At 65.0% G+C, this 51,259-nt stretch carries 50 protein-coding genes, 1 tRNA gene and 1 pseudogene; 24 read left to right on the forward strand and 28 right to left on the reverse strand.

From position 1 onward, the window contains the following. The first annotated feature begins 64 nt into the window (after positions 1-64). From VGV07_RS12230 to VGV07_RS12250, 5 genes are all read left to right on the forward strand, one after another. Positions 65-850 carry an IclR family transcriptional regulator gene (locus VGV07_RS12230; RefSeq protein ID WP_326868975.1) on the forward strand — a complete coding sequence of 262 codons (786 nt, stop codon included), beginning with the start codon at positions 65-67 and terminating at the stop codon, positions 848-850. A gap of 217 nt (positions 851-1,067) precedes the next feature. Next, positions 1,068-1,379 (forward strand): L-rhamnose mutarotase, encoded by a 312-nt coding sequence (locus tag VGV07_RS12235; protein ID WP_326868976.1) that lies wholly within the window; start codon positions 1,068-1,070, stop codon positions 1,377-1,379. Between the two features lie 12 nt (positions 1,380-1,391). Further along, positions 1,392-2,300 carry a dihydrodipicolinate synthase family protein gene (locus VGV07_RS12240; RefSeq protein WP_326868977.1) on the forward strand — a complete coding sequence of 303 codons (909 nt, stop codon included), beginning with the start codon at positions 1,392-1,394 and terminating at the stop codon, positions 2,298-2,300. A 1-nt stretch (position 2,301) separates the two neighbouring features. Beyond that, positions 2,302-3,333: an aldo/keto reductase gene (locus tag VGV07_RS12245; RefSeq protein ID WP_326868978.1), complete on the forward strand. Its 1,032-nt coding sequence runs from the start codon at positions 2,302-2,304 to the stop codon at positions 3,331-3,333. Positions 3,334-3,590: 257 nt separating this feature from the next. Next, positions 3,591-4,919, forward strand: a complete 1,329-nt coding sequence (locus VGV07_RS12250; RefSeq protein WP_326868980.1) for an amidohydrolase family protein — start codon at positions 3,591-3,593, stop codon at positions 4,917-4,919. 356 nt (positions 4,920-5,275) lie between these two features. Here VGV07_RS12250 and cydX read toward each other — a convergent pair whose 3' ends face one another. From cydX to VGV07_RS12265, 3 genes are read right to left on the reverse strand one after another with little or no spacing between them, the layout of a single operon-like run. After that, a complete protein-coding gene (gene cydX, locus VGV07_RS12255) occupies positions 5,276-5,410 on the reverse strand; it encodes a cytochrome bd-I oxidase subunit CydX (RefSeq protein WP_326868982.1) in 135 nt (44 codons plus the stop codon). A 16-nt stretch (positions 5,411-5,426) separates the two neighbouring features. Beyond that, positions 5,427-6,575, reverse strand: a complete 1,149-nt coding sequence (gene cydB / locus VGV07_RS12260; protein ID WP_326868983.1) for a cytochrome d ubiquinol oxidase subunit II — start codon at positions 6,573-6,575, stop codon at positions 5,427-5,429. A gap of 11 nt (positions 6,576-6,586) precedes the next feature. Beyond that, the gene (locus VGV07_RS12265; RefSeq protein WP_326868984.1) at positions 6,587-8,158 is read right to left on the reverse strand and encodes a cytochrome ubiquinol oxidase subunit I; all 1,572 of its coding nucleotides are present in this window, start codon (positions 8,156-8,158) and stop codon (positions 6,587-6,589) included. A 173-nt stretch (positions 8,159-8,331) separates the two neighbouring features. Between VGV07_RS12265 and cydD the strand changes: the two genes are divergently transcribed. Both cydD and cydC read left to right on the forward strand, forming a co-directional pair. Beyond that, complete coding sequence (gene cydD, locus VGV07_RS12270) at positions 8,332-10,071, forward strand: thiol reductant ABC exporter subunit CydD (RefSeq protein WP_326868985.1); 1,740 nt, start codon at positions 8,332-8,334, stop codon at positions 10,069-10,071. Then, positions 10,068-11,714, forward strand: coding sequence for a thiol reductant ABC exporter subunit CydC (cydC, locus tag VGV07_RS12275; protein WP_326868986.1), 1,647 nt, complete (start codon positions 10,068-10,070; stop codon positions 11,712-11,714). Before cydD ends, cydC begins: the two co-directional genes overlap by 4 nt. A gap of 237 nt (positions 11,715-11,951) precedes the next feature. On the opposite strand, the gene VGV07_RS12280 is transcribed toward cydC, so the two are convergent. The 3 genes from VGV07_RS12280 to VGV07_RS12290 form a co-directional block, all read right to left on the reverse strand. Further along, positions 11,952-12,674 carry a Crp/Fnr family transcriptional regulator gene (locus VGV07_RS12280; protein ID WP_326868987.1) on the reverse strand — a complete coding sequence of 241 codons (723 nt, stop codon included), beginning with the start codon at positions 12,672-12,674 and terminating at the stop codon, positions 11,952-11,954. A 62-nt stretch (positions 12,675-12,736) separates the two neighbouring features. Beyond that, positions 12,737-12,859: a hypothetical protein gene (locus VGV07_RS12285; protein WP_326868988.1), complete on the reverse strand. Its 123-nt coding sequence runs from the start codon at positions 12,857-12,859 to the stop codon at positions 12,737-12,739. A 187-nt stretch (positions 12,860-13,046) separates the two neighbouring features. Next, a complete protein-coding gene (locus VGV07_RS12290; RefSeq protein ID WP_326868989.1) occupies positions 13,047-13,559 on the reverse strand; it encodes a hypothetical protein in 513 nt (170 codons plus the stop codon). 182 nt (positions 13,560-13,741) lie between these two features. Between VGV07_RS12290 and VGV07_RS12295 the strand changes: the two genes are divergently transcribed. Then, a complete protein-coding gene (locus tag VGV07_RS12295; protein WP_326868990.1) occupies positions 13,742-14,485 on the forward strand; it encodes an ABC transporter ATP-binding protein in 744 nt (247 codons plus the stop codon). Then, positions 14,485-17,031 (forward strand): ABC transporter permease, encoded by a 2,547-nt coding sequence (locus tag VGV07_RS12300; protein ID WP_326868991.1) that lies wholly within the window; start codon positions 14,485-14,487, stop codon positions 17,029-17,031. The genes VGV07_RS12295 and VGV07_RS12300 overlap by 1 nt, the downstream gene beginning before the upstream one ends. 210 nt (positions 17,032-17,241) lie before the next feature. Here the strand turns inward: VGV07_RS12300 and VGV07_RS12305 are convergent, their stop codons facing one another. Beyond that, complete coding sequence (locus VGV07_RS12305) at positions 17,242-18,471, reverse strand: MFS transporter (RefSeq protein WP_326868992.1); 1,230 nt, start codon at positions 18,469-18,471, stop codon at positions 17,242-17,244. Between the two features lie 186 nt (positions 18,472-18,657). Here VGV07_RS12305 and VGV07_RS12310 point away from each other — a divergent pair, with 186 nt between their 5' ends. Further along, positions 18,658-19,146 (forward strand): helix-turn-helix domain-containing protein, encoded by a 489-nt coding sequence (locus VGV07_RS12310; protein WP_326869030.1) that lies wholly within the window; start codon positions 18,658-18,660, stop codon positions 19,144-19,146. Here VGV07_RS12310 and VGV07_RS12315 read toward each other — a convergent pair. Continuing rightward, positions 19,134-19,826 (reverse strand): outer membrane protein, encoded by a 693-nt coding sequence (locus VGV07_RS12315; RefSeq protein ID WP_326868993.1) that lies wholly within the window; start codon positions 19,824-19,826, stop codon positions 19,134-19,136. The two genes, VGV07_RS12310 and VGV07_RS12315, sit on opposite strands and share 13 nt — an antisense overlap. Positions 19,827-19,964: 138 nt before the next feature. Continuing rightward, positions 19,965-21,266 carry a sorbosone dehydrogenase family protein gene (locus VGV07_RS12320; protein WP_326868994.1) on the reverse strand — a complete coding sequence of 434 codons (1,302 nt, stop codon included), beginning with the start codon at positions 21,264-21,266 and terminating at the stop codon, positions 19,965-19,967. A 218-nt stretch (positions 21,267-21,484) separates the two neighbouring features. Between VGV07_RS12320 and VGV07_RS12325 the strand changes: the two are divergent. Further along, positions 21,485-21,901: pseudogene (locus VGV07_RS12325) on the forward strand (adenylyltransferase/cytidyltransferase family protein); the annotation flags it as partial. Here the strand turns inward: VGV07_RS12325 and VGV07_RS12330 are convergent. Together VGV07_RS12330 and VGV07_RS12335 are read right to left on the reverse strand one after the other, a co-directional pair. Continuing rightward, positions 21,891-22,556 carry a LicD family protein gene (locus tag VGV07_RS12330; protein ID WP_326868995.1) on the reverse strand — a complete coding sequence of 222 codons (666 nt, stop codon included), beginning with the start codon at positions 22,554-22,556 and terminating at the stop codon, positions 21,891-21,893. The pseudogene VGV07_RS12325 and the gene VGV07_RS12330 sit on opposite strands and share 11 nt — an antisense overlap. Before the next feature lie 6 nt (positions 22,557-22,562). Next, entirely contained in the window at positions 22,563-23,432 is an 870-nt protein-coding gene (locus tag VGV07_RS12335) for an NAD(P)-dependent oxidoreductase (protein WP_326868996.1), read from the reverse strand. Between the two features lie 89 nt (positions 23,433-23,521). Between VGV07_RS12335 and gnd the strand changes: the two genes are divergently transcribed. Beyond that, the gene (gnd, locus tag VGV07_RS12340) at positions 23,522-24,499 is read left to right on the forward strand and encodes a phosphogluconate dehydrogenase (NAD(+)-dependent, decarboxylating) (protein ID WP_326868997.1); all 978 of its coding nucleotides are present in this window, start codon (positions 23,522-23,524) and stop codon (positions 24,497-24,499) included. A gap of 225 nt (positions 24,500-24,724) precedes the next feature. Here gnd and VGV07_RS12345 read toward each other — a convergent pair whose 3' ends face one another. Beyond that, a complete protein-coding gene (locus VGV07_RS12345; protein WP_326868998.1) occupies positions 24,725-25,711 on the reverse strand; it encodes a heparan-alpha-glucosaminide N-acetyltransferase in 987 nt (328 codons plus the stop codon). A 268-nt stretch (positions 25,712-25,979) separates the two neighbouring features. Here VGV07_RS12345 and VGV07_RS12350 point away from each other — a divergent pair, with 268 nt between their 5' ends. The 6 genes from VGV07_RS12350 (at position 25,980) to VGV07_RS12375 (ending at position 29,432) form a co-directional block, all read left to right on the forward strand. Continuing rightward, on the forward strand, positions 25,980-26,405 hold the full coding sequence (locus VGV07_RS12350) for a cyclic nucleotide-binding domain-containing protein (protein WP_326868999.1): 426 nt from the start codon (positions 25,980-25,982) through the stop codon (positions 26,403-26,405). 14 nt (positions 26,406-26,419) lie between these two features. Further along, complete coding sequence (locus tag VGV07_RS12355) at positions 26,420-26,857, forward strand: cyclic nucleotide-binding domain-containing protein (protein ID WP_326869000.1); 438 nt, start codon at positions 26,420-26,422, stop codon at positions 26,855-26,857. A 46-nt stretch (positions 26,858-26,903) separates the two neighbouring features. After that, a complete protein-coding gene (locus VGV07_RS12360; protein ID WP_326869001.1) occupies positions 26,904-27,215 on the forward strand; it encodes a SelT/SelW/SelH family protein in 312 nt (103 codons plus the stop codon). Between the two features lie 219 nt (positions 27,216-27,434). Next, positions 27,435-27,983 carry a CreA family protein gene (locus VGV07_RS12365; protein WP_414649945.1) on the forward strand — a complete coding sequence of 183 codons (549 nt, stop codon included), beginning with the start codon at positions 27,435-27,437 and terminating at the stop codon, positions 27,981-27,983. 144 nt (positions 27,984-28,127) lie between these two features. Further along, positions 28,128-28,466 carry a hypothetical protein gene (locus VGV07_RS12370; RefSeq protein WP_326869003.1) on the forward strand — a complete coding sequence of 113 codons (339 nt, stop codon included), beginning with the start codon at positions 28,128-28,130 and terminating at the stop codon, positions 28,464-28,466. Positions 28,467-28,796: 330 nt separating this feature from the next. Further along, a complete protein-coding gene (locus VGV07_RS12375; RefSeq protein WP_326869004.1) occupies positions 28,797-29,432 on the forward strand; it encodes a peroxiredoxin in 636 nt (211 codons plus the stop codon). Between the two features lie 377 nt (positions 29,433-29,809). Here the strand turns inward: VGV07_RS12375 and VGV07_RS12380 are convergent, their stop codons facing one another. The 3 genes from VGV07_RS12380 to VGV07_RS12390 all read right to left on the reverse strand — a co-directional run bounded on the left by VGV07_RS12380 (position 29,810) and on the right by VGV07_RS12390 (position 30,824). Continuing rightward, positions 29,810-30,076, reverse strand: a complete 267-nt coding sequence (locus tag VGV07_RS12380) for a hypothetical protein (protein ID WP_326869005.1) — start codon at positions 30,074-30,076, stop codon at positions 29,810-29,812. A gap of 65 nt (positions 30,077-30,141) precedes the next feature. Beyond that, positions 30,142-30,486, reverse strand: coding sequence for an MmcQ/YjbR family DNA-binding protein (locus VGV07_RS12385; protein ID WP_326869006.1), 345 nt, complete (start codon positions 30,484-30,486; stop codon positions 30,142-30,144). Positions 30,487-30,500: 14 nt separating this feature from the next. Next, positions 30,501-30,824, reverse strand: coding sequence for a hypothetical protein (locus VGV07_RS12390; RefSeq protein ID WP_326869007.1), 324 nt, complete (start codon positions 30,822-30,824; stop codon positions 30,501-30,503). Between the two features lie 241 nt (positions 30,825-31,065). Here VGV07_RS12390 and VGV07_RS12395 point away from each other — a divergent pair. Next, a tRNA-Ser gene (locus VGV07_RS12395) sits at positions 31,066-31,155 on the forward strand. Between the two features lie 276 nt (positions 31,156-31,431). On the opposite strand, the gene VGV07_RS12400 is transcribed toward VGV07_RS12395, so the two are convergent. Beyond that, entirely contained in the window at positions 31,432-32,397 is a 966-nt protein-coding gene (locus VGV07_RS12400) for a CBASS cGAMP-activated phospholipase (RefSeq protein ID WP_326869008.1), read from the reverse strand. Positions 32,398-32,512: 115 nt separating this feature from the next. On the opposite strand from VGV07_RS12400, the gene VGV07_RS12405 reads away from it, so the two are divergent. From VGV07_RS12405 to VGV07_RS12425, 5 genes are read left to right on the forward strand one after another with little or no spacing between them, the layout of a single operon-like run. After that, positions 32,513-33,640 (forward strand): CBASS cGAMP synthase, encoded by a 1,128-nt coding sequence (locus tag VGV07_RS12405; RefSeq protein WP_326869009.1) that lies wholly within the window; start codon positions 32,513-32,515, stop codon positions 33,638-33,640. Further along, complete coding sequence (locus VGV07_RS12410; RefSeq protein WP_326869010.1) at positions 33,633-35,312, forward strand: ThiF family adenylyltransferase; 1,680 nt, start codon at positions 33,633-33,635, stop codon at positions 35,310-35,312. Before VGV07_RS12405 ends, VGV07_RS12410 begins: the two co-directional genes overlap by 8 nt. Continuing rightward, on the forward strand, positions 35,294-35,755 hold the full coding sequence (locus VGV07_RS12415) for a Mov34/MPN/PAD-1 family protein (protein ID WP_326869011.1): 462 nt from the start codon (positions 35,294-35,296) through the stop codon (positions 35,753-35,755). Before VGV07_RS12410 ends, VGV07_RS12415 begins: the two co-directional genes overlap by 19 nt. 45 nt (positions 35,756-35,800) lie before the next feature. Further along, positions 35,801-36,220, forward strand: coding sequence for a hypothetical protein (locus tag VGV07_RS12420; protein WP_326869012.1), 420 nt, complete (start codon positions 35,801-35,803; stop codon positions 36,218-36,220). A 1-nt stretch (position 36,221) separates the two neighbouring features. After that, positions 36,222-36,818, forward strand: coding sequence for a hypothetical protein (locus VGV07_RS12425; RefSeq protein ID WP_326869013.1), 597 nt, complete (start codon positions 36,222-36,224; stop codon positions 36,816-36,818). A gap of 212 nt (positions 36,819-37,030) precedes the next feature. Here VGV07_RS12425 and VGV07_RS12430 read toward each other — a convergent pair whose 3' ends face one another. From VGV07_RS12430 to VGV07_RS12485, 12 genes are all read right to left on the reverse strand, one after another. After that, positions 37,031-38,707, reverse strand: coding sequence for a recombinase family protein (locus VGV07_RS12430; RefSeq protein WP_326869014.1), 1,677 nt, complete (start codon positions 38,705-38,707; stop codon positions 37,031-37,033). Continuing rightward, a complete protein-coding gene (locus tag VGV07_RS12435) occupies positions 38,700-39,236 on the reverse strand; it encodes a DUF2924 domain-containing protein (protein WP_326869015.1) in 537 nt (178 codons plus the stop codon). Before VGV07_RS12435 ends, VGV07_RS12430 begins: the two co-directional genes overlap by 8 nt. Before the next feature lie 5 nt (positions 39,237-39,241). Then, positions 39,242-39,760 (reverse strand): DUF3489 domain-containing protein, encoded by a 519-nt coding sequence (locus tag VGV07_RS12440; protein WP_326869016.1) that lies wholly within the window; start codon positions 39,758-39,760, stop codon positions 39,242-39,244. A gap of 320 nt (positions 39,761-40,080) precedes the next feature. Continuing rightward, positions 40,081-41,019 carry an NAD(P)-dependent oxidoreductase gene (locus VGV07_RS12445; RefSeq protein ID WP_326869017.1) on the reverse strand — a complete coding sequence of 313 codons (939 nt, stop codon included), beginning with the start codon at positions 41,017-41,019 and terminating at the stop codon, positions 40,081-40,083. Positions 41,020-41,045: 26 nt separating this feature from the next. Next, the gene (locus VGV07_RS12450; RefSeq protein WP_326869018.1) at positions 41,046-42,170 is read right to left on the reverse strand and encodes an enolase C-terminal domain-like protein; all 1,125 of its coding nucleotides are present in this window, start codon (positions 42,168-42,170) and stop codon (positions 41,046-41,048) included. Positions 42,171-42,197: 27 nt separating this feature from the next. Then, on the reverse strand, positions 42,198-42,989 hold the full coding sequence (locus tag VGV07_RS12455; RefSeq protein ID WP_326869019.1) for a glucose 1-dehydrogenase: 792 nt from the start codon (positions 42,987-42,989) through the stop codon (positions 42,198-42,200). Between the two features lie 3 nt (positions 42,990-42,992). Further along, entirely contained in the window at positions 42,993-44,081 is a 1,089-nt protein-coding gene (locus VGV07_RS12460; protein ID WP_326869020.1) for an Ldh family oxidoreductase, read from the reverse strand. Positions 44,082-44,129: 48 nt separating this feature from the next. After that, a complete protein-coding gene (locus VGV07_RS12465) occupies positions 44,130-44,879 on the reverse strand; it encodes a FadR/GntR family transcriptional regulator (protein ID WP_326869021.1) in 750 nt (249 codons plus the stop codon). A 58-nt stretch (positions 44,880-44,937) separates the two neighbouring features. Next, positions 44,938-45,810, reverse strand: coding sequence for a carbohydrate ABC transporter permease (locus VGV07_RS12470; RefSeq protein WP_326869022.1), 873 nt, complete (start codon positions 45,808-45,810; stop codon positions 44,938-44,940). 2 nt (positions 45,811-45,812) lie between these two features. Further along, positions 45,813-46,700, reverse strand: a complete 888-nt coding sequence (locus tag VGV07_RS12475; protein ID WP_326869023.1) for a sugar ABC transporter permease — start codon at positions 46,698-46,700, stop codon at positions 45,813-45,815. Further along, on the reverse strand, positions 46,700-48,904 hold the full coding sequence (locus VGV07_RS12480; RefSeq protein WP_326869024.1) for a hypothetical protein: 2,205 nt from the start codon (positions 48,902-48,904) through the stop codon (positions 46,700-46,702). Before VGV07_RS12480 ends, VGV07_RS12475 begins: the two co-directional genes overlap by 1 nt. A 29-nt stretch (positions 48,905-48,933) precedes the next feature. After that, positions 48,934-50,307: an ABC transporter substrate-binding protein gene (locus VGV07_RS12485; RefSeq protein WP_326869025.1), complete on the reverse strand. Its 1,374-nt coding sequence runs from the start codon at positions 50,305-50,307 to the stop codon at positions 48,934-48,936. Positions 50,308-51,259: the final 952 nt, after the last annotated feature.

Genomic DNA, 51,259 nt, shown 5'->3' on the forward strand with positions numbered 1-51,259 from the left:
CCCCCACCCCTGTCCCCTCCCCGCAAGGGGGAGGGAGACCCGACTGCGAAGCTGAGGAGCCTAGATGTCGAGCATCACCCGGTCCGTCCAGGCCATGGATCTGCTGGCCCGCAAGGGCCCGCTGGGGGTCCGCGCCGTCGCGCAGCAGTTGCAGCTGCCGCTCGGCTCGGTGCACCGGATGCTGCTCGATCTCGCCGAGGAAGGGGTGGTCGATCGCACCCCGTCGGGCGAGTGGGAGCTGAGCTTTCGCCTGCTCGAGATCACCGGGTTGCAGCTCGAGCGCATCGACCTGCCCCGGCTCTGCCGGCCATTTGCCGAGCAGATCGCCGAGGCCACCCGCGAGACGGTGAACGTCAATGCGCTGAGCGGCATGTTCGGGGTGTGCATCGACAAGGTGCGCGGCAACGAGGGCATGCAGCTCGATATGCGCATCGGCTCGCGCGGCCCGCTGAACTGCGGCGGCGCCGGCAAGGCGATGCTCTCCTACATGCCCGAGGCGCGCCAGGAGGAGGTCTATACCCACCCGCTGCCGGCGCTCACTGCCCATACCATCACCGATGCCGATAAGCTGCGTGAAGAGATCACCCGCATCCGCGAGCGCTTCTATTCGATCGATGATCAGGAAGTGGTGATGGGCGTCTATTGCGTCGCGGTGCCGCTGCTCGATCGCTCCGGCCACTCGGTCGGCGCCATGAGCGTCACCGGTCCGTCGGTGAAAAAGCCCGGTGGCGACAACGTCATGCCGGTCGTCGCCCTCTTGTGGGACGCCTGCGAACACGTGAGCCGCCGGCTCGGCTATGCCGGCGAGTGGCCGCCGGCCGCGGCTGCTGCAGCACGGTTGGTGGGATGATGACTATTGCTGTTGGCCCACAAGAGGCCCTCTCACCCGGCGCTGCGCGCCGACCTCTCCCCCTTGGGGCGCTACTGCGTCCCCCAGGGAGCGGTGAACGCGAGGCACGATCTCGCCACCACGCGACCTCTCCCTGGGGGGAGAGGTCGGATCGCGCAGCGATCCGGGTGAGGGGGCCTTTGCCACTCTCGCTGGCCCCCTTTGAGGTATCCAACTGATGGTCCGTATCGCCTGGATGATGAAGCTGAAGCCCGGCAACGAGGCGATCTACAAGCAAAAGCACGACGAGATCTGGCCCGAGATGCTCGACGCCATGCGGCGGGACGGCGTGCGCAGCTTCTCGATCTACCGCAACGGGCTCGATCTGTTTGCCTACATGGAGCGCGATACGGCGCCCGCTCCCGATACGCCGGTCAGTGAGCTGACCTGGCGCTGGTGGGAGATGATGGCGCCCTACATGGAAACCAATCCCGACTTCTCGCCGGTGCAACGCCCGGTCGAGGAAATGTTCAACTTCGAAAATCGCTGAGAGTTATTGCCCATGCCTTCGACCGCCATACGGGGCGTCGTGCCCATTCTCGTGACGCCGTTCCATCCCGATGGCCGGATTGACGAGGAAAGCCTCGCGCGCCTGATCGAGTTCAACGTCGCGGCCGGTGTGCATGGCCTCGGCGTGGCGCTCGGCAGCGAAGTGTTCAAGTTCAATGAGTCCGAGCGGGCGCAGGTCACTGCTGCCACCGTCAAGGCGGTGAACCGTCGGGTGCCTGTCATCATCAACTCCGGCGCTGCCGGCACCGATCTCGCGGTGTTCTATTCGAAATCTGCCGAAGCCGCCGGCGCCGATGCGCTGATGGTGATCCCGCCTTCGTTCATGCCGGTGAGTTCCGAAGAGATCTTCGACTACTACCGCGCCATCGATGCGGCGGTCGGCATCCCGATCATCCTGCAGGATGTACCGCAAGGCCCGGTCTCACCGGGGCTGGCGCTGCGCATCGCCGACGCCTGCAGCAACGTCAGCTACATCAAGGTCGAAACCCAGCCCGTCACTGGCAAGGTACAGGCCATGGCCGACGCGGTGGGGGACCGGCTGACCATTTTCGGTGGCGCCGGCGGCAGCTACTTCATCGAGGAGCTCCGGCGCGGCGCCCACGGCACCATGCCGTTCTGCAGCCAGCCCGCCGATTTCGTCGCGGTCTGGGATGCGTTCCAGCGTGGCGATGAGGCCGCCGCCCGCCAACGCTTCGACGCGACCATCATGGCGGTGAACCGGCTGGGTAACCAGGGCGGCGACATCTTCTACGCCATCCACAAGCAGCTGCTGGTGCGGCTCGGCATCATCCGCAACGCCTTTGTTCGCAGCCCGACCACGGCGATCGATCCGATCACCCAGCGCGAGATCGACGAACTGCTGGCGACCATCGTTCCCAACCCGGTCGCCTTCGGAGCCTGAGATGGAGCCGTTCGCGCTCAACCGGCTCGGCCGCACCAGCCTCGAGCTGCCCCGGCTCGGGCTGGGCGGCGCCTCGCTCGGCAACATCTTTGACGTCATCCCGGAAACGCAGGCCGACGCCACGCTCGATGCGGCCTGGGAGGCCGGGGTGCGCTTTTACGATACCTCGCCCTGGTACGGCCGCGGGCTCAGCGAGCACCGCATCGGCCGCAGCCTCTATCTCCGCCCGCCGGGCGAGGCGATCGTTTCGACCAAGGTCGGCCGCGTGCTGTTCGCGCCTGACGATGTCGCCGCGTTCGAGGCGAGCGAACGCAGCTGGACCAATGGCCTGAAGTTTCAGCACCGCCACGACTACTCCTATGCCGGGGTAATGCGGAGCTATGAAGACAGCCTGCAGCGACTGAGGCGCAACCGCGTCGACGTCCTGGTGATCCACGACCTCGATCTCGCCAATCTCGGCAGTGAGGAACTGGTGCAGCACCATCTCGACGAACTCGATGCGGGCGGCGGCATGCGGGCGCTGGAGGAGCTGAAGGCGGCGGGGCTGATCAAGGCGATCGGCGCCGGGGTCAACCGCATGGGCACCATTCCGCGCTTGCTCGAACGCTTCGCGCTCGATTTCTTCCTCGTCGCGTTGCCCTACACGCTGGCCGAGCAGCCGGTGCTCGATGCGGAATTCCCGCTGTGTGAGGAGCGCGGGGTCGGGGTGATCATCGGCGGCGTCTTCGCCTCGGGCATCCTCGCCACCGGGCCGGTGCCCGGTGCGCGCTACAATTATGCCATCGCCAACGAGGAGCAGCTGGCCCGCGTTGGCCGTATGCAGGCGGTGTGCGAACGGCATGGTGTGCCGCTGGCCGCCGCGGCGCTGCAGTTCACGCTGCACCACCCGCTCGTCGCCTCGGTGATCCCCGGCGCTTTCCACCCCGATCACCCACGCCGCAACGTCGAAAGCATGCGGGTGGAGATACCTCGCGACCTATGGGGCGAGCTGAAGCACGCCGGGCTGCTGCGGCAGGACGCCCCGACGCCCTAGGTGTCTCGCCGTTGCGTTGATCGATCGAGGCCCGACCTCACCACCGCCTACCGATCCCGCCAATGACCCGGTGGTTGGACACGGGCTGGCGGAAGCGATCGCTGCGTGTGACGAGGCCACTCTCGATGCTCCGCAACTGCGCCATCTTCATCGACGTGCTTCTATGAAATATTGAATCGAGCTTTTGGCAATCGACTCGCAAATGCGACAAAGTTAAAGGCGTGATATAGTGCCGTCGAATGCGATGGGAGATCATCATGCGCTACGCCGTTCTATCTGCATTTGCTTCTATTTTGCTCATCATATCGCCAGCATCGGCGCAGGATGGTGAGAAAGTTCTGTACGAAAACGTACGGATATTTGACGGGCACGCATCCGCGCTCAGCGCGGCCAGCAATGTGCTGGTAGTGGCCGACAAGATCGAGACCATCTCGGAGGCGCCGATCGAGGCAAGCGGCGCAACCGTGATCGACGGCGGCGGGCGGGTGCTGATGCCCGGGCTGATCGATGCGCATTGGCACACCATGCTGATCCGCAACACGCCCGATCAGGCGATCGACGGCGATGTCGGCTACAACACGATTGCGGCAGCCGACGAGGCCAAGGACACCCTGCTGCGCGGCTTCACCACGGTTCGCGACGTTGGCGGTCCGTCGTTCGGGTTGAAGCGGGCCATCGACGAGGGCCTCGTTCCCGGGCCGCGCATCTTCCCCTCCGGCGCGATGATCACCGTCACCAGCGGCCATGGTGATTTCCGCAAGCTCAGCGATCTGCCCCGCACCATCGGCGGGCACATGACGCGCATGGAAGTCATCGGCGGCGCGGCGCTGGCCGATAGTCCTGACGAAATGCGGCTGCGGGTCCGCGAGCAGCTGATGCAGGGGGCTTCGCAGATCAAGGTAACCGCCGGCGGTGGCGTGTCCTCGCCATTCAGCCCGGTCGATGTTTCGACCTTCACCCTCGAGGAGTTGCGGGCCGCCGTGGAGGCTGCCGACAACTGGGGCACTTACGTCACCGCACACGCCTTCACGTCGCGGGCCATCCAGACCTCCATCGAGGCCGGGGTCAAGGTCATCGAGCACGGCTTCCTGATGGACGAGACGACCGCCAAGCTGATTGCCGACAAGGGCATCTGGCTCAGCCTGCAGCCGCTGCCCGAAGCCTTGCGGCAGGGATTCCCCGAGGGTTCGGTGCAGCGCCAGGGCGCCGACGAAGTGTTCCCGGGCATTCCCCGCACCTATGAGCTGGCCAAAAAATATCACATCAAGACCGCCTGGGGTACCGATGTGCTGTTCTCGCGGGCGCTGGCCCAGCAGCAGGGAGCGATCCTTGCATCCCTCATCCGGTGGTACACGCCGGCCGAAGCGCTGATCATGGCGACCAGCACCAATGCCGAACTGCTGGCGCTCTCGGGTAAGCGCAACCCTTACCCCGGCAAGCTCGGCGTGGTCGAGGAAGGGGCTTTCGCCGACCTGCTGCTGGTCGACGGCGACCCGCTCGATAACCTCGACCTCGTCGCCAACCCCGACAATTTCGTCGTGATCATGAAGGGTGGCAAGCTGTTTAAGAACACCCTCGCGCCGTAGACCAGTTCACCAATTGGCTGCAGCAAGAGCTGATCGAACTCGGCCGTCGCCCCGCCCCACCGGCTGTCATCCCTGCGAAGTAGGGACCCTACTCTCCGCCAGTGCGGGCTGGGCGATGGGTCCCGGCTCTCGCCCATACGCGCCAAGTTAGGGATGTGAACCGAGGCCCTGCGAGCCCCCCAAACTCGGTGTCATCCCCGCGAAAGCGGGGAACTCCGTTTGCGATCGTGCGGCGGCACGAAACAGAGGTTTCGCTTTCGCGGGAATGACCCGGTGGGTGGCGCGCGATAGCGCCTATGGGCTCTCGCCGGGATGACATCGCCGAGGCGGGCTGATCGCAGGTCCGACGCACCCGTCTAGGTGGCCGGGCGGGTGTCGTCGGGCTTGGCGTTCGACTTCTGCGCATCCTCGCGGAACTCGAACCACATGGCGTTGAGGATGCCGAAGCTGCAGGCCAGGCCGACGCCGAGAATCCAGGAAAAATACCACATCGGAAGCTCTCCTAAGCTAATAGGCGTTGGGGTTCTTGTTGAGGCTCTCGGTCGTCACCGGGCCGCGCATCACCCGGAACACCCAGCTGGTGTAGATGAGGATGATCGGCAGGAAGACGATCGCCGCGCACAGCATGACGAACAACGTCAGCTGGCTCGACGAGGCGTCCCACACGGTCAGGCTCGACTCGGGATGGACCGACGAGGGCAACAGGAACGGGAACAGCGACAGCCCGGCCGTGGCGATGATGCCGAAGATGGCAAGGCTCGAGCCGAGCAACGCCACCAGCCGGGCGCGCGCGCCGAGCCCCCACCAGGCGACGAGGCTGCCGAACACCGCGAGGATCGGCAGGGCCATGGTCCACGGCATCGCCCCATAGTTCGCGCCCCAGGCGCCTACCTCGCGCACCACCTGTTTGCCCAAGGGGTTCGACGGGGCAATGGTCATCGGCGGGCCGATCAACCGGTAGCCTTCGAGCACGTAGAGCGCCAGCACCCCGCCGAGGACGAACAGCGCGATGGTGGCGAGCGCCGCCCAGCGGCCATACTTGCGAGCCCGCTCGGCGATCTCGCCATCGGTGCGGCCGGCGATCACCGTGGCGCCCTGCGTCACGATCATCATGAGGCTGACCAGCCCGGCGAGCAGGGCGAACGGGGTGAGGAGCCCGAAGAAGTTGCCGCTATAGGTGATGCGCTGCGTCACATCGAGCTCAAACGGTGCCCCGAGGAACACGTTGCCGACGGCGACGCCGAAGATGAGCGACGGGAGGAACCCGCCGATGAACAGCGCCGCGTCCCAGGTGGCGCGCCAGCGCGCATCGCTGACCTTGCCCCGGAACTTGAACCCGACCGGCCGGATGATCAGCGCCAGCAGGATCGCGATCATCGCGATGTAAAAGCCCGAAAAGCTCACCGCATAGAGCTGCGGCCAGGCTGCGAAGATGGCGCCGCCGCCAAGGATCAGCCACACCTGGTTGCCTTCCCAGGTCGGGCCGACGAGGTTGATCAGCACGCGTCGTTCCGCGTCGGTCTTGGCGACGAATGGCAGCAGCGCGCCGACGCCGAGATCGCGCCCGCCCATCACGGCGAAGCCGATCAGCAAGATGCCAAGCAGGGCCCACCACAAAATGCGCAGCGTTTCATAGTCGAGAGGAATGGTGCTCATCGTGCTGTTCCTTACTTGGCGGCAACGACCGCGGTTTCTACCGGTTCGATCGACTGGTCGAAGTTCAGTTTGTCGGAAGGTCCGTGCTTGATGGTGCGGACCATCAGCCAGACCATGACGATGAGCAGGGCCGTGTAGAGCAGCATGAAGAAGCTCAGCGAGATGACGAGATCCCAGAAGTTGAGCCCCGAGGCGGCATAGAAGGTGGGCAGTACGCCTTCCACCACCCAGGGTTGCCGGCCGTACTCGGCGATGAACCAACCCAGTTCGATGGCGATCCATGGCAAGGGCAGCACCGCGACGGCAGCCCACAGCAGCCAGCGTGGCTTTTCGATCCGGTGCGTCGAGGCCTTCCAGAACCACAGCGCGAAGAACGCGATGAAAAAGAAGCCCGCGCCCACCATGATGCGGAAGCTCCAGAACAGCGGCCACACGTCGGGCACGGTATCGAGCGCCGCCCGGGCGATTTCCTCGCCCGTGGCATTCTCGACATCGGGCCGATACTTCTTCAGCAGCAGCGCATAGCCGAGATCGGCCTTGGCTGCATCGAACGTGGCGCGCGCCATGGCGTCGTAGCGGTCGGCCCTGATCGCATCGAGCGCCTTGTAGGCCTCGATGCCATTGGCAATGCGCAGCGCCGCGTGTTCGGTGAGTTCGGTGATCCCCGGCAGGTCGCGATCGAGCGAGCGCGTCGTGATGAGGCCCAGCACCCAGGGGAACTGCACCTCGAAGGCGGGGCGGCCATCGCTGCCCGGAATGGCAAACAAGGTGAGCGCCGCCGGCGCCGGCTCGGTGTGATACATCGCCTCCATCGCGGCGATCTTCATTTTCTGGTGCTCGGTCGCCACATAGCCCGACTCGTCACCGAGGACGACGACGCTGAGCGCCGAGGCGAGGCCGAAGCTCGCGGCGACGACGATCGAGCGCTTGGCCAGCTCCTGGTGCTTGCCGCTGAGCAGGAAGATCGCGCTCACCGCCAGCACGAACACCGCACCGCAGACATAGCCGGCCGACACGGTGTGGACGAACTTGGCCTGCGCCACCGAGTTGAACAGCACCGCCATGAAGTCGGTGACTTCCATGCGCATGGTGTCGGGGTTGAACGCCGCACCCACCGGGTTCTGCATCCAGCCATTGGCGATCAGGATCCACAGCGCCGAGAAGTTGGCGCCCAGCGCCACCAGCCAGGTGACGGCGAGGTGGGCCACCGGCTTCAGCCGATCCCAGCCGAAGAAGAACAGCCCCACCAGCGTCGCCTCGAGGAAGAAGGCCATCAGCCCTTCCATGGCGAGTGGCGCGCCGAACACGTCGCCGACATAGTGGCTGTAATAGCTCCAGTTCATGCCGAACTGGAATTCCATCACCACGCCGGTGGCGACGCCCATGGCGAAGTTGATGCCGAACAGCACCCCCCAGAACAGCGTCGCCTTGCGCCAGACCACCCGCCCGGTCATCACGTAGACGCTCTCCATGATGGCCATCAGGAAGCTGAGGCCGAGCGTCAGGGGTACGAACAGGAAATGGTACATCGCTGTCGCAGCGAACTGGATGCGCGACAGATCGACGACGATAGGATCGACCATGGGGGTGCCTCGTGTTGTCCGGCCCAAAAACTGCCTGTCCGACCAGGTCCGTAATGGCCGGCCGTTCTGCCTGGCGCAGTAGCTGCATTCGCGTCGCAGCGCCTTGATCCAGATCAAGGCGATACCGCATGACTATATCCTAGGTTTGGAGCCCTTCTCCACACGGTAGGTCAATGGACGATAAGGCTAGAATCGTCGCAGCTGGGCGCTGGCTGAACCACCTGGCGGCAACCGACCGCCCGCTGCTTGCGGCGGTGCTCGGCCTGCCCCTGGCGGCTGGAGCCTTGCTGGTGATGCAGGCCATGCTGCTGGCAGGGCTGCTGCATCGCGCCATCGTCGATGCTGCCGCGCTGCCGGCGCTGTTGCCGCAGGTCGCGCTGCTGGCAACCATTTTGGTGATTCGCATCGCGCTCAGCGGTCTCGGCGAGACGGCGGCGGTGCAGTTCGGTGAAGCGATCAAGGGGCGGGTGCGCGCCGCGCTGGTGGCCGACCTTCTGCGTCGCCCGCCGACCTGGACGGCGGCCAGGAGCTCCGGCGCGCTGTCGAGCACTGTGCTCGAACAGGTCGAGGCGCTCGATGGCTACTTCACCCGCTACCTGCCGGCCATGGTGCAGGCCGCGATCCTGCCGATCGCCTTCGCCGTCATCGCCTTTTCGGTCGATTGGATCGTCGCGCTGCTGTTCCTGATCTCGGCGCCGCTGATCCCGGTGTTCATGGCGCTGGCCGGCTGGGGCGCCGAAGCGGCGAGCCGCTCGCAGGCGGCCGCGCTGAACCGGCTGAGCGGCCGTTTCGCCGATCGGCTGCGCGGCCTCGTGACGCTGAAGCTGTTTGGCGAAGATGCAGCCGAGACGGCGCGGGTGCGGCAGGCCTCCGAGGAGCTCAGGGTGCGCACCATGCGGGTGATGCGTATCGCCTTCCTCAGTTCGGCCGTGCTCGAGTTCTTCGCGGCTCTCGGGGTGGCCGGAGTAGCGCTTTATGTCGGCCTGACCTTCCTCGGGCTGGTCAGCGTCCACAGCACCGAGCTGACCCTCGCGGCCGGCATGTTCCTGCTGCTGATGGCGCCCGAAGTCTATCAGCCGCTGCGTCTCCTCGCGGCGCACTACCACGATCGCTCCGCGGCGATTGCCGCCGTAGCCGAGATCGAGCGCGAACTCGATGGACTGCCCGAGGCGATGCCGCCTGTCGCCGCCATTGCGACGCCTGCCGGAGCCGAGGCGCCTGCAACGCTGGAGCTGCGCGCCGTCGCGGTGAACGATCCCACCGGGCGGCAGGTGATGACCGCCGCCGAGCTCATGCTCGATCCCGGCGCCCGGATCGCCATCCTCGGCCCGAGCGGCATCGGCAAGTCGACGCTCCTCGAGGCGATTGCCGGGTTGCGCGACTTCGATGGTGATATCCGCATCGACGGTCGAGCGCTCGGCGACATCGCCGAGCCCGAACTGCGTCACCGCGTCGCCATGCTGGGGCAGCGGCCGCGACTGTTTGCCGGCAGCATTGCCGACAACATCCGGCTCGGACGCCGCGACGCCGACCATGCGGCCATCCGGCGGGCCGCACAGCTGGCGCGGGTCGCCGACTTTGCCGATGCGCTGCCCGAGGGGTTCGCAACGCAGCTCGGCGAGGATGGTCTCGGCCTGTCGGGTGGCGAGATCCAGCGCATCGCCCTCGCCCGCCTCTACCTGCGCGATCCCGGATTGCTGCTGCTCGACGAACCGACGGCGCATCTCGACGCCGCGACCGAGGCGCTGGTGCTCGACGGGCTTACCGAGTTCGCTGTCGGCCGCACCCTGGTCGTCGCCACGCATTCACGCGCCGTTGCGGCGCGGATGGACAAGGTCTTCCGCATCGCCGGCGGCAAGCTGCTGCCCGCGCCGAAACCGGCGGTTGCCGATCGCAGCGTGGGGGCCGCATGAAAGCCATCCTTGCCTTCGCGCCGTTGCTTGGCCGGCTGAAGGGGCCGATCTTGCTCACCGTGCTGCTGTCGCTGGTGACCCTGTTCGCCGGTATCGGCCTGCTCGGCCTCTCGGGCTGGTTCCTCACCGCCGCGGCGCTGAGCACGCTCGGTTCGGCCTTCAACATCTTCGCGCCCTCGGCGGGCGTGCGCGGCCTCTCCTTCATCCGCATCCTGTCGCGCTACGGCGAAAAGCTCAGCGGCCACGACATGACGCTGCGGCTGCTCTCCGATCTCAGGGCCTGGCTGTTCGCCAAACTGTTCCCGCTGGTGCCGCTGGCGCGGCGTTACGGCCGCGGCGACCTGGTCAGCCGGCTGCTCGCCGATGTCGAGGCGCTGGATACGGTGTTCCTCGTCGCGCTCGGACCGATCAGCACCGCGGTGCTGGCCGGTGCTGCGATGACCGTGGTTCTGGCGATCTTCCTCCCCGGCGCGGCGCTGCTCTATGGCCTGCTGGTCTTTGCCGCCGTGCTGCTGGTGCCGATCGGTCTGGTGCTGGCCTCGCGCGCCGCCGGAGCCGAGGTGGTGGCGGCGGGTGCGGCGCTGCGCCAGGCGGTGCTCGACGGCATCGACGGTCATCAGGATCTCGTGCTGTTCGGCGCCATCGACCAAGCGACCAATGCTGCGGCAACGGCATCGCAGCAGCTGTCGCACGCCCGCCGACGCCTGGGCCTGCGCGCCGCGTTGGCCGCGGCCCTGGTGCAACTGCTGGCCGGCGGAGCGCTGATCGGCACGTTGCTGGCCGGCTTAGCCGCGCGCGAGGCGGGAGCCATTGATGGCCCGTTGCTGGCCGGCCTGCTGCTGGCGGTGATCGCCAGCTTCGAAGCCTCGGCCATGCTGGTCAGGAGCGCCACCCGGCTGGCCGGTGCCGCGGCTGCCGCGGACCGGCTGCAGGCCATCGCCAACACTGCGCCGGCGGTGACGGAGCCGGCCGCGCCGCTACCGATCCCTGAGGGGGGCGAACTTCGCTTCGAGGCGGTGCGCTTCGGCTACGATCCGCAGCACCCCGTGCTCGACGGGCTCAGTTTTGCCGTGCGCACCGGCGAGTGCCTGGCAATTGTCGGACCGAGCGGCGCCGGCAAATCGACGATCGCGCAACTGTTGCTCCGGCTCGTTGATCCCGATGCCGGCACGGTGCGGCTCAATGGCAGCGATCTGCGCGATGCGGCGGGAGCCGAACTCCGCCAGCGTATCGTGCTGATGACCCAGGACGCTCCGGTGTTCCTCGACAGCATCCGCGCCAACCTCAGCATCGGACGGGCCGATGCCGGTGATGACGAGTTGTGGCGGGTGCTCGATGCCGTCCGGCTTGCCCAATTCGTCCGCGGCCTGCCAGGGCAGCTCGATACCCTGGTGGGCGAAGCCGGCCGGACGCTGTCGGCGGGGCAGGCCCGGCGCATCTGCCTTGCCCGCACCCTGCTGTCGCGCGCCGATGTGATCGTCTTCGACGAGCCGACCAGCGGGCTCGATGCCGAGACGGAGGCGGCGTTTCTCGCCGAACTGCCGGAGTTGACCCGCGGCCGCACGGCGATTGTCATCACCCACGCGGTGGTGCCGGAAACCTTCGACCGTGTGCTGGAACTCAGGGCAGGAAGGCTTGAGTAGCTCGAACGCGGTCTCGACCATGGGCATCGAGCATGCTGCACACCCCACCCCATGCCTCCCCGTCAAGGGAGGGGTGCCGGCCGGTGGTGTTGGCTTGATCTCGCCATCGACCCGATGCCCACCTCCCCCTTGACGGGGGAGGCAAGCGAAGCTTGGGAGCAGAGCGACCTAGCGTAGCTCGGAGGGGGTGCGACTAGGTCACGAGGCGCATGGCTGTCCACTATTCAGCCTTCTGTCCTACCCGCAAAGCCCCTGCAACACCTCGAGATCGGGCACCTCGACCGTCCGGTTATTGCTGATCGACACCACCCCCAGTTGACGCAGTTTGGTCAGCTGTCGCGACACCGTCTCAATGGTGAGCCCGAGGAAGTCGGCAATGTCGGCGCGGCTCAATGGCAGCTCGAAGCTGACGCCGTCGACCGGCTCCGCTGCCGGGTCGGCATGCATGGCGATGAGGTAGAGGAAGCTCGCGACCTTTTCCTGTGCGGTCTTCCGGCCCAGCGTCACCATCCAGTCGCGCGCTTCGTCGAGTTCCCGCAGTGTCTGCTGCATCAGCCGGCGTTCCAGCGCCGGGGTCCTGTTGATCATTTGCTCGAGCGCCGGCCGCGGGATGACGCAGAGGTCGACGGTGGACGCCGCTTCGGCGGTGAGCACGCTCTCGCGCCCGAACAGCCGGCCGAGGAAATCCGGCGCGAACTGCAGGCCGACCACCTGCTGGCGGCCATCCTCCAGCACCTTGCTGAGCTTGACTACGCCGTGCATGACGTTGGCGTAGGAGTGGATCGCCGTACTGTCGCCGATCAGCTCGTCGCCATGCTCGTGCCGTTCCTTGCGGGTGTGGCGGGCGAACTCGACCAGCTCATCGGGCTTCAGAGCGCCGCACATGCCTCGGTGACGCGCTTCGCAGCTGCGGCACAGCACGGGGGTCTCGGAGTTGTGGATGTCCAGACGCTCGCCCATTGCGGACGAGCCTTACACCCTCCCGCGGCAGGGCGGATGGTGAGGTTTGTCGCACGCGGCATTCAGTCTCGGGGGGCTGGCCGTGGCGTGTCTCGCGTATACCACATCACCCACCCAAGCGTCGCCATCAACAGGCCGAAGGCGACGAGGACGGCGGTGACGACGATGATGGCTTCAGGCGGCATGTCGGTGCTCTCTGCTTGACTGCAGCAAGAGCACCACGCCGACGCCCGCGACGGTTTGATTCAGATCAAAAAATGTGTCGCGATTTGATTACTTGGATGGGATCGGGAAGGGGCGGCGTCGGCGCCAAATCGCCTCCCTCCCCCTAGCGGACGTGTAGCGCCGCGGGGGAGGGGAGCAAAGAGCACCTCAGCGCGCGAACGGCACCGACGCGGTCAGCACCTGGCCGGAATTGTTGAACTCGACCTCGAAATCGACGGTGATCGAGTTTCCATCGAGCAGGATCCGCGAGCCGATGCGCACATCGTTGCCGCCGCGATCCTGCTGCTTCTCTCGCAAGTCGAAATTGATCGTTTCGCCTTTGATCTGGCCGACCGCGACCCCGGTGAAGCCGGCATTCGAGCTCATTACCGCCTGGTAGCGCTGCGCCTTGTCGTCAAAGGCGATGGTGCCGCTCACCGACAGGTTCATGTCGATCAGGCTGCAACGGCCGGCATAGTTGATCTTGTTCAGGTTGCCCTTGGAAATGCCGAGCCGGCAGCGGAACGGCTCCGGGTTCTGTCCCCCAACCAGCGCGCCCGCCCCCTTCCAGTCGCCCACATACGACTCCAGGACCTCAACGGGCCCGGAAATCGCCGGGGTCGCCATTCCCGCCAGCGTCATGGCGGTCACGGCCATAGCGGCATGCAGGTGCTGTCTCATTCGTCCCACGCCCTCCAACGGCGTTCATGCGTTCAGTAACGCTGAAATCTGTAGGCGACCGGCTATTCGGTCGCTTCCATTTTGACTTGCCCGCCCGACGATGCCAGAGATCATGCGGCGGGTAGCAAGAAGCAAGAGCGGCCTGCACATTCTTTTGGTTTGTCCCCTATCGCAAGTCCCAAATGGCCCTAAGTCAAGACCACAGCTCCAACGGGCGCGCCGCGGCGGCTCAGCCGATCGTTGATGCATCCGGGGTGAACTACACTCTGGAGGTCGCTTCACGGCCGCTTCACATTCTGCGGAACGTCTCGCTGCGGGTGGAGGCTTCGGAAGTTGCCGCCATCGTGGGGCCGTCGGGCAGCGGCAAGACCTCGCTGCTGATGCTGCTGGCCGGGCTCGAGCGCGCCACATCCGGCAAGGTCGTGGTGGCGGGGCAGGAACTCACCGGGTTGAGCGAGGACGATCTGGCGGTGTTCCGCCGCCAGACCCTCGGCATCGTGTTCCAGAGCTTCCATTTGATCCCCTCGCTCACCGCGCTCGACAATGTCGGCCTGGCACTGGAGATCGCCTCGCCCGACCTGTCGTTGGCGCAGACCCGTGAGGCGGCCGCGGCGGCACTCGAGGCAGTCGGGCTGGGTGGCCGGCTGCACCATCGGCCGGCGGCCCTGTCGGGTGGCGAGCAGCAGCGCGTCGGGCTGGCTCGCGCCATGATCGCCAAGCCGCGCCTGCTGCTGGCCGACGAGCCGACTGGCAATCTCGACCAGGAGACGGGCGCCGTGGTGGTCGAGCTGATGTTCGAGCTGGCGCGCCAGCAAGGTACCGCGGTGGTGCTGATCACCCACGATCCGTCGCTGGCGGCGCGGGCCGACCGGGTATTCACCATGACGTCGGGCGAGCTGGTCGAAACCCGCTCGGTTCGGGACTGATGAGCGCCACCCTCGCGGCCATCCGCATCGGCCTGCTCGATATGCGGGGCGATTTGAGGCGCTTCGGCCTCCTGATCATCTGCCTCGCCGTCGGCACCGCGCTGATCGCCGGCGTCAGCTCGGTCGGCGCCAGCATTCGGCAGGCGGTGGAAGACAATGCCGCGGTGCTGATGGGCGGCGATGTCGAGCTGTCGCGCGCCGACCGGCAGGCGACGGCGGACGAGCTGGCGCTGATCTCGCGCTTCGGCCGGGTGTCCTACGTCGTCGATACCAATGTGCGCGCCGAGGTCGGCGACGAGAGCGCCTTTGTCGACCTGATCTCGGTGGGCGATACCTATCCGCTGCTCGGCGCTGTCGATAGCCCGCAACTGCCGCCGGACGAGGCGCCGTTCGCTTTCCTGTCTTACCGGGACGGCAGGTTCGGCGCGCTGGTCAGTCCGCTGATGCTCGACCAGCTCGGCATCAAGGTCGGCGACACGCTCGAGATCGCCGGCAGCGAGTTCGAGGCGCGCGGCGCGCTGGGCGGCCTGCCCGATGCCGCGGTGCGCGGCTTCCGGCTCGGCCTGCCTGCCGTCATCACCACCGAGGCGCTGGCCGTGCTGTCCGACCGCACTTCGCCGCTACCCGGCCTCGGCACCTTCTTTCGCTACAAGCTGGTATTGACCGAGGGCGATGCCGATAGCGGCAAGGCGGCGCTCGAGGCCGCTCTCGCCGACCCGAGCTGGACCATCCGCTCGGCCCGCGAGGGGCTCGGGCCGATGGTGCGCTACTACGATCTGTTCATGCGCTTCCTGGTGATCGTCGGCCTGGCCTCATTGCTGATCGGCGGCGTGAGCGTCTGGACCAGCATCTCGGCTTACGTCGCCGAGCGCGCCAACGTCATCGCCGTGCTGCGCAGCATGGGGGCGGGGCGGTCCCGCATCTTCGTCCACTTCTTTTCGCAGATCGCCGCGCTCGCCGCGGTCGGCGTCGGGATCGGCCTCGTGATCGGAGCCGGCACCGCTCTCATCGCCCTGCCGGCGATCGGCGTTGCGGTCGGCGTCGACCTGGCGCCGACGTTGCACGTGCAGCCGCTGCTGGTCGCGGCGGGCGTCGGCTTCCTCATCGCCTTTGCCTTCTCCTACCTGCCGTTGCAGCAGGCCCAGACCATCAGCCCGGTGACGCTGTTCCGCTCCAAGGGGCTCGCCGCACCACCGATCGACTGGGGAAGCCTGGTCTTTTCTGCCCGCATCGTGCCGCTGGTGCTGGCCGCCGCCCTGTTCCTGTGGCTCGCCGTCATCATGACCAACGATTCGATGCTGGTCGCGGCCTTCGCCATCGTCAGCGTGCTGTCGGTGGTGCTGTTCCAGTTCGGCATCTTTCTGGCGCGCCAGGCGCTGCGCCGGGCGCCCGAAACGTCCAACCGTGTGCTGCGCTACGCGCTGCGCAACATTTCGAGCCCGGGTTCGAACGCCTCTTCGGTGGTGGTCTCAGTCGGGCTGGCGCTCGCCATGCTGGTGGTGGTGCTGGTGCTGCAGGTGAACCTTCGCAACGAGTATCTGGGCGCTTCGGTGTTCGATGCCCCAACGCTCGTCGCGTCCGATCTGTTCTCCGACGAGGTCGATGCGCTGCAGAAGCTGAAGGATGAGGGCGGCGACATCACCGCCTTCGCCGCGACGCCGATGCTGCGCGGCGCACTCAGCGCGCTCAACGATACACCCGTTGCGCAGCTGCAGCCGCGTGGCCCCGAGGCGTCCTTCCTGCTCTCAGGCGAGATTCCGCTGACCTATCGGCAGGTGCTGCCGGCCACTTCCAGGCTGGTCGATGGCGCCTGGTGGCCGCTCGAGTATCAGGGGCCACCCCTGGTCTCGCTGCACCAGAGCCTCAGGGCCGGCCTCGGCATCAAGCTTGGCGACAAGCTCAGCTTCGCCATTTTCGGCGATACCATCACCGCCGAGGTTGCCAATTTCCGCGATTATTCCTGGCAGGGCGGCATCGATTTCCTCGCCACTTTCTCGCCCGGCGTGCTGGACGAGTACCCCGCGACGCTGCTGGGGGCGATCACCGCTGCTTCGGGGCATGAAGAGGCGGTGGAGCGCCAGCTTGCGTCGCTGTTGCCCGATGTCCGTTTCATCGCCATTGGCGCGACGCTGGAGCAGATTACCCGCGCTTTGAGCCAGCTGTCGCTGGCCGCCTCGCTGGTCGGCGGCCTCGCGGTCGGCAATGGCCTCCTGGTGCTGATCGGCAGCCTTGCCACCGGCCGCCGGCAGCGGCAGGCCGATGCGGTGATCTCCAAGGTGCTCGGCGCCAAGCGCTTCGACGTGTTGTCGGTCTCGGTGCTGCACTATGTGCTGCTGGCCGCCTTCGCCGCGCTCCTCGCCACCCCGCTCGGCATCGGGCTGGCGTGGATCCTCACCATGGTGCTGCTCGAGGTGGAGTTCGCGCTCGATGCGACGACGCTTGCCGCCGTCGATCTGGGCGCCATCGTCATCACCGGCGTGCTCGGCGCCACCACCATTTTCGGTGTGCTGCAGCGGCGCTCCGCCGGCTTCCTGCGCGAGCCGTGAGCGGTCGACGGCCGTGAGTCAGTCGCGGCTAGTTGCACAGTGTGCTCCACCAACTCGGTGTCACCCCAGCGAAAGCTGGGGCCCATCTCACTGCCGGCCCCAGCGGATGTTTGGGTCCCAGCTTTCGCTGGGATGACATCCGGTGGAGGAGGCGAGGCAGTGGGCCATTCGCTCACGGCCTCCTCCAGCAGCTGGCCTGACTGACAAGCCTCACGCCGCCACCGGCTGGCCCGGCACTTGGTCTTCGTCCACGTCCTTCTTCTTGGCCGGGAAGGCCAGCGCCAGGGCCGCCGCGGCGATGCCGATGCCGGCCGAAGCGATATAGAGCCAGTGATAGGTGCCGAACGTATCGTAGAGCCAGCCGCCGCCGACCGGGCCGAAGGCCATGCCGATGCTCGAGGTCATCACCATGCCGCCCAGCACCGTGCCCATCACCCGCGGGCTGAAATAGTCGCGGGCCAGCACCGAATAGAGCGGCATGACGCCGCCATAGGCAAGGCCGAGCACTGCCGCGAGGGCGTAGAACTGCGTCAGTTCGCTCACATAGATGTAGGTGTAGATCCCCACCGCCTGCAGCACGAGGCCGCCAACGATCACCCGCCGCACCCCGAGCCGATCGGCCAGCACGCCGAAGATCACCCGGCCGAACAGCCCGGCCAGCCCTTCGACGCTGTAGATGCTCGCCGCCGCCAGCGCCGAAGCGCCGCAGATCATCGCATAGCTGACGGTATGGAAGATCGGGCCGGAATGCGCGGCACAGCAAAGAAAGAACACCGAGGCGAGCACGATGAATTGCGGCGTGCGCAGCGCCGACCAGCCCATCGACGCCTGTTTGGGTTGGGTCGCGACGCTCGGCACCGGAGCCGGTTCGGTCACCGTCGGGGCGCGGCGGATCAACAGCGCCGCCAATACGATGACGATCAGCGCGCCGATGGCGATGCTCAGCATGGCGCTGCGCCAGCCACTGGTCTCGATCAGGTAGCTGGCGAACGGCGTGATCACCATCGGCGCGATGCCGCCGCCGATCGACACCAGCGACACCGCGAGACTGCGATTCTTGTCGAACCAGCCCAGCGTCGTCGAGATGATCGGCGCGAAATAGGCCCCGCCGGCCGCGCCAACCAAGCCACCATAGGCGAACTGGAAGACGATCAGTTCGCTCGCTTGACTGCCGAGCAACAGCCCGGCCCCGAGCAGCACCGTTGCCATCAGCACCACTGGCCGGGCCCCGATGCGGTCGCTGAGCGCCCCCCAGCCGAAGCCGGAAATGCCCATGACGATGAAACCGACGGTCATCGCCGCCGAAATGCCGGCGCGGCTCCAGCCGGTATCTTCCGCCATCGGCTGCAGGTAGACCGGGAGCGCGAACATCGCTCCCATTGCCACGCAGGTGATCAGCGCGCCCGCCGCGACGATGACCCAGCCATAGTGCTTGCTCATTGTTCCGTCCCTCAGGAATGTCCTGCCATCTAGACGAGCGGCGGCAGCGCCATTCGACACCCCGAGACAGAAATATCTGCATCGACGCCATCGTCACAACCACTTGCAGGGTGCAAGTTGTATACCCGGCCGAAAACTGCTTGTAAACTGCAAGTGGAATGTTCAATGAAGCGGTGATGAGGAGCTCTGCCCGTGGATCGCCGATCCGGATGCCCGATCAATCTGTCGGTCGAAGTGCTCGGCGATCGCTGGAGCCTAGTGGTTCTGCGCGACATCATGTTCGGCAACTTCCGCACCTACGGCGAGTTGCACGCCAACTCGCTCGAGGGCATCGCCACCAACATCCTCGCCAACCGGTTGAAGCGGCTGATGGAGGAGGGGCTGGTGACGGCGTCGGCCGACCCCGGCCACAAGCAGCGCACCATCTACAGCCTGACCGAGATGGCCATCGCGCTGGTGCCGGTGATGGTGCAGCTGGGCGCCTGGGGTGCGCAGTTCCTGCCCGCCAGTCCGGAACTTTCGGCCCGCGCCATCGCGCTGGCCGAGGGCGGGCCTCACATGGCCGACGACTTCATGGCCGAACTCCGCCACCTGCACCTCGGCGCCCCCAGGCCGGGGCGCTCGGTGCTGGCGGAGCTCGACGCCGCCTATCAGGCAGCGGCTCAGAAGCCGTAGTTCACCCCGAGTTTGACGATGTGCAGATCCTGCTGTGCGTCGAGGCTGCCACTGGAATAGTCGAGCTCTGAGGCCAGCGAGACGAAATCGTATTCGATCCCGGCCGTGACATTTTCGCTGAACGCGAACTCGGTGCCCAGCCCGATGGTCCAGCCGGTGGCGACGGCGTCGGCGGACTCGGGTGGCGGCGCCGGCAGCGGCGCCGGGGGAGTAAGCGTTGAACGCACCCCGCCGGCAGCAAGCCCGCCCTTGGCATAGAGCAGCAGCGTATCGGCGGCATAACCGAGGCGGCCGGTGACGGTGCCGAGCCAGTCGATGTCGTAGCTGTAGTCGAGGCTGTTGGGCCCGACGGTGGTCGAGTCGTCGCCGCCGATCCAGGTTTTCGCCAGGTCAGCCTCGGCGCCGAACACCAGCATCCCCGCCTGGGCGTTGAAACCGGCCCGCACCCCGGCCAGCCAGCCGCCGGCAGCGAGGTCGAGCGGATCGGCAAGGCCGCCCGGTTCGGTCAGCCTGACGTCGCTGTTGCCGGCGCCAAGGAACAGGCCGGCATAGGCGCCGGACCAATCGTAATCCGCCGCCGCGGCAATCGCCTCGGGGTCGTCGACGATCAGGTCGGCCGCCGCAGCCGATCCGCTTCCGATGCCGAAAGCGGCAAGTAGAATGAGCGCAGAAATTCGCATGGTGTGGCCCCCCATCAGTTCGCGCCGGGCCAAACTACGGGTTACTGCGTGATGTGGGCGTCATCCGTTGGGGGTGCGCAATCGCACACGTGGAGGGGCCCACCGGTGCCGCAGTCGGCTTTGGCGGCGGGACGCTTCCTAAGCCCCGGTAACCCTCCAGATCACGTCGCCGACGTCGTCGGCCATCAGCACCGCGCCATCGGCGGCGATCACCACGCCAACCGGGCGGCCATAGGAGTCCTTCTCGTCGGGCGACAGGAAGCCGCCGAGGATCTCGCGCGGCGTGCCGGTCGGCTTGCCATTCGCGAACGGCACGAAGGCGAGCTTGTAGCCCGACAGCGTCGAGCGGTTCCATGAGCCGTGCTGGCCGATGGCCATGCCGTCGCCGAAGCCGGGCAGCGTCCCCTCGGGCAGCCAGCAGAGGCCGAGCGAGGCGGTGTGGCCGCCGAGCGCGAAGTCGGGCGCGATGGCGGTGGCCACCTTGGCCGGATCCTGCGGCACGCGATCGTCGACGATCTTGCCCCAGTACGAGTACGGCCAGCCGTAAAAGCCGCCATCCTTGACCGAGGTCAGGTAATCGGGCGGTGTCTCGTCGCCGATGCCGTCGCGCTCGTTGACCACGGTGTAGAGCTCGCCGGTCGTCGGCTCGAACGCCAGGCCCACCGGGTTGCGGAGGCCACCCGCGAAGATGCGGCTTTGGCCGGTCGCGAGGTCGAGCTCGAAGATGCAGGCGCGCCCCTCTTCCACGGCCATGCCGGAATCACCGATATTGGATTGCGAGCCGACGCCGACATAGAGCTTGGTCTGGTCCTTGCTGGCGAGCAGGCTCCGGGTCCAGTGCCCACCCGGCTTGGTCGCCATCAGCTTCTTGCCGGCCGCGGTGATCTTCGTCTCGCCCACCTTGAACGGGTAGGCATAGACGCCGTCCGTATTGCCGACATAGAGCGTCTCCCCGATCAGCTGCATGCCGAACGGCTGGTTGAGGTTCTCGAGCAGCGTGTGCTGCTGTTCGGCCACGCCGTCGCCATCGGCATCGCGCAGCAGCGTGATGCGGTTGGGGCTTTCCCCCACCGCCGCGGCGCGCCGCATGGTGGTGAAGATGGCATAGTCGAACGGCGTCTTGATCGCCCCACCCGGGGTGCTCAATGCCTCGGCCACCAGCACGTCGCCATTGGGCAGCACATGCATCCAGCGCGGGTGCTTCAGGCCGCGGGCGAAGGCGTTGACTTTGAGCCCGGCAGCCGCAGTTGGCTTGTGGTCGCCCGACCAGCCGCGCGCCGTCGGCATCTTCAGCGTCGGGATGGCCTGTGGCCGCGCCGCCGGGATATCGGGCGTGCTGCCGTAGAGCGGGCTGCGCTTCGGCTCGTTGAAGCTGCGCGCCAGGATCGCCCCGGCGCCGACCCAGGCAACCACGCGGGCATAGAAATCGGCAAAGCTCATGCTGTCCCTCTGGAATTTGCGGAGTGCCCGCCCGGGCGCGCACCATACCAGCCGCATACTTGCCTCGGACGCGGAACGCAACGGCGGAGTGCCGTTCAACTTGCGACGGACCTGTTGGACTGCGGGCGGTTCTGGGCTACTCGATCGTGCGAGCAAGGGCGGGGCGAGTGGCGATGGACGACAGGTCGGGGCGAAAGCCTGTCTGAGTTTACGCGGATGGCGTCTGCGATCTCTTTCACGTCGGTCATATCAGGTTCTTCGAGAAGGCCCGGGCGCTCGGCGACCGGCTGGTGGTCGGGCTGCATTCCGACGATGCGGTGGCCACCTACAAGCCACGTCCGATCCTCGGCTTTGCCGATCGGCTCGAAGTGGTGCGCGCTTGCCGGCTGGTGGATCGCGTCATCGAAACGCCGGTGCCGCTGCATGTGACGATCGCGGATCTGGACAGCTACGGCGCCGATTTCGCCTGCCATGCCGACGACATGAGCACCGAGCAGATGGACTACTGGTACGGCGAGCTCGTCGCCAGCGGCCGCATCAAGGTGGTGCACTACACCCAGGGCATCTCATCGCGCGATATCATCGCCCGGGTGGTCGAGCGGCTGCGGGCCGGAACGCTGCGGATCAAGCTTTAGCCAGCCGCTTCAGGAAGCGGCGGCGCTGCCGGTAGAACCAGTAGAGGTCGCGCCAGTGCAGCGACAGTTCGGCATTCGGCGGCGATAGAAACCAGCTCCAGACGGTGACCGGCTGCCGCCAGCCCGGCCCGTAGCAATGCACCAGGTAGGCCTCGGTCTGAGCCGGCACCGGCAGCTCCAGTCCGCCATATTGCCGGCGCACGATCTCGACCGGCGGATGCGTCGAGCGCAGTACCGAATACGTGCCGGCCCGCGACAGATCGGTCCACCACCCGCCGGCCTGCCGAACGAAGAACAGATCAATGAGGATCGCCCCGAGCTCGAACTTCTGCTTGATGACGCCCTCGGCATCCCGCTCTTCGTTGTTGGCGACAAAACCGCGGGCCAGCATCGCCGCGCTGATGCGCGCGGGGTCGGCGCCGCCGCTGACGGCGAGGTCGATATCATCGTCATTGGGCAGCAGCCGGCCCTCGCGGACCAGCCCCAGCAGCGTGCCATAGGTGACCCAGGGACGCGCCTCCGCTTCCTCCAGCGCCGCGACCGCGAGCCCCAAGGCATGGAGCGCCTCGTCCTGCACGTCTCCCAAGGGACGCCGTGGCGCCCACGGCGTGTCGATGGTCCGGACGATCGGTGGCGGGCCGAAGCGGAGGCGCATGGCGCTCTATTCGATCCCGGCGGCCTTGAGGTCGGCCCAGAGATTATCCTCGGGCACATAGCCGATCCACTCGCGTGCTTCCTCGAGGTCCCACGCCATGCCGGTATTGTTCGACATGCCGGAAACCACGATGTGCGGCGCCGGCCATTTGCTGGCGTCGGCGCGCAAAGCCGCCACCATCAGCCGGTTGTGGTCGCCGTTCGACAGCCACATGTTGCGGTACCACAGCGCGTTGCGTTTGATCACCGCCTCGTCGGTTTCGCCGCGGTCGCCGCCGCCGCTGCCGGCGATGGTGCGCGCCAGGTTCTCGCCGCGCTGGCACCAGCCGATACGGGTCGAAACGGCGGTGATCCGGCCATTGGTGGCGGCGGCCCGGGCGGCGCAGACGCGCTCGCCCAGCGCCTTGGTGGCGCCATAGGCGGAGCCCCACTTGTAGCCGTCGTCATAGTAGCGGGTGCCGCTGATATGCGGCGTCGACATCCTAAGCTTGCCGTCGGCCGGCAGCGGCGCATCCTTGTAGCCACCCATGGCGTGGTTGGACGAGGCGAAGATGAAGCGGCAAGGCTTGGTGCCGCCGCCTGCCTGCTCGAGCAGGTTCGCCGTCATGTCGAACGAAGCGGCCGATTCGGCCCAGCTCGAGTTCGGCGCCGGGTTGGCCGAGGCGTAGTGGACGATACCGTCGGCGGCCTGTGCTTCCTTGCGCCAGCGTTCGTCATAGGGGTCGGCGAGGTCGGCCACCACCACCCGGGTCTTCTTGCCCGCCGTGAACGGGGCCATATCGATGGCGACGATCTCCTCCACCCAATCGGCCGTTTCCAGGTGCTCCCTGAGCTTGCTGCCCAGGTTTCCGGCGCCCCCGGTAATCACTACCCGCATAGTTGTTCTCCTCAGGCGGGGGCTGCCCCCGCTCTCTCGATGTCGCGTATAACACCCCCCGCGTCAGTCGCTACAGTGGAGTGTGCATCATGCAGATCGGTATTGTCGGGTTAGGCCGCATGGGGGGCAATATCGCCAAACGGCTGATGCGGGCCGGACACGATGTCGCCGTCTACGACATCGACGCCAACGCCCGTGCCGCGCTGGGTAGCGAAGGCGCCCGGCCGGCCGAAACACTCGAAGCGCTGGTCGCTTCGCTGACCGAAAGCCCGCGCGCCATCTGGGTGATGCTGCCGGCCGGCAAGATCACCGAGGGCACCATCGCCCATCTGAGCTCGTGTGTTGACCCGGGCGATATCCTGATCGATGGGGGCAATTCCTACTACAAGGACGATATCCGCCGCGCCGCCGAGTTGCAGAAGACCGGCATCCGCTATGTCGATGTCGGCACCTCCGGCGGCGTCTGGGGTCTCGAGCGCGGCTACTGCCTGATGATCGGCGGCGAAAAGGCCGCGGTCGATCATCTCGATCCGATCTTTGCAGCGCTCGCCCCCGGCAAAGGGGAAATCGAGGAAACGCCAAATCGCGGCAGCCTCGATCCGCGGGCCGAGCAGGGCTACATCCATGCCGGGCCGGCCGGCGCCGGGCACTTCGTCAAGATGGTCCATAACGGCATCGAGTACGGCATGATGCAGGCCTATGCCGAGGGCTTCAACATCCTCGAAAGCAAGAACGCCGAGGTGCTGCCGCCGGGCGAACGCTTCGAGCTGAACGTCGCCGACATTGCCGAAGTGTGGCGCCGCGGCTCGGTCGTGACCTCCTGGCTGCTCGACCTCTCGGCCATCGCGCTGGCCAAGGACCCCAAGCTCGAAGCCTTCTCCGGCCACGTCGCCGATTCCGGCGAAGGCCGCTGGACGGTAGAAGCAGCAATTGAGGAAGCGGTGCCGGCCGAGGTCCTGACCGCCGCCCTGTTCACCCGCTTCCGCTCCCGCCAGGAGCACAACTTCGCCGAGAAGATGTTGTCGGCCATGCGGCTCGGGTTTGGTGGGCATAAGGAACAGAACTAGGGCACTCTGCCGGGAAGGCGCACAGCCTTCTCCACCCACTCGGTGTCATCCCAGCGACAGCTGGGATCCAACTCGCAGCCCGTGCCAGCTGATGTCAGGCGAGGGCAGAGCCCTCGCCGCGGGTCCCAGCTTTCCCTGGGATGACAGCCGGTGGGGAGGCGAGAGGGCGGACCGTCTGTGAAATGCTCTAGCTGCGAGCCTCAGCGCAACCGCTGAAAACACGCCCTAAGGCGTCCCATCCGCCATCGCGGTGCAAAGCTGCGCCACGGCCCGAAGCTGCGTGTTCTGCTCAAGCGTCGGGTCGGTCGCCGCTACCGCTTCCCACAGGTTCCCGATCTCCACCTGCTCGACCGCACAGCCGCAATAGCGATCGCAGCGCTTGAGGTCTGACCCCGTGCCGAGGCAGGCAGTGGTGCAGCTCTTGACAAAATCCTGGCTGAGGCTCGTCACCGGCGGCGCCAGCACCGGCGCCGAGAGCTGCGTCAGCCCCCACAGCACGCCGATGATCAGCGGCTGGTGCAGCACGTAGATCGGCAGGCTCCAGCGCCCCATCCACGCCAGCCCGCGCGCCAGCGGCTCATTGCTGTGAAAATGCCCGAGATCCTCGCCGAGCGGTGACGCGAGGATCAGCCGCATCGCCGCGATGCCGAGCAGCACCACGCCAAGCCACGGGAAAATCGGCACCACGTCGCTGGTCGGCGGAGAGGTCGGCCAGAAGCCGATCCAGCCGAGCTCGCGGCTCGAAAAGACGGGATCGTTGTAGAGCAGGTTCGCCGCGATGATGGCGACGCCGATGGCCGCTATCAGCAATGCCGGCAGACGGAGGAAGGCGAGCCCCATGAGCGAGAACAGCGCAATGGCATGCAGCACGCCGAAGAACACGAAATAGTCGGGGAACATCCAGTAGGTGCCGGCCGTCACCAGCAGCGCACAACCGACCAGAATGCCGAAGCGGCGCCAGAACTTGTTCCAGCGGATCGCCTTGCCATGCGCCAGCACCAGCCCGGCGCCGACCAGCAGCAAAAAGCTCGAGAGGATCGACTTCTGGAACAGCACCCAGCCGAACACCGTGGTGACGTCGACATCGGAGTAGCCGAAATAATAGAGGTCCCAGGCGATGTGGAAGATGACCATGGCGATGATCGCCACGCCACGCAGCAGATCGAGCAGCTGGTAGCGGGGGCGCTGCCCGCTGCTCACGTCACGACTCACCTGATGCAACTCCTGCTCGCCTGCCGCGACCATAGTGGAACGCCGACCGGCGGCTCAAGCGCTGCAAGTCGGATGCGGGTTCGGCACCCGGTCGAGCGCGGCCCTGGCCGGATCGGCCGTGGCCGGATCGGCCGTGGCCGGCGCGGCGCCTCCCTACGCGTCGCCTGCAACTGAGCTCCAGCAAAATCGTCTACGTCGCCGCCTTCGCATCCCGGCAAAGCTCGGCTACCATCGGTGCGATGTATTTGGGTGGGTGCAAGGCGAGTTGATGGAGCAGATCCTCGTGGCGGCGGCGACGCTGCCGGTGAGCGTGTTGGGGCCGCGCGCGGTGCTGGTGAACGAGGGAGCTCGGACCGGCAAGCTCTACATCCTCAAATCCGGTGATCTCGAAGTGGTGCGCGACGGCAGCACGGTGGCCGCTATCGGTGATCCCGGTTCGGTGATCGGCGATATGTCGGCGCTGCTCGACCTGCCGCATTCGGCCACTGTCAGGACCCGCAACGGCGCCGAAGTGCATGTGGCCGACGACGCCGATGCCTTCCTCGATGCCCATCCGGCCGCGGCAAGGCACATCGCGAGGCTCCTCGCGGCGCGGCTGCACAAGACCACGGCGCTGCTGGTCGATATGCGCCGGCAGGCCAAGGTCCGCGAGGACCAGGTGATGTTCGACAAGATTTTCGCACTGCTCGAATAGCGGGAGTTGCTCTGGTGGCTGAAGAGACGGAAAGCTGGCTGAAGTTCGATTTCTTCCCTGCCGGCTCGGAGCTGATCGTGCAGGGCCGGCAGGCCGGCGGCAGCATCATGGTGCTGAAGGAAGGGGAGGTCGAAGTGCTGCGCGATGGCAAGTTCGTCTCCACCATCAAGCAGCCTGGCGCGATTTTCGGCGAGATGAGCGTGCTGCTGGAACGCCCGCACTCGGCGACGGTCCGCGCAGTGACCGACGTGCAGCTCTATGTCATCAACGATGCGCTCAAAGTGCTGGAGGCGCATCCGTCCTGGCTGTTGCAGATCGCCCGTCTGCTGGCGCAACGCGTCAATGCCACCACGGCGCAACTGGTGGCGCTGAAGAGCCGCGAGGCCGCAGACGACGATGTCCTCGTGCTGCCGACCAACGTGTTCTCCTCCTGGGGGGACCCGCAGATATGACCGGCAAGCCCAAACTCGCCATAACCTGTCGGATGGGCCCGCAGATATGACCGATAAACCCAAGCTCGCCATCACCTACTGCACGCAATGCAACTGGCTGCTGCGCGCTGCCTGGATGGGGCAGGAGGTGCTCTCCACCTTCGGCCTCGAGATGGGCGAGGTGAGCCTCGTGCCCGGCACCGGCGGCATCTTCGAGATCCATCTCGATGGCGTGCTGATCTGGGAGCGCAAACGCGACGGCGGCTTCCCCGACGCCAAGCAGATCAAGCAGCTGGTGCGCGACCGCATCGATCCCGGTCGTGATCTCGGCCATATCGACCACCCGCACGGCCCGGCCGCCAGGCACGGCCACTCCTGACGCCGGTCTTGGTCCGACGTCTCCCTCCCCTCGGGGCGACCCCATGCCGTCCCCTTGCGGAGAGGGGACAGGGGTGGGGGGCAGCCCGCCCCGGCTCCAGTTCGAGGCACCCCACGCGATGAGCCTTCGCAACATTTGCCGGCTTCAGCCGTTGCGTGAGCCCGGCGCGGTCCCCACATCACGCCCGTCCGCAACCCGAACCCCTGGACCCATCGCATGATCAAGCGCCTCGCCTCCCTCGGCTTCGCCCTCGTCCTCACCGGCGCGCTTGCCGCGTGCGGCAACAATAACGGCACCGATGTGGGCCGCGTCGGGGTCGACTGGACCGGCAACGACATCAATGTCGAGGCGGTCGCCGATCCCGAGGTTAAGGGCGTGGTCTGCCACGTCGCCTATTTCAACCGCTCGCTGATCGACCGGCTGCAGCAGGGCAACTGGTTCGAGGATCCGTCCTATTCGGCGGTGGATTGCGCCGCGGCCGGCCCGATCACCATCGGCAACATCAATACCAACAAGGGCGGCGAAGAAATCTTCAAGCAGTCGCGCTCGCTGATCTGGAAGAGCCTGCGCGTCTCGCGCATCTACGATGCCGAGAACAACTCGCTGGTCTATCTCGCCCACTCGCGCGAGCTGCAGCAGGGTTCGGGCAAGATGTCGCTCTCGGTGGTGCCGCTCACCGGCCTCGAGGTCACCTGGAGCAACGGCGCCCCCAAGGGCTCGCCCGCAGCGGCCGCAGCTCCCGCCGGCACGGCCGCGGGTGGCATCTGACGCTCTGGGCTTAGCCACTGCAGCTTTCTCGAACTCGGTGTCATCCCTCACGAAAGCAGGGACCCAACTCGCCACAGCTCAAGCGGAGAGATGGGTCCAGGCTTTCGCCGGGACCACACGCGGCGAGTGGGAGTGGCTGTGCCAATGCACACGACGGCCGAAAAGCCGCGCTCCCTCAGATCCGCATCGTTCAAACTCGATTCAAGCCCGACCGAACCCGGCAACGTCGGCGCAAGTTCTGCGCGCGCACGCTACCCCGATGCCCGTCAGCGGGCTTCGGGAGGCACGATCATGTTCAGCTGGCTGCCGCTATTTCAGCAGGGTTCGGCGACCATTATCGCTTCGCTGGTCTTCATCATCGTGGTGTTTCTCATCGCCCGGATCGCGCGGCTCAGCCAGCCGCTGGCTCTGGCCGTGGCGCTGGTCCCGCCAATGGCAATCGCCGTGGCCCTGGAACGCGGCTTCGCCAGCGGGCTCATCTGACCCCTGCAGTTTCACCGAAACCGTGGCCCTGCCGAACCTCGTGCCGCGCGGCTGAAACCCACCTATCACACTGATTTTGCTGCCAGCCCGGCGCTCGGGGAAGCGGTTGTTGTCGCTTGACGGCAAAACACAAAAAGATTTCATGCGGCGCAGTCGCAATCGGCTGGGCCGCGTTCGATAGTTGCGCGCGGCCGGAGCGTGATCAGGAAAGGTTCTGGGACCTTTCCGGTTCGATCTCGCGACAAAAACAGGACGTAGAGCTGGAGGGCGACGACCGCAATCCTGCTCTGTGCGCCGGAAACGGCAACGATCCGCATCAAGGAGTTCATCATGGCAATTCTCATCGGCGATACCGCCCCCGATTTCGAGGCGGAGACCACCGAAGGTCGCATCCGCTTTCACGATTACATCGACGGCGGCTGGGCCGTGCTGTTCTCGCACCCGAAGAATTTCACCCCGGTCTGCACCACCGAGCTCGGCTATACCGCCAAGCTCAAGCCCGAGTTCGACAAGCGCGGCGTCAAGGTGCTGGGCCTCAGTGTCGACAAGCTCGAGAACCATGCCGGCTGGGCCGCCGATATCGCCGAGACGCAGGGCGCGACGCTCAACTTCCCGCTGATCTCCGATGTCGATGGCGAAGTCGCACGCAAATACGACATGATCCATCCGAACGCCGACAACTCGCTGACCGTGCGGTCGGTCTTCGTCGTCGGGCCGGACAAGAAGGTGAAGCTCAAGATCGAGTATCCGGCCTCCACCGGCCGCAACTTCGACGAGATCATCCGGGTCATCGACAGCCTGCAGCTGACCGCCAAGCACCAGGTGGCGACGCCCGTGAACTGGAAGTCGGGCGAGGACGTGATCATCGTTCCCGCCGTCTCCGACGAAGCGGCGCGCGAAAAATACCCCGAAGGCTGGAAGACGCTGAAGCCGTACCTGCGCATCGTGCCGCAGCCGCGCGCCTGATCAGTTTTGTAGCGTCAGAGATGTCGAACGGGCGGTCCGCGAGGGCCGCCCGTTTCAGTTTGGTCGACGGAGTGTCCCACTCACTCGATGTCATCCCAGCGAAAGCTGGGACCCAACTCTCCCCGTGGTGCGGGCTGTGAAATGGGTCCCAGTTTTCGCTGGGATGACATCCGGTGGGGAGGCGAGATGGTGGGCAGGCAATCAGCTCGCTTGTCTCTAAACTGTGCCACAAACTCGGTGTCGTCCCGGCGAAGGCCGGGAACCATCCTGAGATGCATCGGCTCGTGCTCGCAACCGCACCACCTTAGGATGGCCCCCGGCCTGCGCCGGAGTGACACCGTGGGTGAGGCGACACCTCAATCAGAACCCGTCCGCCCTCAGGCGTTGCCGCGCAGCGCCCGGTTGATGGCGCCCAGCAGCATGACGATCCGCCCCAGCCCCATCAGCGCCAGCCCGCCGACGAACGGCAGCACCGCCCACTGCATCAGCCGCGCCACGTCGACGAATGTGGCAATCAGGTCCGAGCCGGGCGTATCGAGCGACGTATTGATCATCTGGATCAGGCCGGGCGCCCCATAGCCCGCAACGACGATTGTCGCCAGCACCGCAATCAGCCCGACGACATAAAGCAATCCCGCAACCATCCTCGCCCCCTCATGGCTTGTGGTGGGGTAGTTAAGAAGGCCCGGACGACTTCGTCAACGGCCAGTCAAAGCCCGAGTTCGGCCTTGAGTTTGCGGGTCAGCTTGTCGGCGATCAGCCGGTGCGACTCGCGGATATAGCCCTCGGCGAGCGCCGCCTCGAGCGCTCCGGGCGAAACCCGCACCCATTGCCGCTTGGCGAAATAGGCCGCCTGTTCGATCCCTTCGAGCCCGGTCAGCCCGTCGAAGGCAATCTCGCCCACCTTGAACACGAGGTCGCCGGAGGCATCCCCAAGCAGGCAGAACACCTTGCCGCCGACCTTGGCGACCAGCGCTTCCCACTGCTCGTGCAGCGTCACGCCGGCGAGCGTCGAGACGAATTCGGTGAAGTCGTCGCGGTCGTGCAGGCCCAAGCGCAGCGCTCCTGCTAGATCTGGTCGTGCCGGACGAACAGCCGGGTCTTGCGCGAGCGGCCGGCCCAGGCGAGCAGCACGCCGGGCACCGCCAGCACCGCCCAGCCCGGCATGGCGAAGATCGCCTCGGAGATCGGCTCGAGCACAATGCCGAAAAAGCGCCCGGCCAGGAACTCGCGCACCGTGGCGAGGCTCTCGGCATTGAGCCAGGTCCAGTTTTCGGCGAACGACGTAAACAGCAACTGGTTGGCGCCGAGCGAGCGCGTGCCGTCGATGATCAGCAGGATCAGCGCCACGCCGAGAAGCCAGGTGCCCAAAAGCCTGAGAAAAAGCCGCATCGAGGTCCGTCGCGTCCGGGATGCGCCGTGCGGGTTCCCAATGCCCACCGACTGCTGCGCACCCTTTTGCCACGTGGTCCGCGGCCGGGACAAGACAACTTTGCCCGCGCCTCGGTGCAATCCCCGTCATCGGCGCGTTATGTGCCTTGCGGTCACCACGTCGATGAGTATATTGCGCCCGCTCCGGCCGGCTCAGGCCGCCGGGCACGCAGACCCCGGGCCCGCCCGGCCCGCTGCATGCGGAGAGATGGCCGAGTGGTCGAAGGCGCACGCCTGGAAAGTGTGTAGGCGGGGAACCGTCTCAAGGGTTCGAATCCCTTTCTCTCCGCCAAGCAGTCTGCTGCTTCGGACTAGTTTCCCAGCCACAACGAGTCAGCTGGCAATATCAATTCCTTAGCCCACGTTTTCTCATCGGCGACCGTCTCACCAGAGCGCGATTCTGGGCGCAAAAGCGCGTGCAACAGCCCGGATTCTGAATCGAGCAGTTTCGTGGTTCGGTTGCACGAAGGACTGCTTCGCGCCAGAAGCGGTCACTCACACTGCCAATCTGAGGTTGCGCCGCAGGTTTCGGCGGCTGCCAGAGCGGAACGCGAAAACACTACTTCAATTACGAGTACGCAGGCGGGGCATGCCGTAGAAATTGGGCGAGGCGGGTGCTGGAGGACTCTCGTCGGAAGGCGTGCTCTGCCAAGCTCAATAACGTCGCCTGGCGTTTTTCCTGAGCGACGTCGATACCAATGTCTTCGAGATGCTCAGCGGACGGCGTCTCGTCGATACGGAGGTACCGTTCCCCCAAATCGTGACGCATCATAAAGTCTACCATCTGCTGTTGAACGCCGAACGCTATGTCGACCAACCGTGGACGCCTGATCACCCACTTCCATGCGCCCCATTTGCTCCCCTTCGACGAGGGCACCCCAAAGCCCGGAGCCGTAGTCCCGATACTGAGCACGCTCACATCGTCGATGGATTGATTGCAGAAGTGCACGGCTTCATGGACCGCGCAGACGTCGGGGGCGTTGGCTGCCAAGCCGCCGTCTGCGTAGAGACTGCTTCCGACCTTTGCGAGAGGAAAGTATAGAGGCGCTGCCGACGTTGCCAAAGCCACTTCCATGGCATTGCGACGGCCATCCTCCGTCAGGCGACCATCGTGCTGCGTCTTGAACATCTGGAGCCGCCCAGCGGTGACGTTGACGGCCGGAACGAGAAGTCTGGTGCGGCAGTCAGCAATCGTTGCAGTACTCCCAATTACCTCGTCAATCGTGCTGCGGAGCGCAACGCCGTCATACTGAGGCAGAAAAATCCCCTTGATCGTGGCCAAACCTTTGCCGATCACCGGCATCTTCGTTGGGAACACCGAGGTACCATTTCTCTGAAATATGTCGCGGATTTCCGCCGCCGGTTTCCCTAGGGCAAGCCCAATCGCCATGATGCCGCCAATGGACGTGCCGGCGATCATGTCGAAGCACTGCGCTAACGGTTTGCCTGCACGATCCTCTAGCCGAGCAAGAATCTCCGCCGTGAACAAGCCGCGGTAACCGCCGCCGCTGAGGCTGAGAATCTGGAATGCCATGGGAATCTCCGGGTAATTGTCGTGTTCTATATATGTTCCTACGTGGTGATGCGCTATGTTTGCGCAACCGAGTCTTGTGGCGCTGGCCCAGACTTGCCCCCGTTGAGGTAGCGCCATGGCCAATGTTGCTAAGCTTCTCTACTCCACCGTTGAGGAGTGCTTCCTCGACAACCTCGAACCCGATGCCTCGCCGCTGAAGGCGGCGCGGACAAAAATCCGCGATCATCTGCGGACCGAGTTCGCATTTCTAAGCAAGGAGATCTTCGGTAGGATCATTGCCCCGAAGTTTTTCACCCAGGGCAGTTGCGCCTACAAGACGCTGAACGAGCCGGCATGGCCGCCTGAGCAGCAGAAGGACATGGACGACGGTTGCTACTTGCCGCTCTCGTTCGTCCGCGGCGCTCGCCCGTCCCAGGCCGCCGCGCTGTTCTTCGAGTTTGTGGATAACGCCCTTAGGGATCTCGCTCGACGCGAAGGCTGGACCCACGTCGGCGACAAAGACACCTGCGTCCGCCTCGAGATCGGCGTGGACTCTCATGTCGACGTGCCGCTCTACGCTATCCCGGACGCAGAGTTCGCCCGTCTGCGTGACACGGTGATCGCTGCGCAGATGGAGGTCAACGAGCGAGCCAGGCCCGACACATGGGAGGCGCTGCCGTCCGACGCGGTACTGCTCGCCCATCGCCAGGAGGACTGGATCGAGTCGGACCCGCGCAAGATCCACGGCTGGTTCCTCGACGCCGTTGAACTCTACTCCGAGCGCCTGCGTCGTGACTGCCGTTACATGAAGGCCTGGCGCGACCACCATGCGCTCGACCGCTACAAGGTTTCCTCGATCCTGCTAATGGCATGCGTCTTTTACGCCTACGAGGCTATCCGCGGCCCGTTCTTACCGGACCGCGAAGACGAGCGCTTCCTCCAGGTCGTTGAACGCATTCCCAGGATGCTTAGTGGCAAGGTCGAGAACCCGAGTGAACGCGATGAGGATCTCAACCGCATCCCCGTAAAGCACCGCGAAACCGTTGCCAGGGCCGTGGAAAAACTGGCGAGCGAGATGCGACAGATCGTCAAGCACTGCACCGATGAGCGGGAAGCCGTTGACGCCATGATCGCCGTACTGGGCAAGCGGGTGCCTGATCGTACGGATTTAGTCAGCGTAACGGCCTCGGCGGTCGCCGCTGTTTCTGCGACGCCCAAGCGGCAGGTGGAAGCTCCCATGGTTGGGCGGTCCAGCAGTGGCTGACGACACCTCGAAGGCACGGCTGCAATTGCACGATGCCCTGGTGGGGCGAGCTTTCGAAAGAAGAGCCTGGAGGCCGGGCAACAACCGCTACGAGGGTGAGTTCTCTATCGGCGAAGGCAGCGTGCCGATCTTCGTCATCGTCAATGACCTCGAGTTCGTCAACTATCCGGTGATCGGCATCACGGCTGACTGGCAGTCGAACGGCCGGCTCCTGCCTCACGTGCTCGGGCCCGGCGGTATCATTTGCTACTACGCAGCCGGAGCGGTTGTGCTCGACCGGTACAATGCGGGCGGCACCATCCTGCAATGCCTCACGCAGGCCGAACGTGTTCTTCGCGATGCGCTGGCCGGGCGCCTCGACGCCGACTTCGCCGGCGAGTTCCGGACCTACTGGGGCGGCACCTGGCAGCTCAGCGACCTCCCGCTTCGCTATAGCGGTGAAGGGACATTCCACACCGTCAGGCTCCGCGACGACGAAGAGACCATGCCGGTGCTGTCGACCGGCAAATCGTGGCTCCTGGACCGTCCCGGCAGCCGCCCTTCTCCAAGGGGCGGCGAGCCAGTCCACATCGTAACAATCGACGAGCCGTTGACACTGAACCCCTTTGGCCCCTGGCCGCCGCAAGATCTGGCGGCAGTGACTGACTGGCTCAGATGGTTCGATCCTCGCCTGGTCGACGAGCTCGACGCCGTGTTGAGACTGGGACCCTTGTCGGTAAGTACGCTGGCGATCCGGGCGCCGAATGGCGTCTTCAGCTTCAGGGTCTCTGTGCCGGCTCGAATGAGAACCACGGAGCTGCTGGCCAACCGACGGAAGTCGTTGCCCAAGCTGCTCCATGCCATCGCCAAGGAGGTGAAGGTGGAGCGCTCCACAACCGTCGCCGCGGACCTCGACTACATCTACAGCAGGAACCTCGGCTCGATGAAAGGGCTGGTGGGCAAACGCATCCTGCAGATCGGCTGCGGCACCATCGGCGGCTTCCTGGCTCAACAGCTGGCGCAGTCAGGTGCTGGCGTCGGCGGCGGCCGCCTCAAGCTCGTAGATGAGGACATACTGCAACCCAGCAACCTCGGCCGACATCTTCTCGGCGTGCCGCACCTTGGTCAGAACAAGGCCGCCGCCTGCGCGGACTTCCTGAATACGCTGCTACCTGGCGCGGAGATCGAAGGGGTGGAAGCGGACGCGCTAGCGTTGACGGACCTCGATCGCTTTGACCTGGTGATCGACGCAACCGGCGAGGAGGTGCTTTCCCTGGCGCTCAACCAGCGCGCGATCTCGCGCCGGCCGAATGGGCCGGATCACCTATTCGTTTGGCTGCTAGGCAACGGCGCTATCGCTCAGGCCATCTTGGTGGGAGACCCCAATAAGGCGTGCTTCAAATGCCTCAAGCCCGAACTCGCGGGGCAACCGCGATTCCGCGCGCTGCGGCCGGATGTCGATGTCGAGATCGGCAGGATCCACGCCTGCGGTGATGCCGACTTCGTGCCTTTCCCGGTTTCACGCCCGGTGTCGGCGGCCGCTATGGCATGCGACATGGTGCTCGACTGGGCGAATGGTGTGCGTGGCGACCGCTTCCGAAACATCACCTTTGATGCTGGAAAGGCGTTCGAGATCGCCAACGCCAGTCCAGGTCGAACGGCAAGATGCCCAGCATGCGGAACGAGCCATTAGTTCTCAGCATCGGCACTGACAGCTATCTGGTTGTCCGTCCCAACGCGCTTGAGACGATCGAAGCCAACGTCGGCGGCCGATCCGACTTCACCGAGGCTGGCGGCATCCTGATCGGATCCTATCGGGGCAACCACATCGAGATCGTCGATTGCACGTTTCCGAAGCCGCAGGACGTCCGGCGCCGCACCTTGTTCGACCGGAAGGACAAGGGGCACCATCTAGCCGCGATGGCCGCCTGGCGCCGCAGCGGGAAGACTGAAACCTTCGTGGGCGAATGGCACACCCACCCGGAAGATCATCCTCATTACTCCGCACTCGATCGGCGCACGTGGGATAACCTAATGCGAAGGATACCCGAGCCGTTGGTTTTCTGCATTGCTGGCTGGAGAAGCACTTGGTGGGGCATAGGATATGGCAGATTGCTCGTCCCGCTGCGGCAATAGGCGATCGGCCAACCTACACTTATCGACGTCACTCGGAGATCATTAGTGCAACAGGGGCAGCTACAGGCGATCCTACAGTCTGTAATCGAGCGAGCAGGCGCAGATTTTGCGGGGCTTGGACTACTCGTATCGGACAATCTCGATGCGCTGCCGGTCGTCTCGCTTGTGGACGGCTGGGTGCAACGAGTTGAGCCTCTTGATGAAACGTTGACCCGCATCTCTCGCGGCAGTCATCGTTTTCATGACGGCTTTCACGTCGTGGACTCGGATGGCCGATTGACTGCCGTCTCTCAGTACTTTTCTCCGCCAATTGTCGGCGACCTCTGGTACCCCTCAGAGATCCGACGAGGCGGTCGATATGTAGCCGGTCTCTTCGGCTCAACGTTGCCGTCCGTTCATATGACGGCTGTCGCAAGCTCGACGTACGGCGTGATGATCTTCGTCAACGGCCGGGAGGCGTTGTAGGATGCTGTCGTTGCTGCCTGTTGATCGGGTGATTACCGTCGTCGCTGTGGCTTACGCCGTTACGATCTTGCTGGTAGTGGCAATCATTCTCACCGTCTTCCCCTCCCTAAGCCCTTGGCAAACACTCACAGTCGCCTTCTCGGGAGCTACTGCCCTGCAACTGCTCGTTCTTCTTGTGTTGAACGTAGCTTGGAAATGGGTCTGGTCGGCCATACCCGCGCTGAACCAGTTGCTGTTTCCCAATATTGAAGGCAAGTGGAAGATGGTCATTCACTGGCAGCGCGAAGACCGCAGTGGACAGGTGACAGCCACTGCCGTGATAAGGCAAACGCTCCTAAAGCTCAGCATGGAAGTTTTTTCGGAAGGCTCGGAGTCTGAGACTCTAGTCGCGCTTCCCCGTCGTGATCAGGAGTCTGGTCGTCCGATGTTATACTATGTGTATCGGGTGGTACCGAAGGCCGATAAGTCCGACGCTGGACACCCGTACGAAGGATCGGCGCTGCTAAAACTGGCCGACAAGAACACGCTCTCTGGGAACTACTTCACGAGCCAGAGTACCCGCGGGCGGTTCAGTCTGACACGTGCAGGCGCAAAGTGATCTTGTCGGCAACGTGAACTCGTTTCACAGGCCGGGAATACCAACCAGGCACCACCGAGGTCGAAGGGGCCGCGAGTGTCGTTGGCTACCTTGTGTCGGTACTGTCGACGCGGGCCGCCGGTCGCAAGGCACTCGGCTATGATGGCTCGAACGCTGATGGCTTGGCCCCTTCATCAACGGCCGCTTCGTGCCAGAAGCGGACATCGTCGGTTTCACCACACCACCGGCACTTCCCCATCCACCGTCAGCGCCCTGACGGTCATCCCCGCGGGCGTCTCGCCCCTGAGGATGGCCTCAACCACGTCCGGCGCCAGGAACGCCAGGTTCACCACCCGGCTCACATACCGGTCGGTGACCCCCGCCCGCTCAGCGATCTCCCGGAAGCTTGCCGCCTTGCCACTGGCCAGCTCCTCGAACCACGCCCGCCCACAGGCAACGGCACGGATCAGCGCATCATCTCGGGTAGGTCGATCGGTGGTGCGGTGCGGCGCTTCCACGACCAGCCGCGTCTCAACCCCGTGCCGCACCGCCGACATCGGCACCTCGAGCACAACGGGCTCGTGCACCGCCGTGTCGTCCCCGAGCAGCCGCCAGCGCAGCCCAGTCGGGCTCAGCTCGATCCGCAAGTGGTCCTTGCTCACCTGAACCTTGTTGACCAGCTGCTCGAGCAGCGCCCGTTGCTGCGTCGGCAGACCCTGCTGCAGCTCAACCGACAGCGCATTGCCAAGATCGAGCGCGGTCGAGACCTCGCTGGGTATGGCTGCCTTCAGTCCGAGTGCCGTCATCAGCCGCGGCTGGTCGGCGAACAGGCTGACGATCGCATCGATCACCACCGGCTCGATCTCGGTCGCTGCCAGCCGATAGCTGCTGGTTGGCCGGTTGTGGGCTCCACGGGCTGCCGATGCTGTGCTGGCATAGTAGCGGTAGCGCTTGCCGCCCTTCACCGTATGGGTGGAGGTCAGCTTGTTGCCGAACTCATCGACAACAAGGCCACTGAGCAGGCTGGGGTGCTTGGCATTGACCCGCTTGCGCTCGCCCTGCTGGTTGACCCGCAGTAACTGCTGCACCCGGTTCCAGGTTGGCCGGTCGATGATCGGCTGATGCAGACCCTTGTGCTTCTTGCCCTTGTGCGAGACGGCACCGGCATAGAGAGCATTGCCGAGGATCTTGTAGAGGTGCCCGCGGGTGAAGTTCAGCCCACCCATCTGCCGGCCGGACTTTGCGACATAGGATTTGGTGGTGAGCCCGAGCGTGCGCAGCTCTTCCTCGACCAGCCGGACACTGCCGAGGTCGAGATAGAGTTCGAAGATCTTTCTGACCGTCGCCGCTTCCGCTTCGTTAATGACGAGGGCCTTGTCCCGGACGTCGTAGCCGAGCGGAATGGGTCCGCCCATCCACATGCCGCGCTTCTTCGATGCGGCGACCTTGTCCCTGATCCGCTCGCCGGTCAGCTCGCGCTCGAACTGGGCGAAGCTGAGCAGAACGTTCAGCATCAGGCGGCCCATCGAGTCCTTGGTGTTGAAGGACTGCGTCACCGAGACGAACGACACACCGTGCTGCTCGAGCGTTTCGGCGAGCTGGCCGAAGTCGGTGATGTTCCGGGAGAACCGGTCGATCTTGTAAAAGACGATGACGTCGATCTCTCTGGCCCGGACCTTGTCCATGAGCCGGATGAGACCGGGACGGTCGGTGTTGCCGCCAGAAAACCCGCCATCGTCAAAATGGTCCGGAACGAGGATCCAGCCCTCATGCGCCTGCGATTTTATGTACGCCTCGCAGGCCTCGCGCTGGGCTTCGAGCGAGTTAAAATCCTGCTCGAGGCCTTCCTCGGAACTCTTGCGGGTGTAGATGGCGCAACGCAGCGGCTTGTTGAGGGGCGGCTCACGCATCGTCGCCATCCTCGTTCCGCTTCTTTCGACCGACGCCGAAGAAGGTGTGGCCGTTCCAGCTGGTGCCGGTGATCTCCTTGGCGATGGCCGACAGCGAGGTGAAGTGCTGGCCATCCCACTCGAACCCACCATCAAGCACCTCGACGGTGTGCACAGTCCCCTTCCAGTCGCGGATCAGACGGGTGCCCGCCCGCAGATGGCGCGGTGCGTCCGCGGTGGTGAACCCATCCGCGGACTCGGCCTCGGCGGCGATCCTGAGCAGTTTTCGTCGCGTCGACGGAGCAAGGCCACCGAACGCCTTCTCCTGCAGCTTGTAGGCAATGGCACGGATCAGCAGGTCGTGGCGGAAGCCGACAGGCGCTGCGGTGCGATAGAGCTGTCGCCAACGCTGGCGCAGCGCAGTGAGGTCGAGCTGGTCGAGCGCTGCGATCTCGGACCGCAGCACCTCGTGTCGGGTCGGCGGACGACCTGCGACCGGCTCCACCGGTACAGTCGGCGACAGGTCGACACTGTGCAGATCGTCCGCCATCAAGTTCAGGTCTCGGCGCTCTGGCGGAGGGCTGCGACGTGATAGCGACGCGTCCCCGAGCCATCCTTCTCGGACACCAGCTCCAGCCCCAGTCGCTTTTTCGCTGCTCCCGACATCCAGCCGCGCACCGAGTGCGGCAGCCATCCGGTCGCCGCCGTCATCTCTTCGATCGACGCACCCTGCGGTCGGCGCAGCATTGCAACAATGGCGTCCTGCTTCGAGGTTTTGGCGTCGGGTGCCGGCGTCTCGACCGGGGTAGCTCCCGGCTCGATGCCAATGGCAGCCAGTCCGGTGTCTGTGATGACCAGCGTCACCGCTGCGCCGTCCGCCTCGCGCCACACCACGTCGGACTCGTGCGCCGGCGTCTCGGCCACCAGCCCGGCGCCGAGCAGCTCTCTGACCATCTTGTCGACCGTCGCTTCAGACACTTTCAGCGTCTCCGGCACCGGAAGCACACGCAGATTGGTACGGGACGCCGCACCAGCAAGGACCGATCGCTTCGTATCGTTAAGTTTCGAGGGCATCGCGCCTCTCCTCATCAGTTCAGCCGAAGCGGAATTGCTCCGGTGTACTGAGACGAGCCCGGACTGAACTGCCGGCCGAGGGGCGCTGCTCTCACAGCGCGAGCAACACCATGCTCCGCTTGCTGCGACAGTCCAGCGGTATTTGGGAAGTGGCTATGCTTGTCGCTCGTGGCGGGGCGGTCGCACTTGCCAACACATGGCGCAAAGCAGACATCGGAGATGTTGGCATCACGTCACGCCCCAAATTCAACGGGCTACATCCGCCTCCAGAATCCCCGATTGTCTTCAGGCGGGTCGCATAGAATCTCGTCGGGACGCGGCTAAGGAGCTCGAATGCGCATACCGCGCTCAATGTCGCCGACCTTATCCGCCACCAGAGCGGCGAGGCGTTGCTCGCTGCGCCATGAGCCGATCGCTGCCACATGTGGCGTGATGACGAGATTGGGCGCCTGCCAGAGGGGATCGTCGTCGGCCAGAGGTTCGGGATCGGCGACGTCGAGTCCGGCACCGCCCAGCATGCCGCTCGAGAGCGCTGCGGCAAGGGCCGCCTGGTCCAGTAGACCACCTCGCCCCACGTTTATCATGAACGCCCCCTTGCGCATCGCGGCGAACTGGACCGCACCGAACGTGTGGCGAGTTTCAGGAGTGAGAGCGAGGGTCAGGAATACCACGCCGGCCTCGGGTAGCAGGTCCGCGAGGGCGTCGAGCGGTCGCACGCTGTCGCAGTTTGCGTCATCACGGGGAGTCCGTGTGGCGGCCAGAACCCGCATGCCGAAAGCCTTCGCCCGGCGCGCCACGTCGCACCCGATGGCACCGAGTCCCACAACCAGGGCTGTGTCGCCCTCCAGAGCGCGCATATGCGCCACGACCTTGCGGTCCCAGCTACCGCTGTTCACTGCCTGCGGGATGCCGCGGTACAGCGACAACGCGAGGGCGAAGGCGTGCTCCGCCACCGCTGGAGCCAGCGCCTCTCCCGGCCCAAACAACTCTATCGCCGGCGGCAGTCTAGCCCGCGTCAGCCGATCTCGCCCGGCGCTTAGGAACTGGAACCATCTGACTGGGCTTTCAGCCAGCTGTTTCGCGAAGTCTCTCGCATGCTCTTCAGGGCAGTCGGCAGCGACCACCATGTCGCAGTCCGGCAAAGCGGCCTGCACCTCCTCGAAGCTGTGAGCGATGGTGAGGTGCACGGGCAGCGCCAAGAGCGCTGTCGTCAACTGCGACTCGGCGAACGCCATGTTCGCCCAGTATAGGACATTCACGGGCGCTGCCCTCCGTCGTGTGGCCGCTACTCGTAGCGTTCTGTTACTTCGACCTTGTTGAGTGCGCGCGCGTCGAGATCCGCCCAATCATAGTGATAACCGAGTCCAGGCTCGTCGCTGACGGTCAGCATGCCGTCGACGATCGAGAGCGCGCCGAGCTTGTCGAGCCCGCGGATGTGTTCTTCATTGATAACGATCTGCTCGTAGTAGTCATTGTTCGAGATGGCGGCACAGAGTTGGGCATTCTCCAGGCCCATGCCATGTACCTGGGTCCGCATGCCGAAGCTTTCCGACATGCTGGCGATCTTCATCGAGCCGGTGATGCCGCATTTGTCGTAGGCGCCGATGCGGGTCATATCGAGCGCCTTGGCCTCGATCCAGCTTGCCATATTCCAGTGCGCACCGTCCGAGGTCTCGGCCGCGAGGATCGGGATCGTGAGCTTCTCGCAGAGCTTGGCGTAGGAGCCGAGATGGAACTCCCGCATCGGCTCCTCGTACCACATGTAGCCTTCGTCCTGCAGCGCGAGGCCGACTTCGAGGCTGTCGACATAGTCCCAGCCAGCCGAGCCGTCGAACATAAGGTCGACACCACTTCCGACCCACCGCCTCAAAGCCCGGATCAGCGAGATGTCGCGCTTGACATCACCCCAGGCGTGCAGCTTGAACGCCTTGAACCCAAGATCGGCGGCCAGCTTGATGTGCCGCTCAAAATCGTCCTCTGTGGGCCAAGTGACGGTCGAAGCGTAGGCGGGAATCTTCCGGTCGTTGCCGCCCAGCATCTGGAATACGGGCATCTGCGCTCGCTGCGATTTGATATCCCAACAGAGCATGTCAACGACGCCGATCGGCCGCATCGGGAACTCCTCGATGCGATCGACTTCCCAGACGAGGTTCCAGATCCTCTCTGTCATCAGCGGGTCTTCGCCGATGAAGTGGTGGAAGCGACGATCGACCATGTCGAACAGGATCTCGCCGGGTCGGAACTCGAGCGCGCCCGTCAGGCCCTCGTCGGTCTCCATCCGCACGACGGCTTTTCGTGGCCGACGTCCCGGGCGCACGTCGCCATGCGAGCCGGGCAGACCGTTGCGCCAGATGAACTTCGGCCCAGGATCAGTCTCGACGAGCCAGCAGGTGAAACCGGTGATCTTCATGCGCGCATTCTCCTCAGCGATGGTGTTCTAGTCGGGCAGGACAACGCCGAGCTTCGCCAGGAGGCCGCCATCCACCTTGTATTCGCCGCCGGTGCAGAACGACGCCTTGTCGCTGCAGAGGAAGGCGACCATGGCGCCGACGTCCTCGGGTTTGCCGACGCGCCCGATCGGGTGCGCCGAGCCCCAGCTCGAGACGACCTCGTCCTCAGTGCGGCCGGCGAGATTCTCCGACGCCGCAAAGCGCAGCATCGGCGTATCGATGGACCCTGGACAGACAGCGTTGACCCGGATGCCATCGCGAGCGTGGTCGAGCGCCATGGCGCGGGTGAGCGCCAGGAGGCCGCCCTTTGACGCGACATAGGCTGAGACGTTGGTCTGGCAGGCGATGCCCTGCACCGAGGCGATGTTGACGATGGCGCCACCACCGCGCTTGCGCAGTTCGGGTACGGCGAAGTGCCCCGTGAGGTAGGCGCCCTTGAGGTTGACGCCGAGCGTCCGGTCCCACTCGTCCTCGGACATGGTCTCCACCGTGCCGTAGGGCTGGACGGCGGCGCTGTTCACGACGATATCGATGCCGCCATGGCGCTGCGCCGCAGCATTGACGAGCGCTTGTACGTTGGCACTCACCCGTACGTCGCCGACGACGTATGACGCATGATCGCCACCAAGAATGGCGACGGCCTGCTTCAGCGCGACCTCGTCGGGTCCGAACAAAACGACTGATGCCCCATCCTCGACCAGCGCCGCCGCGGAACCAAAGCCGATCCCCGTCGCACCGCCGGTGACGATCGCGACCTTGCCCTCAAATTCCCCCGCCATGTCCTAGCTAGCCTCCCTGCCTTGAAGTTCAGTCACGTCGAGCCCGTATTCGCGGGCGATGTCGAAATACTCGGCGACGAGGCTCGCCGACATCGGGATGCCCGAGACTGCCCGTCGATCGGCGCAGGCCCACTCCCGGTCGCCCGGCGCCATCACCGTTGCGCCGGGCCTGGCCGGGCTCGAACGGATATCCAAGAGGTAGCTGGCCATCCCGGCGTCGTAGGCGGCCCGTGCCACGAAGGCCTCGGGATTGATGACGATAAAGAAATGCCCGAGCCGCCTTGGCGTCGACATGTCTGCGCCGACCATGGGCAGCAGGCGGCTGCAGTGCGCCATTCCGGTCATCACCGCCGAGAGCACTTCCATCATGCTGGCCAGGGCCGCACCCTTGAAGCCGTGGCTCTCGCCACCGATCGGCAGCAGCGCTGCAACCTGAGCGGGGTCGGCGGTGACCTGCCCGGTGGCGTCAACCGCGACGTCGGGCGGCACCCGCATCCCCTTGCTACGATAGTCCTGGATGCGGTTCCACGGCACGATGCTCGTCGCCATGTCAACGAGGTAGGGGCGTGAGCCGCCCACCGGGGCGGCGAACGCGATCGGGTTCGTGCCATGGAACGGCACAACACCATCATGCGGCAAGACGAAGGAATCCGAGTTGCTGAAGGCGAAGGCGACCAGCCCCTGCTCCGCTGCCTCGAGCGCATAGCAGCCCGCTGCGCCGAAATGCGACGAGTTGACCACCGACACTGCCGCAATGCCGGAGACCTTGGCAATCGTGCAGCCCTCGGCAATTGCCTGGTAGCTGGCGTAATGCCCGAAGCCGTCATCCGCGTCGACGATGGCGGTGCTTCCTAACAGTCGCTCGACGGACAATTGCGGGTCGGCGGTGATGCGCCCACCTTTGAGGACCTTGATGTAGTGCGGCAACAGGCGAACCCCGTGGCTGTCGATGCCACGCAGCGAGGCCGAGCTCAACGCGCGTGCAACGGCGTCAGCCGGCGCGGCGGCGGAGCCGGCCGAAACCAGTGCATCGGAGATGAAGCGATCCAGCACCTGATGCGGCACGGACAAGTCTTCGGCTCGGTCAATCATCTCGTGTCTCGGTTCGCCACCGTCATCGGCGACGGCAGGGCTCTGGTCTCAGGTCCGGCCCTTGCCGCCTGGGCCTACCGGCAGGCTGTGCCGGGGGATCTCGTGCTCGGCGAGGTAGCTGCGAACAAAGAGGATGTGGTTGTGCATCTCAGCTCGCGCCGCCTCGCTGTCCCGATCGAGGATAGCCTTCAGGATTGCGTCGTGCTGCCGGTTGCTGTCCTCGATGGCGCGCGGCACCTTGGTGCCGAGCACCATGCCGCGCATCACCGGCTCCTTCACCGCATCTACCAGTGCCCGCAGTACGGCATGATTGGCCAGTCCGGCGATAGCGCCATGGAAGGCGAGGTCGGCCGCGACGTGATGCTCACCGTCGGCCGCCGTCTGCAGCGCGTTCCAGGCTGCCTGCAGAACTTCACGGCCGGCCTCGTCGTCGCGCTGGGCCGCGAGGGACGCCAACTCGGGTTCGATCAAAATGCGTGCGTCGCAAAGCTCAACGAGGCTTACCTTTCCCATCTCGAGCAGCAGCACCAACGCATCGCGAGCCTGACGGCTCGATGGCAACGAGACATATGTGCCAGTGCCGTGTCGGGTTTCAACGAGCCCACGTTGGCCGAGAATTCCGAGTGCTTCGCGCAAGACGTTTCGGCTCACCGACAGCTGGATAGCCAGGTCACGTTCCGAGGGCAGTGCGTCACCCGGCTTGAGGTGCTGGTCGACAATCATGGTCTGAATGGCGTCGACCACTGCCGAGCTGGTGCTGCGGCGTTCCAGCGACTTGAAGGACGATCCAACTGTCATCGCCCATCGTTCCCCGTTGTGTTGACGAACATCGTTCGTTGAAACTGCATCGCTGACATTAGCTGGTCACCGAGCCGGCCGTCATGCCAGCAATGAACTGCCGTTGCATGATCAGGAACAGACCCACCGGCACGATGCTCACAAGGATCGCGCCCGCGGCGAGGGCCGTGTAGTCCAGAGAGTACTGCGACTGCATCATCCGCAGTCCCTGGCTCACCACGCCGATGCCGCGCGTGGTGACAAGGGTCTGTGCGATGATGAACTCCTGAAAGACATGTACGACCACGAAAATCGCGACGGCGCCAAGTCCCGGCAGACAGAGCGGCAGGGTGATGCGAAACATGCCGCCGATGCGGGAGCAACCATCGACCAAGCCGGCCTCCTCGATGTCGACGGGAATACCGAGGATGAAGGCGCGGCTGAGCCAGGTCGCCAGGGGCAGGCTGGACGCTGTGTAGACCAGCACGAGACCGATCGGGTTGTTGATCAGCCGAATGGCGGTGAAGGCCTGGTAGATCGCCAGGAGGTTCACCAGCCCGGGAATGGTCAGCGAGAACATGAATAGGAACATCAGCGTGCCGCGGCCCGCGAACTTGAAGCGGGCGAGCCCGTAGCCGGCAATGAAGCCAAGGGGCAGTACGAGGCAGCACGTGGCGATGGCGAGCAGTACCGTGCTCAGCGTGTACGACAAGAGGTGCCCGCTCTTCACGGCTCGTGCGTAGTTGTCGAGCGTCAGCGAGCTCGGCAGGATGTTGTTGCTGAACACCTCGCTCTCCGGCTGGATCGATTTGAGCACGATCCACAACATGGGCAGCGCAAAGACTGCCGTGATGCAGGCGCAGGTCAGGACGGTGAGGGCCAAACCACCTGGATCGGTCGCGCGGCGGCCCTTCAGGGAGAAGTCGTTGGGCGCGGGGACAGCGATGGTCATCTTCAGTGCCTCACGCCCACGTTCTTCTGGATGGCCATGAAGACCATCATGGCCATGACGTTGACCACCGACATGACGATGGCAATCGTCGCGCCGTAGCCGATGTGGAAGTAGACGAAGGACTGCTGGTACATGTAGAGCGCCGTGGTCGTCGTGGCCGAGATCGGGCCGCCACCGGTAAGGGCGATGATGATGGTCACAAGGTTGAAATTGCCGACCATCAGCAAGATTGCCGCGGTCACGAGACCGGGTGTCACCATCGGGATGGTGATGCTCCAGGTCATCCGGAGCCGGCTAGCCCCATCAACCTTGGCTGCCTCGTAGAGCGTCTGGTCGATCGACTGCAGGCTGGCGAGAACCATCACGACAACGAAGCCGACGCTGCGCCAGGTCTCGACGAGGATCAGCGAGATCATCGCACCATTGGCCGAGTTCAGCGGTCCACCGAAGGCCTGGCCGAGGATCCCGTCGGTGCGCAGCAAAAGGCTCCAGAAGACGCCGGTCGCCAACTCACTGATCACCCAAGGCACAACGACCAGTGCGCGCATCGTCGAGCGGCCGCGGAACTTGCGGTTGAGCGCCACGGCTATGGTGAAACCCACCACGACCGAGAGGAAAACGACACTTCCGACGAAGATCAGAGACGCCGCGAGGCTAGAGATCATCAAGGGATCGAAGGCGGCGCGTACGAAATTGCCAAATCCGATGAAATTCCATTTAGGCTTGCCGATGTCCCAGTCGGTGAAACTGGCGAACACGGTATAGGCGAGCGCGAGCAGCGTGAACGCACCGACGAATACGGCTCCTGGCCCGACCAGTAAATAAGGGAGCGCGCCGGGGCGGACGCCCCCGCCGCGCAGGCTTGTGCTTATGGTATTGGATCGTGCCATCAGGACCAGTCTACCTCGATAATGCGAGCCGAAAGCCCATCCAGAGATGCCCGGAAAATCCACCGGCCACCTTCATGCGTCACGCCATCGCCGCGCAGGGTGGCGTCGGTCGGAATGCCCATCAGCCGCAGGTCGATCAGTTGCTCCACCTTGAGCGCGTCCGAGCCGAGGTTGAAGGCCACCAATACGGCGGACTTCTGCTCGTCGAGCACGTGGCCATGCAGCGTCCGGTCGAGACCGACGAACCTGCCGCTGGCAAAGTACGGCTTCAGCGACAGGTAGGTGCGCATCGCCTCGACATGCCCGTCCCAGTTCTTGTGGCCCGGCTTGATGCCGCCGAGGCCGAGATGGCGGCAGGTCGAGGCGTACCACCAGAACGACAGCGCAGCGGTGTTGTCGAAGCCGAGATTGATATGGAGATAGAGCGGGATATCGAAGGCGAGGTTGTACTCGTAGAGCGACAGTGCTTTGCCCGAGAGCAGGTCCATGTAGGGGTTCCACATGTACTCAAAGCCCCAGTGCTCGTCGAACGTCACCTGCCCGTCGAGATTGTGCTCGTAGTAGAGCGGCATGTAGTCCTGGATACCGCCCGAGACGCGGTCATGCGCCTCAATCAGCAGGTCAGGATACTTCGCCTTGACCCTCTGCATCACCTCGATGACTCCGCGCGAGTGCTCTTCGAGCGACATCGGGACGGCATGGCCATGGGTCGGATCTGAACATGGCTCGCCATTGTGATGGGCAATTCCGGTCTTGCTGCTCTCGAGATGGTAGTCGCAGAAGTCGAACATGAAGAAGGTCGTGCCGGCCTCGGCCAGCGCAAGCAGCCGTTCGGTCTTCTGGTCTTTCCAGGCGTCACTCGCGGGACAAATGTAGCCGCCCTCGTAAAGGCCGTGCCAGCGCACAACGTCGCCGTTGGCGTCGCGACGGTAGATACGTGGGTCCTCGGTGGTGGACTTGGTGTGCATCATCAGATGCAGCGAGAGTTCAAGATCGTAGTCGGACTTCAACCGCTTTACGAAGTCGCGCAGAGGCCCTAGGCGCTCCGTGTCCCAGACCGAGCTGCCCTCGAACAGGTCCCAGACCGGATCAAAATAGTAGGCCTCTGCGCCGAAGGCCTGCGCCACGCGGGCCTGCTCCCAGACCTCCGGTAGTTCCTGCAGCTTGGCGTTCGAACCGCCGCGCCAGCCCAGTTCGTAGAGTTCGTTCCAGTGAACTGGCGGATTGAAGTCCTTCGGCGTGACGTGCCCGCGGTCGCGCATCAGTTGCGCATAGGCGCGATGGCCATCTTCCCAGCCACCCTCGAACGGCACGATGGTCGTTGTGCCGAAGCGGAACTCGTGGCGCGAGGCAGTCAGCTCGACTGGAATGCCCGGGGCGCCATGCGTACGGCCGGCACCACCGAAACGCAGGCAGACATCGCCGACGTCGGCGAGCCTCACATGGCCGTCCGGAACGTCCTCACCGATCCGGGTGTAGAACTCGCCATCGGCAAGAGCGAACTCCAGGTGCTCCTGCGTGTACTTGGCGAACACGAAGCCGCGCCCCTTACCGTGCCAGCTCCAAGCCTCGGACGGTCGGTTGGGCAGGTTTCGGCCGGCCCAGTTCGCCGGGACCAGGTCAGCGGCTGAATAGCTGTCGACCATGTAGTTCTGCGTCTGGCCGCGCCGGCGGCGGAACGGCACCGGAACCAGCTCGAACGCGTCGAGCCCATCCACCCAAGCCGCCGTCTGGTTGGCGAACATGCGTTTGCGGAATCCCAGCCGATAGTCCGAGAGGATATGCACGTCACGCCCGAAGCGATGGACCAGTGTAATCTGTTCGTCGAAGCGGTCGTTGCCGTCAAAGAGCGTGAAGGCGTGGCGGACCACGATGTCGGTCGGACCGTCCGGCCCGAAGTCGACGCGCCCCGTCACGACGAGCGTCGTCGATCCGGCACTTTCCTCCACTGCCCAATCCATGAACCGGACGGCGCGAGAGGAGACGGCCGGGCCACAATAGCCCGAGCCGCCCTCAGCCGAAGCAAGCACGATCTGGTAGCAATAGTCCGCGTCGGCCAGTACCTGGCCGGTCGGAAGGTGCACCAGGCTGCGTGGGTTAACGGAGGGCTGGAGTTCGATCTCCAGCCTCCAGCTACCGTTGCCGAAGGTGAGAGAGCGGTCGCCCGAAGACGATTGCGCCTCAACAGCGGTCGCCCGCTGCATTGTGCTCGCGTTCGCCATTTACGCCGATCTCAGCCAGTGACCTGGGAGTTATAGGCAGTCTCGGCGGCCTTCAGCGCGTCTTCGGCCGAAGCGGCTCCCGTGATGTGCTGCTGGAACGCGATGCGGACCTGATCGAAGAGCAACCCCGAGTCCGCCGCCGCCGGCATGCCTCTGCCCGCTTCGCCAGCATAAGAAGCCTGGAACTTCCAAGCATCGTCCTTGGCCTTGCCCGCTTCGGTTTCTGCAGCTGCCGGACGAGTGGGCAACTGCCCATCCTTGGTCGCCATGATCGAGGCCTGTCCGTCGACGCTCGAGAAATGACGGCCGAACTCGAAGGCGAGCTTGGTTATTTCCGCGTCACGCTCCGGCCGGTTCGGAATTTCAAACGCCCAGAACCCGGACAAGGTCGCGTCCTTGGACTCGGCGGTTGGGCGCGGGGTGCGGAAGTAGCCGATCTTGTCAGCTATGCCTTCCTTGGCAAAGCGGCTCCACAGCCACGAGCCTTCCTTCATCACCGAGACCTTGTGGCCGAGCATCAGCGCGTCGTACTCGTCGCCGGCCGAGATCGAGACGAGGTCCTTGCGAACCACCTGACGGACGTTCACGAGGTCATTGTAGAACTCGAACACCTTGTGCATCTCGGGCGTGTTGAGCGTCGCGCGGCCGTCGCCATCGATGACGTCGCTGTCCAGCATCCAGATCTGTGAGAAGATGGTCTGGGTCGGCGTGTGCACCGAGTTGCCGGACCAGAAAGCGTATGGGGTTTCGAACCCGGCTTCCTTAAGTGTGGAGAGCTGGTCGGCAAACTCGCTCCAGGTCGAGGCTGGCGCCGACAGCCCGGCCTTCTCGAAATCCTCTTTCCAGTACATCTCGTGGCGGCAGTCCGTGGTCATCGGGAGGCCGTAGATCTTTCCACCGCTCGAGGCGATGCCGCGCAGCAGATACTGGTTGTACTCGTCCCAGCCACCATCGAAATCGTCGAGCGGCGTCAGGAAGCCACCCTTGGCAAGCTTCGGGATATTGAGGTCGTTGACGTAGACCAGATCGGCCTGCGTGCCGGCCTGTGCATCCAGAATGACGCGCTGGGTGATCGATTCCCACGGAACTTCCGTGATCTCCAGCTTCACGTCGGGATATTTTTCCTTCCACGCCTGCATCACGGTCCAGGTCGGGATCGCCCAGTTGCCATCGTCCTCGGGGCGCTCGGCAGACTCGTATGCCTGAGCAAACTTGAACACGTCGGGGCAGGTAAACTTCACGGTGCGGTTGCCCTGCGCAATGGCCGGCGCGGCGAAACCAAACTGGCTAATGGCGACACCGGCTGCACCAGCCGCTGCCCCCTGCAGCAGCGACCGGCGCGACAGGAACGCGAGCTCGGCGATCGTGCGTTCAAACTTTGTCATCTCTTTCCTCCCTCAGCATTGTGGTAGGTGGTCCTACCACCGGACCATTCGCATGTTGAAGTGCACGCGGTCAAGCATCTGGGAATGCTACGTTGGGAGAATGCCAGGGGGGCGCTGGCCGCGTGCTGTCAAGCCAATGGGATGCGCCGCGGGCCTTTGGAGGCATCTGGCCGTGCATGCGCGGGCGACGCGCTCATCGATTGAGCCTACTGCCCAGGCGGCGTACAACCTAGTCGGGCAAGACCACTCGCTCTTAAGCACCGCTATTGCAGCAAGATGCGCATCGCGCTTTAGCCAAAGCGTTCGCCACGAGCGAAACCGTGCGAGACCGCGGGCCCAGATAGAGGGCCCGCGGCTCCAACCATAGTAGATGCGGCCAATAAACTCATAGCTGCTTGCACCGTGCGCTGCTGCTACCCCTCATCGCACCCACATCCGGGGAGGACCCATCGATACTGACCGCGGCTGCGAGACCGCGACGGCTCCCCGATGGGCGACGGAGGCGTGAAGCTGGAGGGCGTTTCCGTCCGGTTCAGGCGATTGACCCCTGTGGTAGGTCACATCGGCCAATAGCGGTGCGGACTGCAAAGACGACCTGCCCAAGTCCGCCCATTGAGGATCCTTGCCTCGTCGGGCGCACGATCCTTCCACCAAGGGTGCAAGCGCTGGAAAAGCTGCTCGGCTCGTTGTCGCAGGCGGCATTGAACTGAGGGAGCTTCACGCCTCCGTCGCCCATCGGGGAGCCGTCGCGGTCTCGCAGCCGCGGTCAGTATCGATGGGTCCTCCCCGGATGTGGGTGCGATGAGGGGTAGCAGCAGCGCACTAGCGGAGCAGCTGCGGATATTTCTTCCGATCGCCGACGGCAAAGCCCCCGGCGATCGACCTAGACCCTAGAAGCATGGGAATGAATTCCCCTCGGCGACAGGGCCTGAAGCGTCGAACCGGTGTTTTC

Origin of the sequence: Devosia sp., assembly GCF_035944845.1 — a bacterium.
Taxonomy (GTDB): domain Bacteria; phylum Pseudomonadota; class Alphaproteobacteria; order Rhizobiales; family Devosiaceae; genus Devosia_A.

Excerpts from the sequence above, each read along its gene's own strand:
- VGV07_RS12390 (WP_326869007.1), bottom strand. The coding sequence starts at position 30,824 with ATGCGGCTTTTTCTCAGGCTTTTGGGCACCTGGCTTCTCGGCGTGGCG.
- VGV07_RS12485 (WP_326869025.1), bottom strand. The coding sequence starts at position 50,307 with ATGACAAAGTTTGAACGCACGATCGCCGAGCTCGCGTTCCTGTCGCGC.
- VGV07_RS12290 (WP_326868989.1), bottom strand. The coding sequence starts at position 13,559 with ATGAGACAGCACCTGCATGCCGCTATGGCCGTGACCGCCATGACGCTG.
- VGV07_RS12435 (WP_326869015.1), bottom strand. The coding sequence starts at position 39,236 with ATGGCGGACGATCTGCACAGTGTCGACCTGTCGCCGACTGTACCGGTG.
- VGV07_RS12250 (WP_326868980.1), top strand. The coding sequence starts at position 3,591 with ATGCGCTACGCCGTTCTATCTGCATTTGCTTCTATTTTGCTCATCATA.
- VGV07_RS12370 (WP_326869003.1), top strand. The coding sequence starts at position 28,128 with ATGCACACGACGGCCGAAAAGCCGCGCTCCCTCAGATCCGCATCGTTC.
- VGV07_RS12405 (WP_326869009.1), top strand. The coding sequence starts at position 32,513 with ATGGCCAATGTTGCTAAGCTTCTCTACTCCACCGTTGAGGAGTGCTTC.
- VGV07_RS12350 (WP_326868999.1), top strand. The coding sequence starts at position 25,980 with ATGGAGCAGATCCTCGTGGCGGCGGCGACGCTGCCGGTGAGCGTGTTG.
- VGV07_RS12240 (WP_326868977.1), top strand. The coding sequence starts at position 1,392 with ATGCCTTCGACCGCCATACGGGGCGTCGTGCCCATTCTCGTGACGCCG.
- VGV07_RS12285 (WP_326868988.1), bottom strand. The coding sequence starts at position 12,859 with ATGCCGCCTGAAGCCATCATCGTCGTCACCGCCGTCCTCGTCGCCTTC.
- VGV07_RS12450 (WP_326869018.1), bottom strand. The coding sequence starts at position 42,170 with ATGAAGATCACCGGTTTCACCTGCTGGCTCGTCGAGACTGATCCTGGG.
- gnd (WP_326868997.1), top strand. The coding sequence starts at position 23,522 with ATGCAGATCGGTATTGTCGGGTTAGGCCGCATGGGGGGCAATATCGCC.
- VGV07_RS12300 (WP_326868991.1), top strand. The coding sequence starts at position 14,485 with ATGAGCGCCACCCTCGCGGCCATCCGCATCGGCCTGCTCGATATGCGG.
- VGV07_RS12430 (WP_326869014.1), bottom strand. The coding sequence starts at position 38,707 with ATGCGTGAGCCGCCCCTCAACAAGCCGCTGCGTTGCGCCATCTACACC.
- VGV07_RS12280 (WP_326868987.1), bottom strand. The coding sequence starts at position 12,674 with ATGGGCGAGCGTCTGGACATCCACAACTCCGAGACCCCCGTGCTGTGC.
- VGV07_RS12470 (WP_326869022.1), bottom strand. The coding sequence starts at position 45,810 with ATGACCATCGCTGTCCCCGCGCCCAACGACTTCTCCCTGAAGGGCCGC.
- VGV07_RS12265 (WP_326868984.1), bottom strand. The coding sequence starts at position 8,158 with ATGGTCGATCCTATCGTCGTCGATCTGTCGCGCATCCAGTTCGCTGCG.
- VGV07_RS12330 (WP_326868995.1), bottom strand. The coding sequence starts at position 22,556 with ATGCGCCTCCGCTTCGGCCCGCCACCGATCGTCCGGACCATCGACACG.
- cydB (WP_326868983.1), bottom strand. The coding sequence starts at position 6,575 with ATGAGCACCATTCCTCTCGACTATGAAACGCTGCGCATTTTGTGGTGG.
- VGV07_RS12295 (WP_326868990.1), top strand. The coding sequence starts at position 13,742 with ATGGCCCTAAGTCAAGACCACAGCTCCAACGGGCGCGCCGCGGCGGCT.
- VGV07_RS12400 (WP_326869008.1), bottom strand. The coding sequence starts at position 32,397 with ATGGCATTCCAGATTCTCAGCCTCAGCGGCGGCGGTTACCGCGGCTTG.
- cydX (WP_326868982.1), bottom strand. The coding sequence starts at position 5,410 with ATGTGGTATTTTTCCTGGATTCTCGGCGTCGGCCTGGCCTGCAGCTTC.
- VGV07_RS12245 (WP_326868978.1), top strand. The coding sequence starts at position 2,302 with ATGGAGCCGTTCGCGCTCAACCGGCTCGGCCGCACCAGCCTCGAGCTG.
- cydC (WP_326868986.1), top strand. The coding sequence starts at position 10,068 with ATGAAAGCCATCCTTGCCTTCGCGCCGTTGCTTGGCCGGCTGAAGGGG.
- VGV07_RS12305 (WP_326868992.1), bottom strand. The coding sequence starts at position 18,471 with ATGAGCAAGCACTATGGCTGGGTCATCGTCGCGGCGGGCGCGCTGATC.
- VGV07_RS12480 (WP_326869024.1), bottom strand. The coding sequence starts at position 48,904 with ATGCAGCGGGCGACCGCTGTTGAGGCGCAATCGTCTTCGGGCGACCGC.
- VGV07_RS12460 (WP_326869020.1), bottom strand. The coding sequence starts at position 44,081 with ATGATTGACCGAGCCGAAGACTTGTCCGTGCCGCATCAGGTGCTGGAT.
- VGV07_RS12375 (WP_326869004.1), top strand. The coding sequence starts at position 28,797 with ATGGCAATTCTCATCGGCGATACCGCCCCCGATTTCGAGGCGGAGACC.
- VGV07_RS12425 (WP_326869013.1), top strand. The coding sequence starts at position 36,222 with ATGCTGTCGTTGCTGCCTGTTGATCGGGTGATTACCGTCGTCGCTGTG.
- VGV07_RS12440 (WP_326869016.1), bottom strand. The coding sequence starts at position 39,760 with ATGCCCTCGAAACTTAACGATACGAAGCGATCGGTCCTTGCTGGTGCG.
- VGV07_RS12315 (WP_326868993.1), bottom strand. The coding sequence starts at position 19,826 with ATGCGAATTTCTGCGCTCATTCTACTTGCCGCTTTCGGCATCGGAAGC.
- VGV07_RS12415 (WP_326869011.1), top strand. The coding sequence starts at position 35,294 with ATGCGGAACGAGCCATTAGTTCTCAGCATCGGCACTGACAGCTATCTG.
- VGV07_RS12335 (WP_326868996.1), bottom strand. The coding sequence starts at position 23,432 with ATGCGGGTAGTGATTACCGGGGGCGCCGGAAACCTGGGCAGCAAGCTC.
- VGV07_RS12380 (WP_326869005.1), bottom strand. The coding sequence starts at position 30,076 with ATGGTTGCGGGATTGCTTTATGTCGTCGGGCTGATTGCGGTGCTGGCG.
- VGV07_RS12455 (WP_326869019.1), bottom strand. The coding sequence starts at position 42,989 with ATGGCGGGGGAATTTGAGGGCAAGGTCGCGATCGTCACCGGCGGTGCG.
- VGV07_RS12465 (WP_326869021.1), bottom strand. The coding sequence starts at position 44,879 with ATGACAGTTGGATCGTCCTTCAAGTCGCTGGAACGCCGCAGCACCAGC.
- VGV07_RS12360 (WP_326869001.1), top strand. The coding sequence starts at position 26,904 with ATGACCGATAAACCCAAGCTCGCCATCACCTACTGCACGCAATGCAAC.
- VGV07_RS12235 (WP_326868976.1), top strand. The coding sequence starts at position 1,068 with ATGGTCCGTATCGCCTGGATGATGAAGCTGAAGCCCGGCAACGAGGCG.
- VGV07_RS12475 (WP_326869023.1), bottom strand. The coding sequence starts at position 46,700 with ATGGCACGATCCAATACCATAAGCACAAGCCTGCGCGGCGGGGGCGTC.
- VGV07_RS12320 (WP_326868994.1), bottom strand. The coding sequence starts at position 21,266 with ATGAGCTTTGCCGATTTCTATGCCCGCGTGGTTGCCTGGGTCGGCGCC.
- cydD (WP_326868985.1), top strand. The coding sequence starts at position 8,332 with ATGGACGATAAGGCTAGAATCGTCGCAGCTGGGCGCTGGCTGAACCAC.
- VGV07_RS12230 (WP_326868975.1), top strand. The coding sequence starts at position 65 with ATGTCGAGCATCACCCGGTCCGTCCAGGCCATGGATCTGCTGGCCCGC.